The sequence below is a fragment of the Heliomicrobium undosum genome (assembly GCF_009877425.1).
GTDB classification, from domain to species: domain Bacteria; phylum Bacillota; class Desulfitobacteriia; order Heliobacteriales; family Heliobacteriaceae; genus Heliomicrobium; species Heliomicrobium undosum.
Window position 1 is genome coordinate 57,672 of the sequence record NZ_WXEY01000009.1, and the last position, 57,671, is coordinate 115,342.

Genomic DNA, 57,671 nt, shown 5'->3' on the forward strand with positions numbered 1-57,671 from the left:
CGCCAAGCGACTGGGGATCAGCCGGGCGACCTTGTATCGCAAGATTAAGGAATACGGCATCGCCGAACGCAAGGTCTTTTCCTGAGTTTTAAAGGGGAGACGGCTGTCTCATTGTGAGATGGGCGTACATAGCAATAGGTGTCGCTTGAGGGTTCGGTCAAAAGAAGATTTGCGCAATAGATTCGATAAGAGATTCGATGGGGCAAGGATTCTCCCGATGGGATTTCTTTCATTAGATTATCACGAGTGATGATGAAAATGGTTTTTCATATATAGAAAAAAGTCTTAATTTGAGACAGTAGTGATTGTCTCCCCAAGGTCATCTCATCCACCCTTTTAATATCTGCTGCAACAGAGTACACACAGAAGGAGGGAGCGCCCATGAAAAGCGTAGGCCGGAGCGTCACCCGCGTCGACGCCGTCGCCAAGGTGAAAGGCGCCGCGAGATATGTAGACGACCACTTCGTTCCCGGCATGCTCCATGCCAAGGTCTTTCGCAGCGCCATTGCCAACGGCTGGGTGAAGCGCATCGATGTCAGCAAGGCCAAGGCGCTGCCGGGCGTCGTTGCCGTCGTCACCTATGAGGATGTGCCCGATCACACCTTCCCGACGGCCGGCCACCCCTATTCGAAGAACCCTGCTCACCAGGACGTGGCCGACCGAAACCTGCTGACGCGGCGGGTGCGCCTTGTCGGCGACGAGATCGCCGCCGTGGTGGCCGTCGATGAACGGACGGCGCAAAAGGCGCTGACCCTCATTGAGGTGGAGTACGAAGAGTACGAGCCGCTACTGACGGCTGAGGCGGCGCTCAAGCCGGGCGCGCCGGAGATCCACGCCGGCACCGGCAACGTGCTGGGGCGGGGCGGCTACGAACTGGGCGATCTGGCCCAGGCCGTCGCTGAGTCGGATCAAGTCTTTTCTGATGATTTTACGACTCAGATGGTCGCCCACTGCGCCATGGAGAACTACAGCGCTTACGCTTATATGGAAGAAAACGGTCGCATCGTCATCGTCTCTTCCACCCAGATCCCCCATATCTGCCGGCGGATCGTCGGCCAGGCGCTCGGCATCCCCTGGGGGCGTGTCCGCGTGATTAAACCCTACATAGGCGGCGGCTTCGGCGGCAAACAGGACGCTGTCGTGGAACCGCTCACCGCTTTTCTTACCACCGTCGTCCACGGACGGCCCGTCAAGATGGAATTCACCCGCGAAGAGAGCTTCATCGCCTCCCGGGTGCGCCATCCCATCGCCTTTAAGATCAAGACAGGCGTCAAAAAAGACGGCACCCTGCTGGCGCGGGAGTTGGAGATCGTCTCCATCAACGGCGCTTACGCCTCTCACGGCCAATCCATCGCCAACAACGCCGGCACCAAGTACCGGCAACTATACCGGCAGCAGGCGATCAAGTGCAAGTCCACCTCGGTCTATACGAATATGCCCTCTGCCGGGGCCATGCGCGGCTACGGCATCCCCCAGGTCATGTTCGCTCTCGAGAGCCACATGGACGATGTAGCCCGTGAACTGGCGATCGACCCCGTTGATTTTCGCCTGAAAAACGTCATCAGCGCAGGCTACCAGGACCCGATCAGCGGCGTCAAGGTGCTCACCAGCGGGCTGGCCGAGTGCCTGCAAAAGGGCCGGGAACTGATTGGCTGGGACGCCAAAAAAGCGGACGCCAGCCGGCGGGAGGGGATGAAAAGGCGCGGTGTCGGAGCGGCCTGCTTTACCTACGCCTCGGGCACCCACCCGGTCGGGTTGGAGGTGGCCGGCGCGCGGATCGTCATGAATGAAGACGGCTCGGTTCAAATCCAGGTCGGCGCTACCGAGATCGGTCAGGGCAGCGATACCGTCTTCACCCAGATGGTGGCCGAAACGGTGGGCATCCCGACTTCGATGGTCCATATCCTCTCCGAACAGGATACAGACATCTCGCCTGTGGACCTGGGCTCCTACGCCTCCCGTCAGACCTACATCACCGGCATGGCCGTGCGCAAGGCCGCCGAAGAGATCAAGGCCAAGGTCCTCGATTACGCATGGGGAATGACCGACATCCCGGCCGGCGCCATGGACATCGTCGACGGCTGGCTCGTCTACAAGCACAACGGGGAAGGGATCCTGCCCATCGGCGAGGTGGCCCTCGACGCCCACACGAACACGGTCCATTGCCAGCCCTTTACAGCCGATGTCTCCAACAACGCCCGCGTCAACGCCTTCGCCTACGGCTGCACCTTCGTCGAGGTCGAGGTCGACCTGTTGACCGGCAAGGTCGAGGTCCTGGAGATCCATAACGTTCACGACTCGGGCAAGATCATCAATCCCCAACTGGCCGCCGGCCAGGTTCATGGCGGCGTCAGCATGGGGCTCGGCTACGCCCTCTACGAGCAGATGCTCTTCGACCCTAAGACCGGCAAGCCCCTCATCCACAACCTCCTGGACTACAAACTGATGACCGCCTTCGACACCCCCGAGATCGGCGCCCATTTCGTCGAGCCCTATGAGCCGACAGGTCCATACGGCAACAAGGCCTTGGGTGAGCCGCCGGCCATCACGCCGGCGCCTGCTATCCGCAACGCCATCCTCGACGCTACCGGCGTGGCCTTTAATGACCTGCCCCTCACACCCCAGCGCCTGATCGCCCGCTTCAAGGCCGAAGGGCTGATCGAATAGGAGGGATGACCATGTTCGACATCGCCCGATACGACGAAGCCCGTTCCATTGAGGAGGCTGTGGCGCTGCTGGCGGCCAATCCCGAGGCCCGGCTCATCGCCGGCGGCACCGATGTGCTGATCCGCATCCGCGAGGGCAAGCAGCCCGAGGCGCAGTTGGTCGGCATCCGCCATATCGCCGCGTTGACCCGCATCGAACGGAAGGATGACGGAATGCTTTCCATCGGCGCGGCAGCCACCTTTAGCCGCATCGCCTCCGACCCGCTGATCCGCCAATGCCTTCCCGTTCTGGCGGAAGCCGTCGACACCGTCGGCGGTCCCCAGATCCGCCGTGTCGCCACCATCGGCGGCAACGTCTGCAACGGCGCCACATCGGCCGACAGCGCATCGACCCTTTTCGCCCTTGACGCCGTCCTCCAGATCCAAGGGCCCGACGGCCTTCGTCAGACGCCGATCCGCGAGTTCTACCGTGGACCGGGTAAGGTCAATCTGGGCCAGGCGGAGGTGCTGACGGCGATCCTCGTCACGCCGGAAAGTTACGAGGGTTATGGCGGCCACTACATCAAGTACGCCATGCGTAAGGCCATGGATATCGCCACTCTGGGCTGTTCCGTCAACTGCAAGGTCGCCGATGGCAACATCCTGGCCGATGTGCGCCTCGCATTCGGCGTGGCTGCGCCGACACCGATCCGCTGCCCCGAGGCGGAAGGGGCCGTCAAAGGAAAAACTTTCAGCCCGGAAGTGGTGGAAGCCTTCGGCAACGCGGCGGCGGCGGAGATCAACCCGCGCACGTCCTGGCGAGCCTCCCGCGAATTCCGGCTCCACCTGGCCAAGGAACTGAGCAAACAGGCGCTGGTCAAGGCCTATCAACAGGCAGGGGGGATCATCCATGGCGCATAAACGAATCAACTGCACCATCAACGGCCAGAAACTCTCCCTGGAGGTCGAGGTGGGCGAATCCCTGCTCGAAATGCTACGCAGCCGCCTGCACCTGACGGGAACGAAAAAAGGCTGCGGCGTCGGCGAATGCGGCGCTTGCACCGTCCTGGTCGACGGAGAGGCCATCGATTCCTGCCTCTTTCTCGCCGTCTGGGCCGACGGCAAGGATATCCGCACCATCGAGGGCGAGGCCAAGGAAGGCCAATTGACGAAGGTGCAAGAAGCCTTCGTCGAGGAAGGCGCCGTCCAGTGCGGCTTTTGCACCCCCGGTTTCGTCATGTCTGTGACGGCGCTCGCCGAAAAGGGGTGCAACTGCGACCGGGAGGGGCTGAAAAAGGAACTCTCCGGCCACATGTGCCGTTGCACCGGTTATCACAACATCATCAACGCGGCGGAAAAGGCGATGGGGGAGAAGTAAAAGGATCCAGCCGCCTGTCGTCAGCAAAAATCAGCAGCGCCGGCGGCGCAAGCAGGCCCGCTGTAAGCACAAACGCGGTCCATCCTGTTCGGCCTCCCGGACAGTGGATATACATAATCGGGTAATAAGGAGATGCAGGTGTTGGAGAACAAGTTTGCCGAGGTCCTGAAACTGGCCGAGAAGTACAAACCGGACATGTCGCGGTTCCTGCGGGATCTGATCGCCATCCCCAGCGAGAGTTGCGACGAGCAGAAGGTCGTGCTTCGCATCAAGGAGGAAATGGAGAAGGTGGGTTTTGACAAGGTCGAGATCGACCCCATGGGCAACATCCTGGGGTATATCGGCCGTGGCAAACACCTGATCGCCATGGATGCGCACATCGACACGGTCGGCGTCGGCAACCCGGAAAACTGGCAGTACGACCCCTATATCGGCTATGAAGACGATGAGATCATCATCGGCCGGGGCGCCAGCGACCAGACTGGCGGCATGGTATCCATGGTCTACGCCGGCAAGATCATCAAGGACCTGGGCCTGGAAGACGATTACACCCTCGTCATCGTCGGTTCCGTCCAGGAAGAGGACTGTGACGGCCTCTGTTGGCAGTACATCATCAACGAAGACAAGCTCCGTCCCGAGTTCGTCGTCATCACCGAGCCGACCGACGGCAAGATTTATCGCGGCCAGCGGGGCCGCATGGAGATTAAGGTGACCACCAAGGGCGTCAGTTGCCACGGTTCAGCGCCGGAGCGGGGCGACAACGCCATCTACAAGATGGCCGACATCCTGAAGGAACTGCGGGCGCTTCATGAAAACCTGCAAGACCATCCCTTCCTGGGCAAGGGCAGCCTCACCGTCTCCGAAATCTTCCACACCTCGCCGTCGCGCTGCGCCGTCGCCGACAGTTGCTGGATCTCTATCGACCGCCGCCTCACCGCCGGGGAAGACGCCGAACTGGCCTTAAACCAGATCCGCAACCTTCCCGCCGTGAAGGCCGCCGGCGCCGTCGTCGAGATGTACACCTATGAACGGCCGGCCTACACCGGACTGGTTTACCCGACGGACGCCTACTTCCCGACCTGGCTGATTGAAGACGGCCACCCCGTTTGCTATACCCTCGAAGACGCCTACAAAGGGCTCTTCCAGACCGAACCAGTCGTAGACAAGTGGACCTTCTCCACCAACGGCGTCTCCATCATGGGCCGCTACGGCATCCCCTGCATCGGCTTTGGCCCCGGCCACGAAGACCAGGCCCACGCGCCGAACGAACGGACCTGGAAAAAGGAACTGGTTATGGCGGCGGCCATGTACGCTGTGATCCCCTCCATCTATGTTTCGAAGTACGCGGCACAGATGCCGGAGGATACGAAGAACCTGGTGGAATAAAACAAAATAAGTAGGAGGATTCTCAATGCAAACGATTTTCCGCGGCCGCCACTTCATTGATCTCGAAGAATTCACCAAAGAAGAAGTCGACACCATGCTGGAGGTCTCCTTTGACCTCAAGAAAAAATTCGCCATGGGCGTGCCCACGCCGTATCTGCTCCACCAGTCCATGTTCCTGATGTTCTTTGAGCAGTCAACCCGGACCCGCAACTCCATGGAAGCCGGATTTGCCCAACTGGGCGGCCACGCCGGATTCCTCGACTCCAGCAGCATGCAGATCGCCCATGGCGAAAGCGCCAAGGACACGGCCATCATCCTGTCCCGTTTCGGCCACGCCATCGCCTGCCGTTACTGCAACTGGGGCTACGGCAACAAGTACCTGACCGAGATGGCCAAATGGTCCAGGGTCCCCATCATGAACCTCCAGTGCGACCTCTACCACCCCTTCCAGGCGCTGGCCGACCTGATGACGATGAAAGAAAAGATCGGCGACCTGAAACGGACAAAGGTCTCCATCATCTGGGCCTACGCCGAGAGCCACAAGAAGCCCATCTCCGTTCCCGTCTCCCAGCTTCTGCTCTTCCCGCGCTACGGCATGGACGTCTGCCTCGCCCATCCGAAGGGCTGGGAACTGCCCGACTGGGTCATCGAAAAAGCGAAAGCGAACGCGGCCAAGTTCGGCGGCACCGTGACCGTCACGAACAACGAAGAGGAAGCTTACGAAAACGCCCATATCGTCATCCCGAAAAACTGGGGATCCTGGGTCAATGACCAGACAGGCGCTTCCATCGCCGGCGCCACCAAGGTTGTCGACGAAAAACTGATGGCCCAGAAGTCCTGGAAGTGCACCGAAGCGAAGATGGCCACCGCCGACAAGGATGTCATGTACATGCACGCCCTCCCGGCTGACCGCAACAATGAAGTGGAAGACTCCGTCATTGACGGTCCCCACTCCATCGTCTTCGATGAAGCCGAAAACCGCCTCCACACCGCCAAAGCCGTCATGACTTTGTTGATGGGTGGTCGTTAACATTGAAGGAACTGGTCGTCGTAGCCATCGGCGGCAACTCGCTCATCATCGATAACAGCAAAACCTCTGTGGAGGACCAGTATGCCGCTGTCTGTGAAACGGCCAAACATATCGCCGGGATCATTGAGCAGGGTTATGAGGTGATCATCACCCACGGCAACGGTCCGCAGGTCGGATTCATCCTCCGGCGCTCCGAGATCGCCAGCGAGGTGGCCGGCATGCACCACGTGCCCCTGGTCAGTTGCGGCGCCGACACGCAGGGGGCCATCGGCTACCAGATCCAGCAGGCCATGGACAATGAGTTCAAAAAGCGCGGGATGGCCAAAGAGGCCGTCACCGTCATCACCCAGGTGGCCGTATCCCCCGACGACCCGGCTTTTCAAAAACCCTCTAAACCGATCGGCTCTTTCTACTCGGAAGCCCAGGCCGAAAACCTGAAAAAAGCCCACCCCGACTGGGTGCTGGTCAACGACGCCGGGCGCGGTTACCGCCGACTCGTTCCATCACCGTTGCCCCAGGAGATCATCGAAAAAGATGTGATCCTCCTGCTCGTCAGTCAGGGCTACTGTGTGATCGGCGTCGGAGGCGGCGGCATTCCCGTCATCACCCAGGAAGACGGCTCGCGAAAAGGGATCGACGCCGTTATCGACAAGGATTTTGCCTCCAGCCTCCTGGCAACCGACATCGGCGCCGACATCCTGATCATCTCGACAGCCGTCCCGAAGGTGTGCCTGAACTACGGCACGCCGGAGCAGAAGTCCCTTGACAGGGTGACCCTGGCGGAACTGAAGCAGTATGTTGCCGAAAACCACTTCGCCCCCGGCAGCATGCTGCCGAAGGTGCAGGCCGTCATCTCCTTCCTCGAAGGGGGCGGCAAAAAAGCGATCATCACCAACCCGGAATCGCTGGAAGAGGCCGTCGCCGGGCGGACGGGGACGCACATCTATCCCTGAACATAGATGGGCATTTCTTGACGCATTACGCATGCTCTTACGTTCGGCATTCGCTTGGCATCTACTTGTTATCTACCCAAGTCTACGTAACGGTTACTTGGCCTCTAGTCGGCTATTCGGAAATGTCACTCGAGATTGCGCGCTCTGTCCCTCCGCCGCCCAGCCTTCACCCGGCTAGGCGGCGGAGGCGAAGCCGCGCAATCTTATCCATTTCACCGGGGGAGGTGACCGCCTTGGGCACCCTGTTGCGCGGCGGCATGATTGTGACTGCCACAGAGAGCCGCCTGGCCGACCTGCGGATCGAAGGGGAACGGATCGCCGCCATCGGCGAAAACCTGGAAAGGCAGCTTGGCGATAGAGTCATCGATGTGACCGGCGCCTTGATCTTCCCAGGCGGCGTCGACGCCCACACCCATTTTGATCTCCCTGTCGGCGACTTCGCCACCGCCGATGACTTCGCCAGTGGCAGCCGGGCCGCCCTGTTCGGTGGGACCACGACGGTCATCGATTTTGCCACCCAGTTTCGCGGCGAAAACCTTATGGCCGCCCTGGAGAACTGGCACGAACGGGCGCGAGGCAAGTGCCTCTGCGACTATGGTTTTCACATGGCCATCACCGATTGGCGTGAGAAAACGCCTGACGAAATGACGATTCTCGTCCGGGAAAAGGGAGTTTCTTCCTTTAAACTGTACATGGCCTACAAGCATGTCCTCCAGGTCGACGACGGCATCCTCTTCCAAGCTTTGCGCCAGGCGCGAGAGATCGGCGCTCTCGTGGGGCTGCACTGTGAGAACGGCGATGTCATCGATGTGCTCGTCCACGAATTCCGACAACAGGGAAAAAAAGCCCCCCGGTTTCATCCCCAGAGCCGGCTGCCGGCTGTTGAAACGGAAGCGGTGACCCGTGCCATTGCTCTGGCCCGGATGGCGAAAGCCCCCCTGTACATTGTCCACCTTTCAGCCCAGGGATCCCTGGATGCCGCCGAAGCCGCCCGCCGGCAGGGAGTGCCTGTCTATGTGGAGACCTGCCCCCAGTACCTGATGCTTGATGAGAGCCGCTATGGCAGTGACGACAAATGCTCCGGCAGCGACCCTTTCGAGGGCGCCAAGTACGTCATCTCGCCGCCCCTGCGCCCAAAAGAACACAACGATGCCCTCTGGTCCGGCCTGGCAAGGGGCGCCATCGACACAGTAGCCACCGATCACTGCTCCTTTTTTTATCGAGGCCAAAAGGACAAAGGCCGCGACGACTTCAGCCGGATCCCCAACGGCATGCCGGGCGTCGAGCATCGCATGGGTCTGCTCTATACCTATGGCGTCACAACCGGACGCATCAGCCTGAATCAGTTCGTCTCTCTTACCGCCACTCGGCCAGCCCAATTGTTCGGAATATTCCCCCGCAAAGGGACGCTCGCCGTTGGCTCTGACGCCGACATCGTTGTCTGGGATCCCACGAGCGATATGGAAATTACCAACGAGAACCATCACTACCGGCTCGACTACAACCCCTACGCGGGATTCCGGCAGGCCGGCCGCCCAGCCCATGTGTTTCTCCGGGGCCGTCCTATCGTCCGCTACGGCGAACTGATCGACGCCACCCCGGGAGGCCGGTATCTCTTCCGTGAATCCTCGCGAATCCTGTAACGAGAAGGGGATACGCCATGCATAAACTGAAGGTCAACGGCGTGATCCATCATGTCGAAGGCGGCGAATCAAATCTCCTGGACTTTTTGCGCGATGAACTCCAGATTACATCTATGAAAAACGGCTGTGGCGAGGGCGCTTGCGGCGCCTGCATGGTCCTCGTCGACGGCAAGGCCATGCGGGCTTGCCTCTTCACTATCGCCAAAGTGGACAGCAAATCGATCGTCACAGTGGAAGGGCTCTCCTACCGGGAAAAAGAAGCCTACGCTTGGGCTTTTGCCGAAGCGGGCGCCGTCCAGTGCGGCTTCTGCATCCCCGGCATGGTGATCAGCACCAAGGCGCTCCTGGATAAAAACCCGCAACCGTCAAAGCGGGAGATCAAAGAAGCCATCCGCGGCAACATCTGCCGCTGCACCGGCTATGTGAAGATTGAAAAAGCGATTGCCCTGGCAGCCGCAGTGCTGCGCGGTGATTTGAACATACCGATGACCGATAACCGGTTGGGTGTCGGCATCAGCGTCCACCGTGTCGACGCCCGAGAAAAGACGTTGGGAACCGGTGAGTACGTCGATGACATGCAGGTCGAGGGGATGCTTTACGGCGCTGTCCTGCGTCCGAAAGCCGCCCGCTTGCTGATCAAAAAGATCGACATCTCTGCGGCAAAAGCGCTCCCCGGCGTGGAAGCGGTGCTTACCGCAAAAGATATCCCCGGACAGCGCCATTGGGGCTTTATCGCCAAAGACTGGCCGGCCCTCGTTGCCGAAGGGGAGGAAACGCGCTACATCGGCGACGCTCTGGCCATTGTCGCCGCCCGCACGCGCCGGATCGCCCGGGAAGCGGTCAAAGCGATCTGTGTGGAATACGAAGAACTCGAACCAATCGTCACGACGGGGGCGGCGCTGTCCGAGGGCGCGCCGTCGCTCCACCCGAAGGGAAACCTGCTCTCCAAAACCCATGTCCGGCGCGGCAACCCCGAATCCGCTCTTGCCCGGTCGGCCCATGTGGTTACCCATCGCTACACCACCCCGGCGACAGAGCACGCCTTTTTGGAGCCCGAGAGCGCCCTGGCCGTTCCGGGCGCGGACGGCGAACTGACGGTGTATGTGGGGACCCAGAGCGTCTACAAGGATCAACAGGGGATTATGACCATCCTTGGCCTGCCGGCGGAGAAGGTGCGGGTGATCGCCAAGCTGATCGGCGGCGGATTCGGCGGCAAGGAGGACCTGTCGGTCCAGCACCATGCCGCGTTGCTGGCCTATGCCACGAAAAAACCGGTCAAACTCACCTTGACCCGCCAGGAGAGCATCCACGTCCACCCCAAGCGACATGCCATGGAATTGGAAATCACCACGGGCTGTGACGCCGAGGGTAATCTGACGGCTATCGTGGCCCGCATTGTCGCCGACACGGGCGCTTACGCCTCCCTCGGGCCGGCGGTATTAGAGCGGGCTTGCACCCATGTGGCCGGACCCTACCATGTGCCCAACGCCGACATCACCGGTCTTTGCGTCTATACGAACAACCCGCCGGCCGGCGCCTTCCGGGGCTTCGGTGTCCCCCAGGCCGCCTTCGCCTGTGAAGGCAACATGGACCTGTTGACCGAAAAAGCAGGGATCTCCCCGTGGGAATTCCGGTTTAGAAACGCCTTGACGCCGGGAATGGTCAACGCCACCGGGCAAATCGCCGACGAAGGAACGGCCATCAAGGAGACCCTGCTGGCTGTCCGAGATGCCTATGAATCCCATCCCTACGCCGGCATCGCCTGCGCCATGAAAAACACCGGCATCGGCGTCGGCCTACCCGACATCGGCAGGGTGAAGCTGCGCGTCAAGGACGGTGTGGTGCGCATCCTGACGAGCGCCGCCTGCATCGGCCAGGGCATGGCCACCATCGTATCGCAGATCGTCGCCGAGGTGACGGGCCTGCCGATCGAGCGCCTGACAGTGGCCCTGCCTGAAACGGGGGTCACACCCGACGCCGGGACGACAACCGCCTCCCGGCAGACCTTGTTCACCGGCGAGGCTGCCCGCCAGGCCGCCTTGGCGTTACTGGAGGCGCTGAACGAGACGGAAAGGGACGGCGCGCTGGAGTCATCGGAAGCATTAGGAGCAATAGAAGCATTAGAGGCATTAGAGGGCCGGGAGTTCTCCGGCGAGTATCATGGGATCACCGACCCGCTCAATTCGCCGAAAGCCAATCCGGTCAACCATGTGGCCTATAGCTACGCCACCCATGTGGTCCTGCTCGATGAGCAGGGGCGGGTGTCCAAGGTTGTCGCTGCACACGATGTGGGCCGGGCCATCAACCCGAAGGCGATCGAAGGCCAGATCGAGGGCGCCGTCGCCATGGGCCTCGGGTTCGCCCTCCGTGAAAAGTTCCCCCTCAAAGGCGGCGTGCCGCAGGTGAAGTTCGGGACGTTAGGCCTGTTCAGATCTACGGATATGCCGGAAATCGAAACGATCATCGTCGAGAAAAACCCCTCGCCCTTGGCTTTTGGCGCGAAAGGGGTAGGGGAGATCGCCACCATTCCCGTGGCGCCGGCCGTCGCTTCGGCCTACTACCGGTTTGACCGGCAGAAGCGGTTCGACCTGCCATTGAAAGGGACGCCCTATGACAAGGGATAGCGGGCAGAAGGGCGGCCGGTAGTGGGCGTATTCCGCAATAGAGCATATGAGATCCTCATATCCAAAGAATCGTGGTGGTCAAGGGTTGAAGCAGCGAAAAGTTCCCGTTGATGAAGCGCTCGGTATGGTCATCCCCCATGACCTGACCAAGATTGTTCGAGACGAGTATAAAGGTCCCGCCTTTCGCAAGGGGCATGTCATCAAACCGGAAGACATTCCTGAACTGCAAAAGATGGGCAAAGCTCATATCTTTGCACTCGAACTGGAGCCGGGCGAAATCCATGAAGATGACGCCGGACTCCGGATCGCCCAGGCGGCGGCGGGAAAGAATGTGCTGACTGGTGGTCCGAAAGAGAGCCGCGTCAATCTGACCAGCGCCGTCAGAGGGCTCCTGAAGGTGAACGTTGCGGCCTTGCTCGCCCTCAACGAGTTGGAGGACGTTGTCTTCTCTTGTTTGAGCAACCACACGCCTGTCGAAGCGGGTGAACTCTTAGCAGCGACCAAAGTGATCCCCCTAGTCGTTCCTGAGCAAACTGTTCTCGATGCCGAGACCCTCTGCGAAACCATGGGGAAGATTATTGAGGTTGTTCCCTATCAAGCGCCGAAAGCGGGAATTGTCGTCACCGGCGGAGAAGTGTACCATAAACGGATCAAGGATGCCTTTGGACCGGTGTTGCGGGAAAAGCTCCAATCCTATGGCGGTTCGGTCTTTCCCGTGGCCTACGCCCCCGACGAAGCCGGGGCGATTGCGGAGCAGATTGATCTGCTTGCCGATCAAGGGGCCGAATTGATCCTGGTCAGCGGCGGCATGTCTGTCGACCCGGACGATGTGACGCCCCAGGGGATCCGCCTGAGCGGCGCCAAGGTGGAAAAATACGGCGCGCCCGTTCTGCCGGGCGCCATGTTTCTACTCGCTTATAAGGGGGAAATCCCTATCATCGGCATGCCGGCCTGCGGCATGTACTTCCGGATCACCGTGCTGGACTTGGTCCTGCCGCGCCTTTTCGCCGGCGAGCGGCTCCGCCGCGCTGACATCATCGCCCTGAGTCACGGCGGGCTCTGCCGGAATTGTCCGGAATGCCGATACCCGAGGTGCAGCTTTGGGCAGGGCGGGATTCAGGGTTGATGAGTTTGAACCAGGAATAAAGCAAGGTTGAGCCAGTGAATGGCAGAGGGATAAAGATGGTTGATATGGTTTATAAGGATGTCCTCCAGACGTTGGAACAGGGCGAGGCTTGCGTCGTCCTCACCCTGATAAAAGAAAACGCGAAAAAGGGCTCTAGGGTTGCGGGAAAGCGCTTTTTGTCTTGTTCCGGGACAAGGGTTGCAATGGACGCTTGTATCCATGCGCTTTCGGTGACCCCGTTCGATCAGGCGAACGATCAGGTGAACGGGGTGGGGGATCCTGAGGTTGATCCGTTGTTCGCGCAGGAAGCCGTTACCCTCGTCGAGGCGTCCCTGCGATCAGGCAGGGTTGCGTCCAAAAGGGTCTCCTTAGAAGGCGAGGCGGCGCGGCTGCTCGCTGAACCTTTCTACCCCCCCGATGAGTTGGTCATCCTCGGCGGCGGTCATGTCTCCCAGGCACTTGTTCCCGTCGCCGTCATACTGGGCTACCGCGTCACCGTTGTGGATGATCGACCTGCTTTTGCCGCGCCGGAACGATTTCCTGGCGCGGCAAAGGTGATTTGCGACGATTTTGTCCGGGCAATTGAGGGGCTACACCTGCAACCCAGCTGTGCCGTCGCCATCATCACCCGAGGCCATCGCCACGATCTCCGCTGCCTGGAAGCGCTGGTCGGGAGGCAACTGGGGTATCTGGGCATGATCGGCAGCCGTCGCCGCGTTCAGTTGATCAAAGAACATCTGCGGTCTTCCGGCGTCTCCGAGGAAAAAATCGAGCGGGTTCAGATGCCGATCGGTCTGCCCATCGGGGCGCAGACGCCGGAGGAGATCGCCGTCAGCATCGCTGCCCAGTTGATCCAGGCGCGTAGAGGCGAGGGAGGCAGCGCCGGGATCACGGTCCAGGACATGGAACTGTTGCGGACCTTGGTCGATAGCGCCAAGCGAGGCATCCCGGCTGTCCTTGCCACTGTGGTGGAAGCGCGGGGGTCGACACCGCGCAAGGCCGGCGCCAAGCTCTTGGTTTTTCGTGACGGCCAGATGCGGGGGACCATCGGCGGGGGATGCATAGAGGCGGAGGCGCGGAGAGAGGCGCTCCTGCTTTTGGACGGAGGCGCTGCGGGGCTTTTTCGTTTTTCCTTAGATGACGATGCGGCGGCAGAAGAGGGGATGGCCTGCGGCGGGACCATGGAAGTCCTGCTGGAACTCGTGGCGACTGTTTGAGCAGGCGAGGGGAATCGAGAATATCTCTGGAACATAGAAGTGGTGGGGGCGGAGTCGAATGCAGAAAGAACGGGTGTTGATCAAAGGCGCGGGGGATCTGGCGAGCGGCGTCGCCAACCGGCTCTTCCAATGCGGTTTTGTCCCGATTATGACGGAATTGGCCGAACCGCTCGTCGTCCGGCGAACGGTGTCTTTTGCGGAAGCTGTATACCAGGGGGAGACGACGGTGGAGGGCGTGAAAGCCCTGCGGGTCAAAACCGCTGATGAGGCGATGGCCTGGCGGGAGCGGGGCGTCATTCCGGTGCTCGTTGATCCTGATGACCGTTCGCTGGAAAGCCTTAACCCCACCTATTATATAGAAGCGACGATACGGAAACGCAACGACGGTTTGACCATGGACAAGGCGCCCTTCGTGATCGCCCTGGGTCCGGGCTTTTGCGCCGGGAAGGATGTCCATGCCGTCGTTGAAACGAAACGCGGTCATGACCTTGGCCGGGTGATCTATGCGGGCTATGCCATTGCCGACACAGGCATACCGGGAGAAGTGGGCGGCTACCGCCAGGAGCGGCTGTTGCGCGCGCCTGTAGCGGGTGTTTTCTCCGCATGCCGTGAGATTGGCGACCAGGTCGCCGAAGGGGAGCCGGTGGGAACAGTGGAAGGTCAGCCGGTAAAAGCGCAAATCGCCGGCATCGTACGCGGTTTGGTCAAGGATGGCATCTCTGTCACCGCCGGATTGAAGATCGGTGATGTCGACCCCCGGCTGGAGAAGGCCTACTGCTATACCATCAGTGACAAAGCGCGGGCGATCGGAGGCGGCGTCTTGGAGGCGATGCTTCATTTAGCGATGCTTCGTAAAGCAACATAGAAAAGAACAGCAAGGTAAAAGCGTAGAACAGCGCGCGCTCAGCCGGTTCGAAGAAGGGGCAACAAACATTGGCCGAAGCAGATATGACAACCATCATCATGGTTCTCTCTCTCGTTTCTTTTTGCGCCGGCTTTATCGACAGCATCGCCGGGGGCGGCGGCCTGTTGTTGATGCCGGCGCTTTTGTTTGCCGGCATCCCGCCGCAATTGGTGTTGGGGACAAACAAGCTGGCGAGCACCATCGGAACCAGTTTTGCGCTGATCAATTTCGTGCGCAGCAAAGTGGTGGTCTGGCAAGTCGTTGCCACAGGGATCGGCTTTTCCCTCGTCGGCTCTTTCCTGGGATCAAAGACGATTCTTTTTTTCTCCAATGAGACAGTAGGGAAGATGATCGTCCTGTTGCTTCCCGCTGTGATGATCGCCACCATGATTCCGAGAAGGAAACGTGGATCCGCCGATGCCTTGTCGAAGCAATCCCTTTACGTGAAGGTTCCCCTTTTCTGTTTTTCCATCGGTTTTTATGACGGATTTCTCGGACCCGGAACCGGCAGTTTTTTGATCATGGCCTTTTACCTGTTTGTCGGCCTGGAACTCGTCCAGGCGTCGGCCACAGCCAAGGTGTTTAACCTGGCTTCCAATGCGAGTGCGCTGGTTGTTTTTCTCCTGGAAGGGAAAGTGTTGCTAACCCTCGGACTTCCGTTGGCCTTAGCGAATGTGGCCGGCAATTATATCGGCAGCACACTGGCCATTAAAAAAGGCGCCTCTTTGGTTCGCGCCTTTCTGATCTTGTCCTTCTGTGTCTTGTTTGTTTCGCTCTTATGGAAGTATTATTTGTCGTAGAAGTTATGTTTATTGGAAAAAGCATTGATAACAAACCCCGAAAGCATTAAAATAACATTAAACATTAATGCGATAGGGGGGCGATCACCATGGCCCTAATATTCCACTGGCGCGAAAAGCGGAAGTCCGTTACCCCAACGGGAACGATATCGTTGTATTTATATGGAAACAACTCATCGACGCCAACCCATCCGGTCATCATAAAAACAAACGGTGTCAACCCCGCCATCCCCCGCCCCAACGGCAGAAACCTCCCGGGAACCTCCTACTGCGCGGTCAAAAAATATGATCGAAGCGGGGGGGCATCCTAATCCCAGGAGGTGATGGCTTTCTTTGAACGATGGCTGGACCCGATGCTGCAGCGTGTGATCGAAGGACCGGCTCCGAAGGACTTCGTCGATGGCTCCGAAGGCTCTTCAGAAGACTCCTCACTGGAGATTTTCCGTTTCCTGGACCGCGTCTGCGATACTTTTTCCGGGTTCGACGTTCCCAGCGATGTCCAGCAAATGTTGGATGACGACCCAAGGGATTCGGATGCCAGCGTTCAGGCCGTTACGGACTTGTAGGAAAGCCGACAACCACCTACCTCCATGTGGCGATCCAACCGTCCAGGCTGGGTCGCCTTGTTTTGTTCTCCACTCCTTGGTTCCTCCTACGCTATTCTGGCTCAACCAGATCGGGGGCAAACTACCAGAAGAAGGAGGTTGTCTCAGATGGATATTCCCGCCGCATCCTGGCATCAGGCCATCGCCGTACGCCGGTCGCGCCGTCAATACACCGGTGAGCCCCTTGCTCCGGAAATGGAAAAGAAGCTTCGCGCCTTCGTTGACCGGTGGAACGGCACAGTCGAAGGCGCTCGGATCGTCTTCGTCGCTCGCGATCCGGACAAAGTGTTCAAAGGCGCCATTGGTTCCTACGGCAAGATCAAAGGTGCGCCTGTTTACGCCGCCTTCATCGGTAACATGGCTCACCCCAATGTCCAGGAGAACACGGGCTATCTCGGCGAGGGATTTATCCTGGAGGCGACGGCCATGGGACTGTCCACCTGCTGGGTCGGCGGCTTTTTTGACCCCAAGGCGGTGGCGGAGCAGATCGAACTGCGACCGCAGGAGCGGGTGCTGTCGGTGACCCCTATCGGATACGCGCCGAAGGAGTACAACTTCCTGGAAAAAATGATGGCCGGCATCTCTGCCGGCCATCAGCGAAAAGACGTGAGCCAACTGTGCAAAGAGCCGCTTGGCCCGGACAACCCAGCCTGGGTAAAAGCCGCGCTGGAGGCGGCCCGGCTTGCCCCGTCGGCGGTCAACCGGCAGCCATGGCGGTTCTCCGTGGATAACGACGGCATCACCGTATGGGTCGATGATCTCAAAGACACCTACCACATCGCCAAGCGCCTTGACTGCGGCATCGCCATGCTGCACCTGGAGGCCGGCGCACGCCAGTCCGACGTCAAGGGATCATGGGAATACCTGGAGTCGCCTGGCGTAGCCAAGTTTGTAACTGCTTAACTGTCCATAACGCCGACCGTCCGGAAACTGCGAACGGCATCCCAGGCTTCCTCGGCGCCGACAAGGCTGGTGTCAAAATACAGTTCATAGGCATGTCGACGTTCCTGGTCGATAAAATAGAAACGGCGCTCATAATGAACCGTAAAACGATTTTCCCCTAACACCGTTTTTCTCCTTGTGGTCGTCCAGTGAAACTCCTCCCGCAGACCTTCAGACCATAGCGGTGTTACCGTCTCCGCATCCCTCGGCAGCAGATCGCGGGCCGTCATCCCATCATTGAAATCGAGAAGGCGCAGCCCGCCCAGCGTTGCGTCATTTTTACGGAAGATGACTTCCGTTGGAGCGGGGGACGAGCCTGCGGTTGGTTGTTGATTCTCCTCAATAGCCGCCGCAGCGTCCTCCCTTTGGACCTTTTCGATGGTCCATCCGGCGGGCAGGGACAACTGGTAATCGATCGTCGCGAGGCGCTGCTTCGGGAAGGGTTCCACCACGTTGAAGTCGTCGGCGCGCCAGTGTCCATTCCCGTCCTTGATGAGGGTAACGGAGATAGCGACGGGGTAGATCCCGCCGGGCGCAGAGGTCCGGCTTGTGCCCTTCAGCAGATAGGTCTGGGAGTTGCCATCGGCGGAACCCTTCACATCTGCGACGGACAGGGTGTACAACCAGGGCGAGGATACGTCAAAACCCGCCAGCTTGCCCTTTACCATTTTCCCCTTGTCAGTCAGCCAAAGGTCGAGGGAAAACTGCCACTGCACTTGCGGCCCCGAAGGCGTCTCCAGTTCAGGCCGGGGGAGGGCGCCCGTATCCCGGGTCAACAGCGACGTAACGACCCTGGCCAGCGTTCCTTCCGGCGTGCTGTCGTCGCTGCGATTTTGCAGGTGAATCCAACTTCTGAGGTTGAACCAGGCGCTATCCAGGGAATCGGAAAGCTCATGGACGTCATCACGGGGGAGCATGCGCTCGGGGGAGATGACGGGGCGGACGACCGCAGTTTCCTGGGCTGTAGCAGCCAGCGCGGGTGTTCCTCCGAGCAGGCCGAAGGCGACCGCGACGATGGTTGTTCCTTTGAAAAGCATTCCTCTAACCATGAGCGCTCCCTCTCCTTATCCAAAGATGATTGCATACGAAGCCGTTCGCAGCACAAGTCTTCTATCATTTTGACGAATGAAACGTCTTTTCCGTTCCCAGGCTTCCATTTCATTCTTTTGCTCGGCTTCAACAAACATGATCTGCGGCAAGGCAACCGTTGATCAAGTGGCGAAAAGCTTCCGGAAACGGGGACTTCACGGAATCCCTGCCAGCATCATCGCCCGTCAAATTCTCATTTTAGTTTCGCTATGTAAGCAAAAAGACGTTTTAGCGTATTAATTTTTTGTAAAAAGAAATTGTAAGGTATTTATAATAAATAATCATCTTTTTCGCGGGAAAACAATCGGCTATGATTACGGTAGGGAGTTGAGTTGCTAGAGACTGCACGAACATTTTTGGAGGGAAAAGATGGTAACATTTCGCGAACTGGCTGAAGAAGGTGAATTTCTCAAACAGAGCATGATGTCGCCTCTGCCGGAAAAAGCGGTCATCAGGATCCTGCCGGTTGAGATCTGGGCGAGGAAGTGCATAAAGACCCTCAGACAGCGAATGCCGCAATCGACGACAATTCACTATTTCGCCAGTTTGGCGGCCACCCGCGAACCGAGCATGATCACCTTTGACAAGATGCTTTTCCTCATCGAGGGATTGGCGCTGACAGAGGATTTATTGAGTATTTTCGGCGAACCTTCGGATCCCTCTATTCACGATGTTCCCGGTCTCCCAGAAACAGAAGCCCCGGCCAAATTGACCCTTTGCCACAATTCCTGATCACAACGTTCCGAAGCGAGCAAACCCCTGCGCGGTCTTTGACGACTGCCCAGGGTTTTTTGTTGTCCCTTTGCAGCGATTTTCTCAACCCAGGCGTTGAACAGAGTCTCCTTCACTGAGCAAATCTGTTACAGGTGTTCTCCAGATCCGCTTGTCGAATCCTCCGCGATGATGTATCGTGTAATTACATAAAATGTCGAGGTGTTTTGAATGAAAAAACCTGTGCTCAGCGACTATGGTTTGTCCGAGAGCGAGATCCCTGCCATTGAAAAGAAGTTCAAGGACCGCAAGTGGGTGGAGATGGTGATCACCATTGTCCCCCTTGGCCTGATCTACGCTTTTTTCAACAGCGGCGTCATTCCGAGTGATAAGATGTTGATGATGGTCCCTGTCGGTTTTATCGTCGGCGCCGCCATCGCCGTCGGGGGAAAGTACTTCTACAATAACTGGTATGTAAAAAATAACCCCAAGCTTGTGGCGCTGGCCCGCTACAGAGCCGACTTGAGCGCCTACCAGTCTGAGACAGCGGAGCAATAGTAACCATAAGGGTGCTTGAATAAAAGCTCCCCCTGCGGCGGCAACCTAGGATGGAATCAAGCGGAAAGGATAGATGGCTCGATGATCCGCGTGCAATTCCGTGACGGTCTCGCCGTGCAGGGAGAAACCTATGAAGATGTGGTCCGGGGGATGCTGGAAAAGTCCTTCGAGAAGACGGACGAAAAAGACGTTCTGGAAGAGATGAAAAACTGGGCTGAGGCTCGAACGGGACAGCCCATCAAGTTCCAAGATAGCGAATCCTTCATCGAGGAACTGAAACGGGTGAACCTGATCCGTTCGGTTGAAAAAGAGCATTAAGCCTCCCATTTCAGGCCCATTCGTATCAAGCCCTTTCATGTCGTCCCCAGTTACCCATGAAGTTTCCCTCATCAGTTCTTCCCTCACTATGCTACATTAACGAGCAGCGCAAAAACGTACAATACGCATTTCCCCCCGGACGATATAATCCGATCAGAACGCGCAAGGCATTCCTTGACAGGACAAAGGTCCTTGGGAAAGGCCGAACGTCGATGAATGGATGACGGGGGGATTTTTGTGTCCATCAACGGATCGGGCGAGAAGGAATGGGGCAAACGGATTCACCTCCCCGGTATGGAGCGGTCGGGTGCTTCTTTGCCATGGAACCGCCATCCGGTCTACCCTGGAGTGGAGATGAAGCACCTGATTACCGCCCAAGACACGGAAGGAAAGTGCAGCGCCCACCTGGTCCGGGTGGCGCCCGGATCAGAGATCGTCGAGCACATCCACGCAGGCAAGTGGGAGTTGCACGAGGTCGTTGCCGGGAGCGGGATCTGTTTTATCGGCAACGAGGAAATCGCCTATGAAGCAGGAGTATGCGCGGTAATCCCCGAAGACCTTCCCCACAAGGTTCGGGCCGAAAAAGGGGAACTGATCATCCGGGCCACTTTCTTTCCTGCGCTCTGCTGAGGAGCGCTGAAACAGCGGGAGGGAGGGCTGCTACGCTTGGGTGGTGTGCAAGAGAAGAGGGAGAGCATCCAGCGTAGGCAGGGAAGTCTCTCGGTCACCCGCTTCCCTGGGAAAAATGGGATAGAGTTGATCGAAGCTACTGCCATCCGCCACAGTCTGCCGCGTCATTTTCACAGTGTCTACTGCATCGGTCTCATCCGAGAGGGGGCAAGGCGGTGCTTTTACCGGGGGAGCCACCATGTGTTCGGCGCGGGGCAGTTGTTCATCATTCCCCCCGGAGAAAGCCACACCTGCGAATCCTTCGAATCCCTCCCGTACAGCTACAGCATGTTCTGCATCGACCCTCGCGAATGGGAAGAATCCCTCCAACTGCTGGGTGAAGGGACGGGGCAGCAACTGCTGCGGCAACGTACAGCGGTGATTTCCACGCCGGTTTTTGAAGACAACCGGCTTTTTGTGTTGCTTATGGCACTGGCCGAAACGCTCCGCAACGGTCACGACGGTAGTCGGCAACTGGCAGCAGATAGCCTGTACGCCGAAGCAATGGTCCGGTTGCATACCACAGCGAGCCTTGAGCCGGCGCTGGCGCCGACGCCTGTTAGCTCCGGAGGAATAGGGGAACAAGATCGGTCTGCCGTCCAAGCAGTCAAAGAGTATCTGCAGGCCCATGCGGACGATTTTTCCAAAGATGAATCGAGCAACGTATCCGGTGAAGACCTCTCACGGATTACCGGATTGAGCGTCTATTATCTGAACCGCCTCTTTTCGCGGGAAGTGGGTATGCCGCCCCATGCCTACCATACGCAACTCCGGATCCGTCAAGCAAAACAGAAGCTAGCCCAAGGAAAAACGCCGTTGGAGGCGGCCTTGGAAACCGGCTTTTATGATCAGAGCCATTTTCATCGCTGCTTCGTAAAACTAGTCGGCATGACACCGGCCAGATACGCCGCCTCCCGTCGCGGCACCGTTTTATGAATGAAAAGCAGCGATTTAACCCAGCCTGTAGATAGGGGCGCGTTGCTCACACCTCATCATGATTATTGGCGTTCTAATCTTCGACTTCGTCTAAGCCCCTGAACAGGCTGAAAAGGAGCCGCTGAGTATGATACCGGTTGAACTTCGCGGTGTTGTCCGGGGCGTCATCCCCGCTGTTTTAACGCCTTTAAAAGATAATCAATCCATCGACTTCCACCGCCTCGGCGAGTATGTCGATTGGCTGATCAAAAAGGGCGTTCATGGACTCTTCCCCATGGGAACGAATGGGGAGGGGGTGCTATTTTCCACAGACGAACGCAAGGAGGCGGCGGAAACGGTGGTCGGCGCCGCCGGCGCCCGCGTCCCTGTCATCATCCATACAGGCGCGGCCAGCACCGGCGAGACCATCGCCCTGACCCGCCACGCCAAGCGGGTGGGCGCCTCCGCCGCCGCTGTGGTGGCGCCCTTTTTTCTTCCCCATGATGATGCGGCGTTGGAGGCACACTTTGTCGCCGTCGCCGAAGCGGTTCCTGATTTTCCGATCTTTCTCTACAACATCCCTGCCAATGCCGGTAATGACATTAAACCGAAGGTGGCCGCTGCTGTGGCGAGGCGCTGTGCCAATGTGGTCGGCATCAAGGACTCCAGCAAGGATCTCGGTCGCTTGCAAGAGTATATTGCCACCCTCGGCGAGGACTTTACCGTCGTCGTGGGCAGCGACGCGTTGATCTACCCGGCCCTGCTGGTCGGCGCCGCCGGTGTCGTCTCGGCCGTGGCCAACGTCTTTCCGGAAGCGGCCGTGGCCATCTATGAGGCCGTGCGAACAGGCGATTATGAGGAAGGCTTGCGCCGGCAAAATGAACTGAACCGGCTGCGGAAGGCCTTGAAGATCGGACCCTTTATCACCCCATACAAAAAAGCGCTGGAACGGCTCGGTTTTTCCATCGGCGGTCCCCGGGCGCCCTTGCGCGAGATGACTGCTGACGAAGAGCAGGCTATGGAAAAAGCGCTGCAGGCATTAAATCTGTTACCCTAGACACCCGGGTCGAAAGGCAGCCCGGGTGTCCTTTTTTTCGAGATTTTCCCCGAACAATAGTTTCTCAATGGTTTGTCAAATTTTCGTTTGTGCAAAAACCTATTAAGGATTATGATAAATGGGGGGAGCTATCAGACACGCAGGGAGTGTGATCGCATGGATGTCTGTCAATCACGAAAAGACAATCGGACAACCCCGTGCAGGATGACGACCCCCTGGACGCTTGAGGGATACCGAGGGCTGCCGGTGCTCGTGGTGGAAGATAACCCGATCAACATCAAGATGATTCGAACCCAACTGAAACAGTTGGGGATCGACATGATACATACGGCCGCCAACGGAGATGAGGCTGTGCAATTGGTTCGTCAAAACCACTACGGGCTGATCCTGATGGACTGCCAGATGCCGGTGATGGACGGATACAGCGCCACTGCCTTGATCCGGGCCTTTGAAGGACAGGAGACCCATACCCCGATCGTGGCTGTCACAGCCCACGCCCTTCCGGGGGACCGGGAGAAATGCCTCGAAGCGGGGATGGACGATTATATCAGCAAACCGGTCCGGCTGCAGCGATTGCTCGAAGCCTTGCAGTGCTGGCTGTCGCCGCAGCAAAATATCGACGCCGCCGTCGAAGAAAGCAGCGCGGCCCAAGAGCCGCCTGAGGGGGAAACAGCGTCTACTCCACAGCAGGGGTTAACAGCGCCTGAGGCTTTGACTGCTCGCGAACCGGCGCACGCAGCGCCGCCTGTCGATTTTGGCGTCATCCAGGGACTCCTTGGGGTAACCTTGGAGGAGTTGCCGCTCTTTTCTCACCTGTTCGTCCTCTTTTTTACCGAGTCCGGAGAAAAAATGGAGAAGATCCGCCTCGCCCTGGAGGCGAAAGATGTTGGGCAAGTCTGCGCTCTTTCCCATGCGTTGAAGTCGGCCAGCGGCAATGTGGGCGCCCTTGGTTTATCCCGGTTGTGCCGGGAGATGGAGATGCTATCGCGGAGCGGGGCCATGGACGGCCTGGCGCAGTTGTACGAACAGGCGGAAAAAGAGTACGAACGGGTCAAGGAGGCCCTGGAGCAATTTTTGTGACAGTGATTAGGGTAGTTTTTGAGGTAACCTGAATGACGAATGCCAGCGATATTTCGCCGCAGAGACGCTGCGGCTTTTTCTTTGCTCGCCGCTGAGGCTTTTCCGTAGAAAGCGCCTCTGAAACACAAGGGTAATCCGAAATGAGAGGCCGGAAAAGAAGGGAATCGAAAAAAGATGAAGAATCTATACACTTGACGATTTTTAAGAATTAATAGTCAATTGAGATGATCGGTCTATCGGCTTGCATCTACAAGGGACTCCTATCACATCGAAAGTGAACGTGATTACACGCGTCAATAAACCACAATCAATATGCCGCCATCGGAGGGAGTCCATGGAACGATATCCCGAATACCAACTGAGCGAGATCATCAATGTGGCCAAACTCCAGGAGATTCAGGATAAATTCACGGAAGCGACAGGGATCGCCGCCGTCATCGTCGACGGAGAAGGTCGACCGCTGACCAACCCGAGCAAATTCACCAAGTTTTGCATGCTTGTCCGTTCCACCCCGGAAGGTCTAAACCGCTGCATGTGTTCCGATTCCCGGGGCGGAAGAGCGGCTGTCCGGGGGCAAGGCGCCAACGTCTACCGTTGCCATGGCGGTCTGACCGACCTGGCGGCGCCGATTATCGTCAATGACCAGTACATGGGCGCCTTCCTGGCCGGCCAGGTGCGATTAAGTGAACGCGACTATGACGTCTTCGCCGATGTGCAGCGACGCATTGCCGACCTGGGGTATGATCTGGCGACGGTTGACGGGCTCCTCGCGGAAGTGGAGGAGATTCCGGAGAACCGGGTAAAAGCGGCGGCCGACCTGCTCTACATCATGACGAATTACATCGTCGAGATGGGCATGGCCAACATCGTCCAGCGGCGTTTAATGACCGAGATGAAGGAGAAGGCCGATCTGGAGAAGATGCTCCGCGAGGCCGAGATCAAAGCCTTGCAATCTCAGATCAACCCACACTTTTTATTCAACACCCTGAACACCATCGCTCGTCTGGCCCTTCTGGAAGGGGCTTCTCAAACCGAGGAGGTCGTCTACGCCCTATCTGATCTCTTGCGACACAACCTGCGCCATGATCGCCCCATGAGCGTGCTGCGGGAAGAGATCTCCTATATCCAGAGCTATCTCTCCATCCAGGCCGCCCGCTTCGGCGACCGGATCCGTTCCACCGTCAACGTTCCGGAAGACTTGCTCGATATCCAGATCCCTACGATGACCCTGCAGCCCTTGGTGGAAAACGCCATCATTCACGGTTTGGAACAAAAGACGGGCGGAGGCAAGATCGACATCGCCGCCGTCCGGGAAGAGGGGCGCGTCACCGTCACCATCGCCGACACCGGCGTCGGCGTCACGCCAGAGAAGATCGCCCAGATCTTCCGGGGCGAACGCTACACCCCCAGCGGCCATACGACCGGCTTGGGGATTTTAAACGTTCACCTGCGGCTTCAGCACTACTTCGGCCGCGAATGCGGCCTTGACATCACAGGCATCCCCGGCGAGGGAACGACAGTAGAAATCCACCTTCCCTCCCCTGCCAACGAGCCCTTGAATTGACGCCAGAAGGAGAGGGAGCCATGTGCACATTGTTGGTTGTCGATGACGAATCCTTGGAACGCCAGGCCATTCGCCAGATCATCAAGCGGGAAGAACTGCCGATGGAGGTGGTGGGGGAGGCGGCTTCCGGCGACGTTGCCGTCGAATTGGCTGAGACATTGAAACCGGATGTGGTTTTGCTTGACATCCGCATGCCTGGGCTCAACGGGATCGAAGTAATGAAGCGCCTGCGCGGTTTTTTGCCCGACTGCCGGATCATCATCCTCACCGCCTTTGATGAGTTCCAGTACGCCCGGGAAGCCGTCCAGTGGGGCGCTTTTAACTACCTGCTCAAACCGGTCCGTCCTTCTGAACTGGTGCGGGTGCTGGTCACTGCAGCCGAACAGGTACGGGAGGAGAAGCAACAGCGCGCCGAAGCAGAGCGCTTGCGCCAGCAGGCGAAGATGCAGGCCCAACAGGCCGCGCCGCTGCTCCGGCTGAATCTCTTCGCCGAATCGGTGCAGGTCAACCCCTCCGGTGTCCTCGTTTCCATGGAGCGTTCCCTGCTGGAAAAAATCCGCTGCGGCGAACGCCAGGAGGCCCAGACGGGGCTTAAGGCGCTTCTCGATGAAGCCCTGGAACGCTGGGACAGCCTCGAGATGGTAAAGACGTATCTTGTGGAACTGCTCATTCTGCTGTCCCGCTCCGCCATGGAAGGGGGCGCCCAATTAGACCGGCTTTCCCTCTCCGACAGGGAGCGCATCGAGGGCTTGCTCGCCTGCCGATCAAAAGAGGACTGCCGGGCCTGGACGGAGACGACCTTGGAGAGCCTCTTTGACAGCATGGTCGACAACCGCTCCAGCGCCAACCGCCGCTTGATCAACCGCGCCTGCGAGTTCATCAACGCCAACTGCCAGCGCAACCTGTCCTTAGAAGAGGTGGCCCGCTCGGCCCACCTAAGCCCCTACTACTTTAGCCGCATCTTCAAGACGGAAAAAGGCTGCAATTTCGTCGATTTTTTGACGAACGCCAGGATGGAAAAGGCCAAGAAATTGTTGACCGACACCGATTACAACCTGATCCAGATCGCCAGCCAGGTGGGGTATCAGGATTCGAGCTACTTCTGCCGCGTTTTTCGCAAGGAAACGGGCATGACGCCGAACCGTTACCGCAAGGAGATGCGGCGGGGGGGCGGGCCCCAGGCGATGACAAAATAGGCATCCGTAGGCGGTCAAATGTGTAAAGCAATCGTTTACAAAAAGACTAAACGATGGATCAGTGGGATAATATGCTATAATGAGAAGAGGATACTATGCCGATAGGAGAGCATGGCGTCCTCTTTTTTCATGCGTTTAAAAGGAGAAATGCTATGAGTTTATACAGATTCATCGCTTCAGACAATCCCTTGCCCGAAATCGATCAAAGCGGTTTTATCAGGATGAAGGTCAGGGATCTGAAGAAAATGATCCCCGTCCCCAGATCGCCGCTACCCCTGGCATCCTGGGATGAACTTGATGAAAATACCGAGGTCTTATACGCGGAGAGCGAAGAGGATACCGGCGGCTTGCATATTTCTATCTGTGACAACCCGCCTTTCGGCCTGGAGCGCTATATAACGAAAGCATACGTCTACTGGCTTGGTGGGAGATTTCATTCCAAATGCGTAGACCAACTGCATCATTACATACAAACAAACATCCGTGAGGAAGACAGGGTTGAACTCTGGTCCATCTGGTTTGGAGATAATCCGGAAGCAAAACTGTGCAAAACAATCGTGCTTTCGGAATTGACAGTGGCTGATCTCGAATTGCTTCGAAGTCATTGGCACTGTTGCATCATGATAGAGTGAAAGAGGCGCCCCTAAGTGAGGTAACCCAAAAAGGTATCGAAAATAGGCGCACATGTATTCACCGAGTGGAATACATGTGCGTTTTTTGTTGCACTGCGCAAGAAAAGTCCATTAAGTCAGAAAAGTTCTATGATTTGTGTGAAAAGTCCAATCATTCTTTATATCCGTCAAATTCATGCGCTTGTGGGAACAAGATTGTCCACTAGGAGCGCAAGAACCCTCATAGGAAAAGAAGGCCGTAACGCCAATATATTTAGCGTAAATTGAAAATGAGTGCACAAGCGCGAAGACATAAGCGCTGCGAAGACATGAGCAATGAGGCAAGCGATGACCGAAAGCAGAAGGCGGTGCTGAATTTGGAGAAGATTCAGGAAAAACCGAGGATGATTCAGGAATACGTCCCTGGCAAACAGGTGACCTTGGCTCATCTGATCGCCAACCCCAAAAAAGACCTCTGCGAGCGCCTGGGCTTGGAGTCCTGTTCGGCCATCGGCATCCTGACGATCACCCCCAGCGAAGCCGCCATCATCGCCGCCGACGTGGCCACCAAGACAGCTGCCGTCGAGATCGGGTTCCTGGACCGGTTCACCGGATCTCTGGTCATCAGCGGCAACGTTTCCGCCGTGGAAGCCGCCCTTCAGCAGGTGACCAACATGCTCTGCAACCAACTGGCCTTTTCCGCCGCCAAGCTGACCCGCTCCTGATGGTTGCGGCCATGAAGCGCGTCATGCTCATCGGCCCCGTCGGCGCCGGAAAAACAACCCTGATCCAAGCCTTGCAGCGGCTTACCGGTGGAACCGGCGAGGGACCCACCGAGGAAGTCGCCCAGGAAGTCGCCCAGGAAGTCGCTCAGGAACTCGCTGAGGAACCCACTAAGCCCACTGCCGACAAAGCCGCCAAAACCCAGATGATCCTCTACCAAGACGGCATGATCGACACACCGGGCGAGTACATCCAGTCTCCCCGTTTTTACGCGGCATTGCAGGTAACTGCAGCCGACGCCGCCCTGATCCTCCTCGTCCATGATGCCACGAAACGCAGCGTATCCGTTCCACCCGGCTTCGCCGGCATGTTCGCCTGTCCTGTCATCGGCGTGGTCACCAAGATCGACCACCCGGAAGCAGACCGGCAGACGGCGGCGGCCCGCCTCAGACAGGCAGGAATCAGAGAAGCAATGTTCTTTGTTTCCGCCCGCACCGGCGAAGGCCTGGCGGAATTGCATACATTCCTCGCCGAAAGGGGGTGCAACCATGGGTGAAGCATTAGGTTTGGTCGAAACAAAAGGCCTCGTCGGCGCTATCGAAGCGGCTGACGCGATGGTCAAAGCAGCCAACGTCATCCTCGTTGGTTACGAAAAAATCGGCTCCGGTCTCGTTACGGTTATGGTCCGCGGCGATGTGGGCGCCATCAAGGCCGCCACTGACGCCGGCGCCTGCGCCGCCGCCAAGGTCGGCGAAGTCCTGTCGGTCCACGTCATTCCGCGTCCGCATATGGATGTGGAAAAAATTCTTCCGAAATTGAAGTAATCATGAAGAAAACACGGAGGTGTTTTGATCGTGCATGAGCAGTTGATGGACAAGGTCATGGAAGAGATCAAAAAGCGCATGGAAGCGGCTGCCCCGGAAGCGCCCAAAGCGGAAGCTCCGAAAGCCGTCCTGAAAAACCCCGGCATCACCGAATTCGTCGGAACGGCCATCGGTGACACGATCGGTCTGGTCATCGCCAACGTCGATCCGATCCTGCACTCCTACATGAAACTCGATTCCAAGTATCGCTCCATCGGCATCCTGGGCGCCCGGACCGGCGCTGGCCCCCACATCATGGCCGCCGATGAAGCCGTCAAGGCCACCAACACGGAAATCGTCGCCATCGAACTGGCCCGCGACACCAAGGGCGGCGCCGGTCATGGCTGCCTGATCCTCTTCGGCGCCGAGGAAGTCTCTGACGCCCGCCGCGCCATCGAAGTGGCCCTCAAAGAACTGGACCGCACCTTCGGCGACGTCTACGCCAATGACGCCGGCCACCTGGAGATGCAGTACACCGCCCGCGCCAGCTACGCCATCAACAAGGCCTTCGGCGCCCCCCTGGGCAAAGCCTTCGGCCTGATCGTCGGCGCTCCTGCCGCCATCGGCGTCATCATGGCCGATACGGCGGTCAAGACGGCCAACGTGGACATCGTCGGCTACGCCAGCCCTGCTGCCGGCACCAGCCACTCCAACGAAGTCATCCTGCAAATCACCGGCGACTCCGGCGCCGTTCGTCAATCTGTGCTCGCCGCTAAGGAACTCGGGTTGAAGCTCATCGAAGCCATGGCCGGCCCGGCCCCTTCCGTGACGACGCCCTACATCTAAACAATAGGGAGGGATAGCGAGTGAAACGCTCCAAGCGCTTCGAAGCCCTGGCAGCCCGCCCCGTCAACCAGGACGGATTCGTGGTCGAGTGGCCGGAAGTTGGTCTCATCGCCATGGGCAGCCCCAATGACCCCGTACCCAGCATCAAAGTCGTGAATGGGAAAGTCGTCGAACTGGACGGCAAGCGACGGGAAGACTTCGACTTCATCGATCAATTCATCGCCGACTACGCCATCGACGCCACCATCGCCGAAAAAGCCATGGCGATGGACAGCCTGGCTATCGCCAAGATGCTTGTCGACATCAACGTCTCCCGTGACGAGGTTGTCAAAGTGGCTCGCGGCCTCACCCCCGCCAAACTGGTCGATGTCTTCGACAAGATGAACGTCGTCGAAATGATGATGGCCGTCCAGAAGATGCGGGCTCGCAAGATCCCCTCCAACCAGTGCCACGTCACCAACCTCCAAGACAACCCGGTGCAAATCGCCGCCGACGCCGCCGAAGCGGCCCTGCGCGGATTTGATGAAATGGAAACGACCGTCGGCGTTGTCCGCTACGCCCCCTTCAACGCCCTCTCCCTGCAGGTCGGCGGTCAGGTCGGCCGCGGCGGCGTCCTGATCCAGTGCGCCCTGGAAGAAGCGACCGAACTGCTCCTGGGCATGCGCGGCATCACCGCCTACGCCGAAACTATCTCCGTCTACGGCACGGAAAACGTCTTCGTTGACGGCGACGACACCCCCTGGTCCAAAGGCTTCCTGGCCTCCGCCTACGCCTCCCGGGGCCTGAAGATGCGCTTCACCTCCGGCACCGGCTCGGAAGTGCAGATGGGCTACGCCGAAGGCAAGTCCATGCTCTACCTGGAGATCCGCTGCATCCTGGTCACCAAGGGCGCCGGCGTCCAGGGCCTGCAAAACGGCTCCATCTCCTGCATCGGCGTGCCGGGCGCTGTCCCCTCGGGCATCCGCGCCGTCCTCGCCGAGAACCTCTGCACCACCATGCTCGACCTGGAAGTCGCCTCCGGCAACGACCAGACCTTCTCCCACTCCGACATGCGCCGGACCGCTCGCCTGCTGATGCAGATGCTTCCGGGCACCGACTTCATCACCTCCGGCTACAGCGCCACGCCGAACTATGACAACATGTTCGCCGGCTCCAACGTGGACGCTGAAGACTTCGATGATTTCAACATCATCCAGCGCGACCTGAAGGTCGACGGCGGCCTGCGCCCCGTTTCGGAAGCGGAAGTCATCGCCGTCCGGAACAAAGCGGCCAAAGCCCTCCAGGTGGTCTTCCGCGAACTGGGCTTCCCGGCCATCACCGACGAGGAAGTGGAAGCGGCCACCTACGCTCATGGCAGCAAGGACATGCCGCCCCGGAACGTCGTCGAGGACCTGAAAGCTGCCGAAGAGATGATGAACCGCGGTATCACCGGCATCGACATCGTCAAAGCCCTGGCCAAGAACGGCTTTGCCGACATCGCCCAGAACGTCCTGAACATGCTCAAGCAGCGCATCTCCGGCGACTACCTGCACACCTCGTCCATCCTGGACAAGGACTTCAACGTCGTCAGCGCCGTCAACTGCTGCAACGACTATGCCGGCCCCGGAACGGGCTATCGCATGAGCAAGGAACGCTGGGACGAGATTCAGAACATCAGCCAGGCCATCAAGCCGTCCGACTTTGACGTTTGATCGGGAGAGAGGTGGAACAAGGATGCAACTGAACGAGCAAGTGCTCCGTGAGATCGTACTGCAAGTCCTGCAAGGCATGGAAGCGCCGGCCGCCGCGCCCGCCAAGACGGTCGTCACCGGACGTCCCATGACCATCAGCGAAAAAGGCGAAGCCCGTCCGGGCGCGAAGAGCGACGAAGTCGTCGTCGCCCTGGCCCCGGCTTTTGCGAAATATCAGAACAAGACCATCGTCAACATCCCCCACAGCGATGTCCTCCGCGAAATCATCGCCGGCATCGAAGAAGAAGGGATGCGCGCCCGGGTCATCCGCGTGACCCGCTCCTCTGACGTGGCCTTCGTCGCCCATGACGGCACCAAGATCAGCGGCTCCGGCATCGCCATCGGGATCCAGTCCCGGGGCACCACGGTCATTCACCAGAAAGACCTGCCGCCCCTCAGCAACCTGGAGCTGTTCCCCCAATCGCCCTTGCTCGACCTGCCGGCCTACCGGGCCATCGGCCGCAACGCCGCCAAGTACGCCAAAGGCGAGTCCCCGACGCCGGTTCCCACGAAAAACGACCAGATGGCCCGGCCCAAGTTCCAGGCCAAAGCGGCCGTGCTGCACATCAAGGAAACGGAACACGTCGTTCCCGGCGCCAAGCCGGTTGAACTTCAAGTACAGTTCTAGAAGGTGGTGACGGGAATGAATGAAAAAATGCTCGAAGAACTGGTCCGCCAGGTGCTCGCATCGGTGACCCAGGCGCCCGCCGCGTCTGCCGCTCCGGCTCCCGCCCAAGCTTGCGCCAAGCTGGATCCTAAAGCCGACTACCCCCTGGCCACGAAGCGGCCGGAACTGCTGAAATCGCCCACCGGCAAAAAACTCGGCGACATCACCCTGGACAACGTCCTAAGCGGCGCCGTGACTGCCGATGATGTGCGGATTACCCCGGAAACCCTGCGGATGCAAGCGGAAATCGCCGACGGCGTCGGCCGCGTCCAGTTTGCCGCCAACCTGCGCCGGGCTGCCGAACTGACGGCCATCCCTGACGCGCGCATCCTCGAGATCTACAACGCCCTGCGCCCGTACCGCTCCACGAAAGCAGAGCTGTTGGCCATCGCTGACGAACTGGACAACAAGTTCGCCGCCAAAATCAATGCCGCTTTTGTGCGGGAAGCCGCCGATGTGTATGAGCGCCGGAACCGCCTGAAAGCGGAGTAGGGAAGTGAACGCTCATGGCCATTGTGGCGGGCGTCGATATCGGCAACTCCACCACGGAGGTATGCATCGCCCGGGTCAGTGATTCGGGAGAGATGCAGTTTCTGAGCAGCGGCATCATCAAAACGACCGGCATCAAGGGAACGACTGCCAATATCCCCGGGATCCGCATGGCCCTCGCCGACGCCCTCAAAAGCGCCGGCGTGGACATGCACGATCTGAAGCAGATCCGCTTTAACGAAGCCACCCCTGTCATCGGCGACCTGGCCATGGAGACGATCACCGAAACGATCATCACCGAGTCGACCATGATCGGTCACAACCCGGGCACACCGGGCGGACTCGGCCTCGGCGTCGGCAAGACGGTGGCTTTTGGCGAACTGGACCAGGTCCTCTCCGGGGAAAAGGTGATCGTCGTCATCCCGGCCGGCATCGACTTTGCCGATGCCGCCCAGTCCCTCAATTGGGCTTTTGACCGGGGTGTTTTGATCGAAGGGGCCATCGCCTGCCAGGACGATGCGGTATTGATCGCCAACCGGCTCGAAAAGACGATCCCCATCGTCGACGAAGTCACCCTCATCGACAAAGTGCCCCTGGGCATGCTGGCCGCTGTGGAAGTGACCGAGCCGGGGAACACGATCCAGACCCTGTCGAACCCCTACGGCATCGCCACCGTCTTCCACCTAACGCCGGAAGAGACCAAAATGGTCGTGCCCATCGCCCGGGCGCTGATCGGCAACCGCTCCGCCGTCGTCGTCCGGACACCCCAGGGCGATGTGAAAGCCCGCACCATCCCCGCCGGCGCGATCACCATCTTCGGCCAGCGCCACCGCGAAGAGATCGACGTCGACGCAGGATCGACCAAGATCATGCAGGCCGTCGAACGGGTCCAGCCGGTCGTGGATGTGAAAGGGGAGCCGGGCACCAACGCCGGCGGCATGCTGGAGCGGGTCCGCCAGGTCATGAGCGACCTGACGGGCCAGCCCCTCAACCAGATGAACATCCAGGACCTGCTCAGCGTCGATACCTTCATCCCCCAAGAGGTGCGCGGCGGCCTGGCCGGCGAGTTCGCCCTCGAAAACGCCGTCGCCCTGGCGGCGATGGTCAAGACGAGCCGCCTGCCGATGCAGCAGATCGCCGATCAACTGACGGCCCAGCTAGGCATCCCCGTCGTCATCGCCGGCGTGGAAGCCAACATGGCCGTCCTCGGGGCCTTGACGACACCGGGCACGGACAAGCCCCTGGCCATCTTGGACATGGGCGGCGGTTCGACCGACGCGGCCATCGCCACCCGAGACGGCAAGACCCACTCGATCCACCTGGCGGGCGCCGGAGACATGGTCACCATGCTGATCAACTCGGAACTGGGTCTGAACGACATCGACCTGGCCGAGGACATCAAGAAGCACTCCCTGGCCAAGGTAGAAAGCCTCTACCATGTCCGCCTGGAAGACGGCACGGTGCGTTTTTATGAAGAACACCTGCCGCCCCAGGTCTTCGCCCGGGTCGTCATCTTGAAGGAAAGCGGCATGGTCCCCATCCCGACGACCCACTCGCTGGAGAAGATCCGCCATGTGCGCCGGGAAGCCAAGAAGAAGGTCTTCGTCACCAACGCCTTGCGCGCCCTGGCCCGGGTGGCCCCCACCGGCAACGTCCGTCACATCGAGTTCGTCGTCATGGTGGGCGGTTCGGCCCTCGACTTCGAGGTCGCCGACATGGTGGCCGACGCCTTGGCCGAATACGGCATCGTCTGCGGCCGCGGCAACATCCGCGGGACCGAAGGTCCCCGCAACGCTGTCGCCACCGGCCTGGTGCTCACCTACACCGGCGACGGGAGGTGAGCAGGCGATGTCCAATGAACGGGCGCCGGCAAGACCGTCTGTCATCATCTTCTACGCACCCCACGACGGTTGCCAGCGCAAGCTGCGGGAGTTGAACGCCGGACTCGAAGAGGAAGGCATCCCCGCCGCATCCCGGACCGTGGAGACGGGTGATCTGAGCCAGATCGCCCACCAGGCTGCCCATGCGTCCCAACTGGGCGTCGGCATCAGTGTCATCGGCGGCCTGGGGATGTGCATCCACCACCGCCGCCTGCCGGAAAACCGTCCCTTGTTCCTGCTCGATGAGACGGGAAGGCCGGCCGACTGGCGCCGTTTTGGCTACAACGCGGCGCGGCTGGTCAAGGGGACGGCCTTCAAGCTGGAATCGGATCCCGAACTGGCGATCCGAAGCGGGAAGGGCGACAAAGCGGCGGGAGCGGCGGGAGCGACAGGTCGAGCGGAATCAAGTCTCAGTAATATAGCAGATTCAACCATTGGAGCCGCCCAATCGGGCGTTGAAGAACCGCTCGATCAAGTGATCGCCCGGATCGTCGCCAAGATCCTGGCGGAGCAAGGCCCGATGCAAGGCAAGGCATCGAATCAAGGCGAGGCGAAGGGGGTGAACCCGTGGTCCAAAATGCCCTGGGGTTGATTGAAGCCGTCGGCATGGCCGCAGCCGTTGAGGCTGCCGATGCTGCCGTCAAAGCGGCGAACATTGAATTGCTCGGTTACGAACTGACCAAAGGCGGCGGCATGGTCCTGATCAAGCTGGTCGGCGACGTGGGCGCCGTCAAGGCAGCCGTCGCGGCCGGCGCAGAAGCGGCCCGCAAAGTCAACAAGGTCGCCGCGACCCATGTCATCGCCCGCCCGCACAGTGAAATCAAGGGCGTCATCTTCAACCGGGAAACAGTCACCACGAAGGCGTCCGGATCGAAGGTTGTTTCCGAAACCCCGCCTGCGTCGGACGCTTCGACGGGAAGCGAACCGGATGCCGAACCTGAGCCTGCGCCAGCATCTGCGCCCGAAGCGATCGCCGAACCGGCGAGCGAGCCTGTGCTCGAACCGGAGAGCGAACCAGTGATCGAAGCGGCGCCAGAGCCGGAGACAGAACCTGCGTCTGAATCGGTATCCGAACCTGTTTTGGAACCGGTATCAGAACTTGTGACAGAACCGGCCTCTCCATACACCTGCAACCTCTGCGGCGATCCCCGCTGTCCCCGGAAAAAAGGGGAGCCCCGCAGCACCTGCATGCACCACAAAGCCTAAGGAGGTATGACCGATGCGAGGAGAAGCTCTGGGCATGGTGGAAACCAAAGGTCTCGTCGGCGCCGTAGAAGCTGCCGACGCCATGGTGAAAGCGGCCAACGTGAATTTGATCGGTTATGAAAAAATCGGTTCCGGCCTGGTCACCGTCTTCGTCCGCGGCGACGTCGGCGCTGTCAAAGCGGCTGTCGACTCCGGCGCCGTTGCAGCCCAAAAAGTCGGCGAACTGGTCGCCGTCCATGTCATTCCCCGCCCCCATATGGACGTGGAAAAAATCATTCCCAAATTCGAGGCCTGATCCTTGTGTCTTCGGACGCAGGGCAGAAGTAGGTGAAACCGTTGGACTCCAAACTGATGGAACAGATCATCACCCAAGTGGTCATCGCCCTGCAGGAGCGCTTCCCCGATGGGGAAGCGCCTCCGAAGGGGATCCCCGTCGGCATCTCTAACCGCCATATCCACCTCTCCACGACGGACGCGGCCATCCTTTTCGGGGAAGGTCACGCCTTGACGAAGATGAAGGACCTCAAACAGGAAGGCGAGTACGCCGCCGAAGAGACGGTCACCCTCATCGGTCCGAAAGGCGTCCTGCGCGGCGTCCGCGTCCTCGGTCCCTTGCGGGGCAAAACCCAGGTGGAAATCTCCTGCACCGACGGCTTCACCCTCGGCATCAACGCCCCGGTCCGCGATTCCGGCCAGACCCAGGGAGCGCCGGGGATTTCCATCGCCGGTCCCTGCGGCGCCCTCATGCTGAGAGAAGGCGTCATCTGCGCGGCCCGGCATATTCATATGAGCCCCGCTGAGGCGGAAGCCCTCCGCCTCCATGACCAGGACCGCATCAACATCGAGAGCTTCGGACCGCGCGGCGTCATCTTCAAAAACGTGCTGATCCGGGTCCACCCCAAGTTCCGCTTGGAGATGCACCTGGATGTCGATGAGGCCAACGCCGCCGGCCTGAAAAACAACGACCCCGTTTACCTCTACCGGCCGGAGTGAAAGGAGGCGGGCGTTGATGGATGAAGAACTGATCCGCCGCGTGATGGAAGAAGTGATGCGGCGCATCCGCCAGGCCTCGGACGAAACAACCGCTGATAGCGCTCCCGCAACACCCCGGTCCTCTGTGATGGCCATCTTCACCGGCGGCACCATCGGCAGAGAGGAGGGGCTCGCGGCCCTTAAAGAGTTGCAGGAAGACGCCTGCCACCTGACGGTCGTCCTCTCTAGGGCTGCCGAAACGATTATCGGCGCCGAACGGGTGCGCCAGCACCTGGGCGAAGACGTGACGATCGTGACGCCCGACTCTCCTTATCCCGGCAAGGCGCTCCGGCAAGCGGACCTGGTCATCGTGCCTGTGCTGACACAGAACACCATGGCCAAGCTGGCCCACACCCTGTCTGATACGTTGCCTACAACGCTGATCATGCAGGCGCTCATGCTGGGCAAGCCGGTCATCGCCGCCGAAAACGCCGCTGACCCTCGGGACAGTTGGCGAGCGGGCCTGGAGATGGATAAAGCCCCCATCGTCCTGGTGCGGGCCTTTCAGGAGAATCTGCGCAAGGTGCGCGACTTCGGCGTCAACCTGACCGATGTGCGCAACCTGGGCCGGGAAGCCCGGCGGGCGCTGGAACGTTCACACGCCGGCGGCAGGGAAGCGGCAGCGCCGCAAGCCGCTGCGCCGGCGAAAAAGAACCTCGTCGACGCCGAAAAAATCAAAGCCGTCGCTCTATCGGGCGGGCGGGTCTACACCGTCGCCCCGGGAGATCTGATCACCCCTCTGGCTCGCGACACAGCCCGGGATTACGGCGTAGAAATTATCCGGGCGAACACCTAAAAAAACCGGTGAGCCCGAGGAGGGGAGCGATCTTCCATGTGGATCGGAACGGTTGTGGGAAACGTCGTCTCCACCAGCAAGGATGAGAGCCTCGTCGGCAGCAAGCTGCTGATCGTCAAGCCCATGTCCAACAGTTCAGCCAACAAGATCGGTTTGATCGTGGCCGTTGACACGGTGGGCGCCGGAAGCGGCGAACGGGTGCTGGTCCTGCAAGGGACATCGGCCCGGCTGATTTTAAACAATAAAAACAGCGCCGTCGACGCCGCCATCGTCGGGATCATCGACAGCATCGAACTCGACGAACGGCTGCTCAACGACGCCGATTGACCGGCTCCGCGAACGGCCGGCCCGATTCGCCCGCCACGGCGGGCTAATCGGGCCGGGAGCACCCACACGGCGAAACACCGTCGAACAAGCCGGCAAGGGGTAATTTGCGATGAAAGTCTACACCAAAACAGGCGACCGGGGCGTCACCAGCCTCTTCAGCGGCCAGCGCGTTCCCAAAGACCACGCCCGTGTCGAGGTCTACGGGACCCTCGATGAAGCGAGCGCCGCCCTGGGCTTAGCCAAATCGCTCACCAAAAATGAGCAGGTCCTGTCGATCATCCACCGCCTCCAGGCGGAACTCTTCGATGTCAACGCCGACCTGGCGACCGAACTTGGGGAGGAAGGGTCAAACCGCCGGTTGAGCTACCGCCTCACCGACGACCATGCCCGCGCGCTGGAACAGGTGATCGACCGCCTGGAAGCCGCCCGGATCCCCCAAAAGGGATTTGTCATCCCTGGCGCCTCTTCCGCCGGCGCGGCCATTGACCTGGCGCGGACCATCGTCCGCCGGGCCGAACGGGCTGCGGTGAAGCTGTCCAAGTTCGCCGACGTCCACCCGCCCGTCATGGTCTACCTGAACCGCCTGTCGGACCTGCTCTTCGTGCTGGCCCGCTTTGTGGATCAGGAAGAGATGGTTGACCAAGTGACCGCCACGGTGAAGCGCATTTTGTCCGAGCAATCGGCGGCTGAGCTTTCTCCCGAAGAGCGGTCGTTTTTTGAGCAGCGGGCTCTTGAGCCGGCAAATGCTGAACCGTTGACCCCTGAGCAGCCCGCTTCCAAACAGGCGGCTGCCGACCCCCTAACCGTGACAAAAAAGGCGGCTGCCTCGACGCTGCTCGGTCGCGCCAAAGCGATGATCGAAGCCGCAGAAGCAAAAGCAGCCGAAATCGGTGTACCCATGGTGATCACCGTCGTCGATGACGGAGGAAACCTGGTGGCCCAGCACCGGATGGATGGGGCCCTGCTGGCCAGTATCGCCATCTCCCGGGACAAGGCTTACACAGCGGTGGCCTTGAAGATGTCGACCGAAGCGGCGGCGGCCTTGGCCCAGCCCTACCGGGCGCTCTACGGGCTGAACACCGTCGACGGCGGCCGGCTGGTCGTCTTCGGCGGCGGCATCCCCATCGCTGACGACGGCGTCATCATCGGCGCCATCGGGGTGAGCGGCGGTTCTGTCGAACAGGACATCGCCGTCGCGCAAGCCGGATTGGACGCCTGAGTACGCCGTGAAACAGGGAGTGAATGACCAATGAGCATCAACCAAGAGATCGTCGGCAAGATCGTCGCTGAGGTGCTGGCCAACCTGCAAGGGAAGGAAGCCAAAGCCGCGGCGCCCCAGATCCCCGGCGTCTTTGCCACCGTCGATGAATGCGTCAACGCGGCTCGTCGCGCCTACCTGCAACTGCAAACCCTATCCGTCGCCAAACGGGAAGAACTGATCGCGGCGATGCGGAAAGTCGCCTTGGCCCACGCCGAGGAACTCTCCCGTCTGGCCGTCCAGGAGACCGGCATGGGACGAGTCAGCGACAAGATCCTGAAAAACCAGTTGGTCGCCAACAAAACCCCCGGCACGGAAGACCTGACCACCACCGCCTGGACCGGTGATGACGGCTTGACGTTAGTGGAGATGGGCGCATACGGCGTCATCGGCGCAATCACGCCGACCACCAACCCTTCGGAGACGATCATCTGCAACGGCATCGGCATGATTGCCGCCGGCAACGCCGTCCTCTTCAGCCCCCACCCGACGGCGAAGAAGACCTCCTACCGGACCTTGGAGATCCTCAACAACGCCATCATCGAGGCCGGCGGCCCCGGCAACCTCCTGACCATGGTGGCCGAACCGTCCATTGAGGCGGCCAATCAGATGATGAAACACCCCGGCATCAGCCTGCTCGTCGCCACCGGCGGACCGGGCGTCGTCCAAGCCGTCCTCTCCTCCGGCAAAAAAGCCATCGGCGCCGGCGCCGGCAACCCGCCGGCCATCGTCGACGAGACGGCTGACATCCCCAAGGCCGCCCGTGACATCATCGCCGGCTGCTCCTTTGACAACAACCTGCCCTGCATCGCCGAAAAAGAGGTCATCGTCGTCGGCTCGGTCGCCGATGAGTTGATCGCCCACATGCGTCGCAACGGGGCCTACCTGATCAAAGGCTCGGAGATCGACGCCCTGCTCAAAGTGGTCATGACGGAGAAGGAAGAGCTGATCGCTCCCGGCTGCACCGTCAAACCGAAGAAGAGCTACGGCATCAACAAGTCCTGGGTCGGTAAGGACGCCCAACTCATCCTGAAGGCCATCGGCATCGACGTGCCCGACAGCATCCGCGCCGTCATCTGCGAGGTGGAAGAGGACCATCCCTTCGTCATCGAAGAGTTGATGATGCCCATCCTGCCCATCGTCCAGGTGAAAAACATCGACGCCGCCATCGAACTGGCCGTCAAGGTCGAACATGGCAATCGTCACACGGCCATCATGCACTCGAAAAACGTGGACAACCTGACCCGTCTCGCCCGGGCCATCCAGACGACCATCTTCGTCAAAAACGGCCCCTCTTACGCCGGGATTGGCGTCGGCGGCGAAGGCCACACCACCTTCACCATCGCCGGTCCGACCGGGGAAGGACTCACCTCCGCCCGGACCTTCACCCGCCAACGCCGCTGCGTCCTTGTGGAAGGCTTCAAGATCGTGTAATTTGGCGTGATTGCCGAGCAAGGCGAAATCGCATTGCCAGTCAAGAACGCGTGATTAGGATTGATGGGGCGGGGAAACCCGCCCTCTAAAAAGCGGGTGATAGAAACCGATGATCGAAAAAATCGTCAACGCCGTGAAGGCCGCTGGTGTGGTGGGGGCCGGTGGGGCTGGTTTTCCTACGCATGTGAAAATAAACGCGAAAGCGGATTTTATCATCGCCAACGGCGCTGAATGTGAACCGCTGCTGCGCGCCCACCAGCAGATCATGGCTGTCGAGAGCGACAAGGTCGTCCTCGGGATGATCGCCGTCATGCTGGCCACCGGGGCGACGAAGAGTTACATCGCCCTCAAAAAGAAGTACACCGCCGCCGCCGAGGCCCTGGAAAAATCCATCGCCACCCATGCGCCGGGGCGGATCGAACTCTTCTTCATGCCTGATTTTTACCCGGCCGGCGACGAGCAGGTCATGGTCTATGAGGTGACCGGGCGGATCGTGCCCGAAGGCGGCATCCCCTTGCAGGTGGGCGTCGTCGTCATCAACGTGGAGACACTGCTCAACGTCACTCGGGCCATGGATGGCATTCCCGTCACCGAAAAGTACGTCACCGTCTCCGGCGCCGTGCATAAGCCAGTGACCCTGAAAGTCCCCGTCGGCGTCTCCGTGAGCCGCCTGGTGGAAGCCGCTGGCGGCGCGAAGATCGACGACTACGCCCTGATCGACGGCGGCCCCATGATGGGACGCCTGATCGAAAAGGACGCCCCGGTCACCAAGACGACCGGCGGCATCCTCGTCCTGCCGAAGGACCACCCGCTGATCGTCAGCCGCCAGTTGCCCTGGCAAGCGGCGCTCAACCGAGCCAAATCGGTCTGCTGCGCCTGCCGCGCCTGCACGGACAGTTGCCCTCGCCACCTGCTCGGTCACGGCCTGGAGCCGCACCGGATTATGCAGGCTGTCGGCAACGGCCTCTCCGGTAGCGCCTCGACCATGCTGACGAGCGCCTTTCTCTGTTCCGAATGCGGGGCTTGTGACAGCTTCGGCTGCACCATGGGGCTGTCGCCGCGCCGCGTCAACGCCGAACTGAAGCGGCAGATGAGCGCCGCCGGCATCAAAAACCCCCATCACAACAAGCCGCTCCGCGCAGGCTCGCACCGTAGCAACCGGCGCATCCCCATCAAACGCCTCGTCTCCCGGCTGGGTCTGTACGAGTATGACGTCCCCGCGCCGCTGGTCGATGAGCTCCTGGCCGCGGACGAAGTGCGCTTGACCTTGCGGCAGCACATCGGCGCGCCGGCTGTCCTCGCGGTGAGCGTCGGTGACAAGGTCACGGTCGGGCAATTGGTGGCCGCCATCCCGGAAGGAGCGGCGGTCAGCGCCAACATCCATGCCAGCATCGACGGCGTCGTCGTCTCGACGGAAAACGGCGTCACAATCCGGGCGGAAGCCTGAGAGGGGAGGGGAAGCAATGAAAAACGCCATCGGCATGTTGGAGATTGAAAATGTGACCCAGGGCATCCTCGTCGCCGACACCATGCTCAAGTCCGGCAACGTGGAACTGCTCCTGGCCCAGCCCCTCTGCCCGGGCAAGTACGTCATTCTCGTTAGCGGCGACGTCGGGGCCGTCCAGAGCGCCGTCCGCAGCGGCCAGGTGATCGGGAAGGACCATGTAGTCAACGACTTCGTCCTGCCCAACGTCCATCCGACCGTCTTCCCGGCGTTGACTGGTTGCACCGAAGTCAAGCAGATCCGGGCGCTCGGCGTGATTGAGACCTACTCGGTCGCCTCAGCCGTCGTCGCTGCCGACCAGGCCGTGAAGGCCGCCGCCGTCGAACTGATCGAGATCCGCCTGGCCCGCGGCCTCGGCGGCAAAGCCGTCGTCTCGCTCACCGGCGACGTAGGCGCTGTCACCGCCGCCATCAAGGCCGGCAGCCACATCATCGCCGACAGCGGATTCCTGGTCGATCAGATCGTTATCCCGGCGCCGCACAAGGGGTTGCAGACGAGCATTTTCTAGGAGAGTATTTTCCGAGACTAGCATTTTCTTAAGCAGAACGGTATCGGCTTATGATACGGGCCGGCTACTTCTATAGCGATAAGGTTTCGAAGTAGCCGGTCGAGTTTACCTCGTTTCTACCCTATTTTCTACTCTGTTTCACGCTAAGTCGTCTTAAGTAAGCGTAAAAGAGCAAGAAACCAGTCCCATTGAAAAGAGCGATTATTTGAATACACAGATAATTGCAATAGTCGAAAAAATGAACAATTCAGAAGAGAGGATGTTTACCAATGAATTATTTGTTCGGCGAGTTTTTCGGCACCGTTGTGCTGCTCATCTTCGGCGCTGGCGTCGTGGCGAACGTGTTGTTGAAAGGTTCTAAGGCGGAGGGATCCGGTTGGCTGGTTATCACCGCAGGCTGGGCCTTTGCTGTCATCATGGGCATCGCTTCTTCTGTCGCTACCGGCGGACAGGGAGACCTGAACCCGGCTGTGACGCTGGCCAAAACGCTGATCGGCGTCTACACCTTCTCTGAAGCCGTAGCAATCATGGGTGTGCAGGTCGCTGGCGCTATCGTCGGTTCCGCTGTCGTCTGGCTGGCCTTCCTGCCCCACTGGGAACTGACCGAGGACAAGGGCGCCAAGCTGGGCATCTTCTGCACCGCTCCCGCCGTTCGCAACACCCCGGCCAACCTGCTCTGTGAGATCATCGCCACCATCATGCTCATCGTCCCTGTCTTCGCCCTGACCTCCAAAGCCGTCGCCGTTCCCGCCGGCATGGTTCCCTACATGGTTGGCATCCTGATCTGGGGCATCGGCCTGAGCCTCGGCGGCCCCACTGGCTACGCCATCAACCCTGCCCGTGATCTGGGACCCCGCATTGCCCACGCTATCCTGCCTATTGCTGGCAAGGGCGGTTCTGATTGGGGCTATGCTTGGATTCCTGTTGTAGGTCCCTTCATCGGTGGGGTTTGTGCCTATTACATCGCGCTTGCTGCTGGGATTCTCAAATAGAAGCAAGGTAAAAAAGTACCACTAACTTTGCGAGGAGATTAACGTTATCTCTTTATGTAATCTGGCGCCGTTTTGTTTACGGCGCCAGATTCGTGTTGGTTGCCTTTTTTAACAAATGATTATAGGGGTAACAGAGAAAATAATGAATGGGATTAATTGGAAGAAATGTTGAAAATGATGAGTTTTGCGCTTTGTCTTATTATGCTAGTTTTGATTTTGTTCAAATTACTAACGCGCTTGGTTCGGGATTAGGAGGCCGCAGGTTCGAATCCTGTTGACCCGAGCATTTGATTTTATTGGCTTTTTTCCGATGTGCGTCCCGTGGTTTTCCTGTGTATCGAGGCCCTATACCACAAGCTGTACCACGTCGATGATGATATTGGCTTATCGTTGCGATCCGGCATTTAATTCTAATTGAAGGGGCCAAGACGATCACCTGTCCCAGCCCGTCATCTCTCTCTGAATCGAATATCGCTGGTTTCCCCGGGTGTTCTTTAGCACAGGTCAATCCGGGGTTGTCGTTAAATCCTTCTCTAGTCTATGCGGGCTGAGAAAGTTTTTTCTTTTCTTCCCGTTCCGCCAGCAAACTTTTCACCTTGTTAAACAGGGTTTGCAGGTCTTCCGTTGAAACCGCGTCCGACAGGTATACATCTGACGTTGTTCGAAGTTCACTATCCCGTCGTAACGGACTTTGAACGTGCTTTAGGCTTGACCCATTGCATAACATCGCAGATCTGACTAAGTAATGAAGCGAATGCAGTTTCACCTTTGGAAGCCCCAGGTCTATCGGATACCGTTTGAGCTTTCGGGTAAAGGATCGGGGGCAGAGGGGTTCTCCGGTTTTCTAGCATGAAATCAGATCATGGAACGCATATGCTACTGTTTCTTGGACAGCTTTACGCCTAACGCCGGGTTAATTTTGATCCGACCATCCACCACAGCCTGCCCTAATGCCAGCCGCAGACGTTGTGAATTTGCCGGATAGTTTTGTGGCTTAGCCCTTTTTGACGTTGGGGTCTTTCAGGGATCGCACCCGTCCATAATCTTGCTTCTCCGCAATCAGCTTCTGGATGTCGGTCATCACTAATCGTTGCAGTTTCATATGCCCCAAAGAGGGATGATATGAACGCGGGCCATGATTTCATACTGGGTGCTAATGCTTCGGTTTTACCTGTTACGTTGAATCGCTTTTTTTCTCCGCTCTTCGGGTTGATCGGCCAAAGGGGGGACACCCAAAGGCCGTTATCGGAACGCTGGAATGGCTTGCTGTCCTTCTCTATTCTGCCATGTTGGGTTTCTCCATATAGCTGCTTCTATTCAAATTACTCTTTGAAATATTTTTCGGAATTTTATGGTCCCGTTCGACCCCCATTCTAATTCTTGATTTATTTGTATCATTACACCACCATCAGCCCGTTATGGGGTACCTCGATTTATCCCTTTGGAAATAGTCTGTAAATATTAATAATCGAAGTATACATCGGTTACTCCTAGATGTAGAGCCAACAAAACCAATCCCTTGCTAAGACTCATGATTTAGATTAAAATGGAATGCAAGGAACTATATTCTTGAGAAATCTATTCAATTTAAGGGGTAAAAGAACATGGCTTCAGAGAATTCGTTTGATGGTTTTGTTAAAAGGCTAGGCTTTGAAAAATTTCCTTTTTCTCAATTTTCTACGGAAAATGAACTTCATATTAGAGATAAGCTATTTTACAGTCCGTCAGATTACTCCCAAATATTAGAAGCTTTTTCTTCTGGGCAATCTATGTTTGTTTTAGGTAATAGAGGCTCTGGAAAAACTGCAATGTTATACGATTTTGAGAGCAAGGTGGAAAAATCCACTTGTTTAATTGCTTGGTTAGATGATTTCACCATTTTAAACAGTCCGTTTACTTCTTGTGATTTCTACAATATGTTAATTCAGAAGATTACCGACAAAGTTTTTGAACAATTAGTTAACCAAAGGGATAGAATTGATAATATAAAACCAGAACAAAAAATGCTACTTGTATATCTTCTGAAACATTTTTTACCGGTCGTCTCCAAACCTCATCTTACCGAGCAAATTGAAAAAGTTCGATATCCTTGGTTAGTTTACATGTCTGTTAAGGTATATAATTTTATTCGTGATGCTCTCAACTATGGTGTATCCGTTGCAATGCAAGTAACTTCTGATATTATACGCCAACATTTTATGTCTCTCCCGCCTATACCAAAGGAATTAATGTTGAAAAAGTATTTTCCGGAAATCCCTTATGAAGCCGATAAGGAATTTGAACCACAAAAGGTTACTTATAGTTTTTTAGAAAGATGCTTGGAATTAGTTCAGAATTTAGGGTTTAAGCAATTTGTCCTAATAATTGATAAAATCGATGAGGATTCTCGTTTCAGTAATGATGCAGACCTTATAGCCGATTTTATTGAACCGGTTTTAACCGATAACAAATTACTTCTAAACCCTAAAATTCAACTGTTGATTTCCATATGGAACATCCCTTTTAGTATACTTATAGACAAAGTTCGTTCTCAAAAACATTTTTCTGCTACGCTTAACTGGGAAACAAGTGATCTAAAAGAAGCTTTGAATAAAAGAATTAGAGTTTTTTCAAATGAAAAAGTTCAAAAATTTGAATTGCTATTTTCTGACGACGTACTCTCCAATCACTTTAACGATATTTTTTATCTGGCTAACGGGAATCCCCGAGATCTTTGGCATATTTTCAAACATCTTTTCTATGCACAACATAAAATAGATCCTCTTTCAACATCGATCAGTAGTGGTGCAGTCAAAGAAGGCTTGAAGAATTTCGTTGAGAGCTTCAACTACTTTGAGTATTATCCTAGGAAAGCAAATGCCGCACCTCAAAGTTTAAATATTTACTCGTATATCCAACATTTGTTGAGATTGGGTAAAAAAGAATTTACTCGTAACGCTTTTAAAGAAGCTACAGGTGTAAGTGGAGGTTCAGTAAGTAATTATGTTAGTCAGATGCAAAAAATGGGGTTAATCGTAAATATTGATAGGGAAGGGACATCATTAGTATATGAGGTAAATGATCCAAAAGTAACGTACGCTATTGACAACGGTTATTCAATCATACGTTCTAATTAGTTTAATATGGGAGTAAAATTTAAACTCATCGAGTAGTAATCTCGGTGAGTTTTTTAGTGCGCCTGGCATGGACGTTGTCTGTAGGGTTAAAGTCCCGACTATAAAACCCCTAATTGTATTTGAGCTAAGACCCTCTAGTGGGCTACAATGAGAACACATGGAGGGGATAAGAAAATGAGACGAAATCTATACCCGAAAGAACTAAAAGAGCAGAGGTCGACCGCCTAATTGACGTTCCCTATACAGGCCGCCGTCTGTTAAGGGACGCCGAAGGCGTGGCGATAGCCATTGCCCTTGATAGACGTCGGTCTGTATAGGACCCTGCAAGGGGCGGTGACGGCGGTCCCGAAAAACAGCGCAGTTAATTTTGTGAAACTCTACGAAAAACAGCGAATAAGGGGTCTAGGCTCTAGAATTAGGGGTTTGAACCGGGGTTGATGGATGTTGGCAAGTGCCCTTTTTTATTCCGGAAACCCGGTTCTGCACTTTTCGGTTACCGTTTTATGCACTTTTATTATGCCGAAAACACCCGAAGAGTTACCGTTCCAAATCCGGTGGGGAACATGACCCATTTGCTCAAAGAGCTGCTTTATTCCTTCAAGGTAGCATTCAGGCACCGGGTAGGCAATTGCGGCGTTGCTGTATGCGGTGTTTGTCAACATAGTTGTCGCATGAACTTATTGCAAGACCGCCTGTCTTGACAAATGTGCTATTCCTATAGCACCCGACCGACGGACATACGCCTGTGAACCTTTCCCGCCGGTCGGATTTTGTCCAGTATAGCACATTCGTCAAGGCTCTCCGCTACGCTCTGACCGTAAGCGGCGGCTGCGTTAGTGCCTATTCATCATGGTTGGGATCGGCCCCTCCCTCGGGAATCCGCCTACTCTTCTTTCATTGGGTTGAGGGCGACTTTTTCTGCTAGCTGCCAGGAGCGGACTCCTCTAGACCAACGTTCCGGATGGCGTAGCTGCGCCTCTTTATAAATCTTTCGTCGTTTCTGTAGGATTTCATCGGCGAGTCTACCATGGCGTTGCCTGGATGTCATTAATTGTAGATAGCTGTAGAAATATGGTGGATATAAAATAGAGAATAAGAGAAAAGGTACCAACTATTGTTCGAAATATAATTGTATGATTTCATAAAGCAAATCTGAAAACGATAAAGGGTGAATACTCCATGTGTATCATGAAAACTATAAACGAAATAAAATACGGACAATTACAATGGACTATAAGGAATAAAGAAGAATATATTGAGTTCAAAAATGAAAAGGAAGCACACGAATGGGGGATGAGACATTATTTCAAGTGGGCAGAGACATATAAAAGTGTAATGAAACTTGCTAGGAAAACAGTGAAAACAAGTCTTTACACTGCTCCTATAGAGTGCTATTGTGGTTATTCTTACCGACAGATAAATGATTATTTAAGATATTGTTCTGACAGTGGGGAGAATTTGTATAGAGAAATGGCGGATATTTTATCGATTGTATTGTGTAGTGCGCCAAGGATTCCTTGTGATTTAATACTATATAGGTTGGTAAATGATGAATTTATTAGAAACCTTATAGAAGAAAACAAAAGGGATAGACCTATTCAGGAAAAAGGATTTTTGAGTACTAGCTTGATTAAGGATATTGTAAACCAAAGTGAGCCATATGCATCAGAGAAGAATTTGCTAAAAATATATGTAAAAAAAGAAACCATCGGGGTATATGTGAATTCGGTAACGAGAAGAAGTGAGGAGGAAATGTTACTATTTCCAAATATGTTTTTAGGATTATCTTCTTATCCATATAAAGATAAAGAAAGTGGGAAAATTATTTTTGAATGTGAATTGATAAAGTTCTATTGAGGGTCTAAAACTTCGCACCTTAAAGCCGCTAATAAGTCCCGGATATACTTGGTCTGGGAAGTGGATGTACCCCGAAAAACAGACAGTGAAAGAAAGCTCCTCCTATGGTAGAATGAACTTCACCCTGGAAAAGTCCCCTTATTGGTAGATTTTCTGCGGGTAATCAGGTTACGAATCAGCTAGAAATCTGCTGACCAGCTTTGTAAATGAAATCTAAAGCAGGCGATACACAAATGCGGTTGCCCCCTATGATAGAAATAAAATTTTACCATAGGGGGCAACATGCTTTCCTGACCATTTGTTCAGTTTAGTTCATTTCCATAGCCGATTTTCTGTTAATTGGCCCGCCCCTTAACACTACCCGCCGTAAGCATTCATCAAAATCTGCTGCAACTCCGTCATCAACGGCATCCTCGGGTTCGCCGTCGTTGTCTGATCATCAAATGCCCGTTCCGCCAATTCCGGCAATAGGCTCATGAACCGGTTCCGCTCGATGCCGAGTTCGGCCAGGGTGAGGGGCATGCGCAGTTTCTGCATGAGATGGCGGACGGCCTCGATGAGCGACTGGACGCCCTCTTCGACGGTGCGGGCCGGCAGGCCGACCATGCGGGCGATCTCGGCGTAGCGGCGGTCGGCCACATAGGATTCGTAGTTGGGGAAGGACGTGAACTTCGTCGGCCGGCTGGCGTTGAAGGCGATCGTGTGGGGGAGCAATATGGCGTTGGCCCGGCCATGGGGGATGTGGAAGACGCCGCCCAACTGGTGGGCCATGGCGTGGTTGATACCGAGAAAGGCGTTGGTGAAGGCCATGCCGGCGATGCAGGAGGCGTTGTGCATCTTCTCCCGGGCCTGCTTGTCGTGGCCATTGTGGAAAGCCCGCGGCAGGTACTCGAAGACCATCTGGATCGCCTTGATCGCCAGCGCGTCCGTGTAGTCCGAGGCGAGGACCGACACATAGGCCTCGATGGCGTGGGTCAGCACATCCATGCCGGTGTCAGCCGTCACCCCTGGCGGGACGGTCATGACGAACTCGGGGTCGATGATGGCCACGTCGGGCGTCAGTTCATAGTCGGCCAGGGGGTACTTGATGTTCCGTTCCTTGTCGCTGATGACGGCGAAGGAGGTGACCTCCGAGCCGGTGCCCGAGGTGGTCGGGATGGCGACGAGCCGCGCCTTGGCGCCCAGCTTGGGGTACTTGTAGACGCGCTTGCGGATGTCCATGAAACGCAACCGGAGGAGGGAAAAGTCGGTCTCCGGGTGCTCGTAGAAGAGCCACATCCCCTTGGCGGCGTCCATCACCGAGCCGCCGCCGAGGGCGATGATCACGTCCGGTTTGAAGTCGTTCATCATGCGGCAGCCGCGCATGACCGTCTCGACCGACGGATCAGGCTCCACCTCGGCGAAGATCTCGCTGTGGACGTAGATGTGGCGCTGGCGCAGGTAGTGGAGCACCCGGTCCACATACCCCTGCTGCACCATGACCGGGTCGGTGACGATGAAGGCGCGGTGGATCTCGGGCATCTTCTCCAGGTAGGCCAACGCGCCGAATTGGAAGTAGATCCGCTCGGGGATTTTGAACCACTGCATCTTTTCTCGCCGCCTCGCCACCCGTTTTTTGTTAATTAGGTTGACTACCGACACGTTGGCCGAGGTGGAGTTGCCGCCGAAGGTGCCGCAGCCCAGGGTCAGCGAGGGCATGTTGGCGTTGTAGATCTCGCCGATGGCGCCCTGGCTGGCCGGGGAGTTGACAATCAGCCGGCCGGCCTTGATGCGGCGGGAAAAGGCGTCGATCACCGCCGGGTCTTCCGAGTGGATGACGGCCGAGTGGCCCATGCCGCCGAAGCGGACCATCTCCTCCGCCCGGTCGATGCCTTCCTCGGCGCCGTCGACGATGTAATAGGCGAGGACGGGGCTGAGTTTTTCCCGTGACAGGGGATACTGGGGGCCAACGCCCTCCAGGCGAGCCAGCAGGATCTTTGTGTCGGGCGGCACGGAGAAGCCGGCCATCTCGGCAATGCGGGCCGCCGGCTGGCCGACGATGTCGGCGTTGACGGCGCATTTTTCCTCGTTGACGACGATGCCCTCCAGGCGGGCCTTTTCGTCCTCGCTGAGGAAGTAGCACTTGTGTTCGCTCATGTAGCTTTCAAAGTCGCCGGCGATGGCCCGGTCGACGATGACGGCCTGCTCGGAGGCGCAGATCATGCCGTTGTCAAAGGTCTTCGACATGATCAGGTCGGTCACGGCCCGGTGCAGGTTGGCCGTCTTTTCGATGAAACAGGGCACGTTGCCCGGTCCGACGCCGAGGGCCGGCTTGCCGCAACTGTAGGCGGCGAGGACCATGTTTGCGCCGCCTGTGGCCAGGATCAAGTTGACGCCGGGGTGGCGCATCAGCAGGTTGGTGGCGTCGATGGAGGGCCGTTCGACCCACTGGATGCAGTGTTCCGGCGCACCGGCCCGGACAGCGGCCTCATAGACCACCTGGGCGGCGGCGGCGCTTGAGCGCTGGGCGCCGGGGTGGAAGGCGAAGATGATGGGGTTGCGCGTCTTCATGGCGATGAGCGCTTTGAACATGGTCGTCGAGGTGGGGTTGGTGACCGGCGTTAGCGCGGCGACGACGCCGACCGGCTCGGCCACTTCTTCATAGTCGTCAAACTCGTTGACGCCGATGACGCCCACCGTCTGGTGGTACTTGATGCTGTGGTAGACCGACTCGGTGGCGAAGGTGTTTTTGATGATCTTGTCTTCATAGACGCCGCGGCGCGTCTCCTCGATGGCCATCTTGGCCAGGGGCATGCGTTGCTCCAGGCCGGCCATGGCCATGGCGTGGATGATGCGGTCCACCTGTTCCTGGTTGAGTTCAAGAAAACGGTCCAAGGCCGCCTGTGCCTGATTCACCAGTCTGTCGATCGCTTGGGCGACGTCGGGGGCTTGGGAAGCCCCGTGGGCGGCGCCGTTATCTGCGCCTTGCGTAGGGGAGGGATGTTCCCGGTCCATCTGATCGAACCTCCTTGCGCCGGCTAGTTCTCCATTCCTTAATCTTTCCTGGAAAGCAAAAGAAATAGCAATCGTTTTCTTCGATTGCCAGTGAAATCACTCCTGCTAGAAGCTTAAAATTTTCCATGAAAATAACAAGGAACACCCAGCCGGATCGACTTATGCAGTCGGGTCGGCTGGGTGTTCACGTTGAGGAACCGGGGCTAATCGGTCTACGCGATGTGATCATCGTTGTCGTCAATATCAACGGAGGCCCGAACCTGTGTCAGCGCAACAGCAAAATCATCTCCCGTGATCCGGATGGCGCTGGTGAAGTCGCTGGAGAGGGAGGCCGGCCAGCGGTCCATGTCCGGTCCGAGCGCCCGGGCCACCGCCATCAGGGCCGCCTTGGCGCAGAGGGCGGCGATGTCGGCGCCGGTGAAGCCTTTCGTCTGCTCGGCCAAATCGTTGATGTTGACCGTCGCTTCCAGGGGCATCTTGGCCGTATGGAGCTTGAAGATCTGCAGACGGTCCTCCAAGGTCGGCACGGTCACCCGGACGCGGTAGTCGAAGCGGCCGGGGCGAAGGAGCGCCTTGTCGAGCACATCGAGCCGGTTGGTCGTGGCGATGACGACAACCTGGGCGCGCCGATCGAAGCCGTCCATGAGGGAGAGGAACTGGGCTACCAGCGTCGCCTCGAAGGAGGTCGTCGTCCGGCTGCGGTCAAAGGCGAAGGCGTCGATCTCGTCAAAGAAGATGATACTGGGCGCTTTCTGCTCCGCCTGGGCGAAGAGATCGCGCAGGCGTTTTTCACTCTGCCCGTGGAGAGAGGAGAGAAACTCGGGCCCCTTGACGGCGAAAAAGGTGGCCTCCACCTCGTTGGCGACGGCCTGGGCGAGCAGGGTCTTGCCGCAGCCCGGCGGGCCGTAGAGCAATACGCCCTTCGGCGGCGTGATGTTGAGGGTCCGCACCAGATCGGGGTAGCGCAAAGGCAGTTCGACGGCTTCGCGGAGCAGGCGCAGTTCCTCTTTTAAACCGCCCACGTCGGCATAGGTGATCTTCCCCGGTTTGACAGGGCGGAAGAAATCCTCCATGGTGTTATCGAGCGGATGGGAGCTGGAGCCGGTTGAAGAGGAGCTGGTCGAGGATCCAGTCGAGGATCCAGTGCCAGTGAAAGGGTCGGCGTCCTGGGAGCCTCCTTCCGGTTTCACCGGTTGCGGCGCTACGCTGTTGGCAAGTGCTTTCGATTCGTCCACACGGACGCTGGTCATGCAGGTGTCCATGTCAAAGCGGCCGTTGCCGGCCCGCTCGGGCGGCGTCCGGACAATGCCCGTCACGGTGGTTCCGGCGTCATCGAAGCGGTACTCCCAGGCGCCGTCCTTGCGCGGGTTGAGCCCATCGGGAAGGGCGGAGACGCGGTGGGTGACCTGCTGCCAATCGAGGGCGGGGCAGGCGACACAGCCCGACGATTGGGCCAACTGTTCCAGCATGACGAGAACAGCCTTCTTGTCAGTGTGAAAAAGGCCTTCGCCATCCACAGCACCGTGGCGATACCAGCGAGGCCCGTCCGGTTCGCTCCAGTCCACGTCATCGACGATGAGGAAACGGCAGCCCGCAAAAAAGAGCGCCCCTTCATCGCGGGCCGTCAGCCCGACGCTGCGCCCGTCGCAATAGAAAGCGGCGTCGCGGACCTTTTGGCGCTGTTCCAGGCAGGTGACGATTTTATCCAACTGTTCCGGTGTGATCGCTTTTCCGGAAGCGGTGATGCGCCGGATTTCCCAGCCGCGGGCTTTTTTCCAGAACTCGCACAGTTGCATGTGGTCTTTGCTGTCAGCAGTGAAGGCGATGCGGTGACATCCATCGTCCCCTTTGGCGATGGCGGGGAACTGCCGCTTGAGGCCGAAAGAAGCCAGGGTAGAGGGGGAGCGAAATTCGATCATTAGACGATTTGCAGTGTCCATCGGTCATACCTCAAATTCTTTTTGGAATGTTCAAAGAATATATACCCAAATATACCAAGCGCCCCGGAGGTATGTCCACTGTGAAAAGAAGAACCACGACCGGAACATAGCCCGGCCGTGGTTTTTGCTGAATATGAACAATTATCTGGTGGAGCAATCTTCCGTTGAGCCGTCTCTCTGATGACTAGTCTTCTGATGAACATTCTTCCGATGAACAGTCTTCAGAAGAGCAGTTTTCAGATGACCGCCCTTAGAGGAACAGCCTTCCGGCATCACCGATTACCCCTCGAGTATAGCCTCCGCCTCTTCAGCGTCATGGTCCATGATGTACTGGATCCCCGTGATCTCGGCCGCTTCGCGGGTGAGGGCGCAGAGGTCATCGCGGGTGATGTATTCGAGGGAGAACTTGCGGGCGCCGCACATGAACTGCTTAAGGCCCTGGGCCAGGCGCTCGAAGTAGCTGTAGACGCCGATGGCGCCGACGGGAAGCTCCTCGAAGCGATCGCCCGTCATTTTCTTCACGTCCGACGTGAGCATGAAGACCTTCTCCAGCGTGTCACCGTACTTGGCCGCTTCGCCGGCGACCTTGCCTTCTTTGATCTGGTTGCCGATGGTCTTGCCGACCATGGCCGCCGTCAGGGGCGAACGGGCCATGCCGATGGCTTTGATGTAAGGAGCGCCAAGGGCGATGCCTTTGAACATCTGGTCTTCCAGGGTGAAGCCGCCGGCGATGGCCACGGGCGGGATGTAGGCGCCTTTGGCCGCCAGTTTGTCGAGGTACTTGACGAGCAGGGCCTGGATGTAGACGGTGGGCAGACCCCATTCGTTCATCATCCGCCAGGGGCTCATGCCGGTGCCGCCGCCGGCGCCGTCGACAGTGAGCAGGTCGAGCTTGGCGTCAGAGGCGAATTTGACGGCCCGGGCCAGGTCGGCGGCGCGGTAAGCGCCCGTCTTCAGGAAGATGTTTTTCGCCCCTTTGGCGCGCAGCTCGTCGACGCGGGCCATGAAGGACTCGCGGGTGACCATGCCGACGCGGGAGTGGCGTTCAAACTCCTTGAAGGCGCCTGCCTTGAAGGCCGCTTGCACATCTTCTTCGAGGGGATTCGGCAACACGATGTAGCCGCGGTTCTTCAGTTGCAGCGCCCGCTCCAGCGTGTTCAGTTTCACTTCGCCGCCGATGTCTTTGGCCCCTTGGCCCCACTTCAACTCAACAGCGGTGACGCCGAGCTTTTCAAGGGCGTATTCTTGAACGCCCAGGCCGGTGTCTTCCACGTTGGCCTGGACAGCGATGCAGCCGTAGCCGTTGTACCAGTTCTGGAACGCCTTGACGCGAGCTTCCAGGGCGGGGGAGTGGACGACCTTGCCGTCTTTGATCTCCACCTTGGGGTCCATGCCGCAGATGTTTTCACCGATGACGATGGCCACACCGGCGATGGCGGCGCCGGCGGCCAGGTGGTCCCAGTTGTTGGCGGCCACGTTGGTGGAGCCCATGCCGGCGATGACGATGGGGTTCTTCAGTTTGATCTTATGTACATTGCCGATTTCCGTCTCAATGTTGACGGCGGGGAAGATGGCCTTGTCCGAGTCGGCTTCAATGCCCTTGGCGCCGACGGCCGTTCCCATGATGTTGAAGTGGGACAGGTCGACGGGATAATCCTTTTCAGAAGCAGAAGTGGTAGTACCGAAAGGCTGGGGATAGAGCGTCTCTTTGGCTCGATAGGCAGACTTGCCCACTTCGCAGAGACCGGGGCAGCCGTCCAGGCAGGTGGCGCAGAGGCCCGAGAAGGGGACGACGCTGTCAGGGGTGCGCGCTTTGGTCATAGTGGCAGAACTCCGGTTGATTTTGCTAAAGGTCATGGTAGGAAACCCTCCTTACTGTTCACTCTTTCGCTTCTTCACAATGTAAGGATAGGGATGGATATCCCCCAACCTTCTTATGGGGAAACCGTGCTGTCCTGGCAGACCTTTTCTAACGCAAATCGCTTGCGTTATTAATGATTATAGCAGATAAAATGGGTATAGAGGTAAAAAGCGGATCTGACAATCATCATGCCGGGCGGTGTTTCTATTCCAAGGATTTCATCTCAATGGGAGGATTTCTCAACAGAAAGCAAGAACAAACTATAAGGAGCAATGGGGGGCAGATGCAGACAGTTAGAGAATGCAGGGAGATGATCCAGTGAACCTTCGACGCTTGGGAAAAACCGGGCTTACCGTGTCAGAACTCGGTTTTGGCGCGATTCCCATCATCCGCCTGGACACCGCCGAAGCCATCAAGGTGTTGCGACGAGCCTACGAGCGGGGCATCACCTTCTACGACACGGCCAACGCCTACCGGGACAGTGAAGACAAGATCGGTCAGGCCTTTCAAGGGATGCGAGACAAGGTGGTCATCGCCACCAAGACGGGCTTGCGCGACGGCAAGGGCGCGCTGGCCCACCTGGAGAACAGCCTGCGCATGTTGCGCACCGACTATATCGACCTCTACCAACTGCATCAAGTCTCCCAGGACAGGGACTGGGAGGCCCTCACGGCCCCCGGCGGCGCCATGGAGGTCCTCGTCAAAGCCCAGGAACAGGGGAAGATCCGCCACATCGGCGTCACCTCCCACAACCGCCAAATGGCCCTCAAACTGGTCCGGACAGGGCACTTTTCGACGATCCAGTTTCCTTTCAATTTCATTGAAGACGCCGCTAAGGACGACCTCTTCCCGGCAGCGCGGGCGTTGGATCTCGGCATCCTGGCCATGAAGCCTTTCGCCGGGGGCATGATCGACAATGCTGCCCTAGCCTTTAAGTTCCTGCGCCAGCATCCCGACGTGCTTGCCATCCCCGGATACGACTCGGTGCAATCTGTCGACCAGATCGTTTCCTTCTACGACAGTCCCAACATGGTGACAGACGATGACCTCGTCGCAATGGACCGGTACCGTCAGGAGTTGGGCATGCAGTTTTGCCGTCGCTGCGAATACTGCCAGCCCTGCCCCCATGGCGTGATGATCACCCCCGCCATGGGCTATCAGGTGCTGGCCAAACGCATGGATCCGCCCGTCGCCGTCGAGTTCCTGCGTCGGCCCATGGAGACGGTCCCCAACTGTGTCGCCTGCGGCGCTTGCGTCAAGAAATGCCCCTACGATCTGCCCATACCTGAGATGCTGAAAAAGCATTATGACATGTGGGAGCGCCACCGGATCGAAACGGGTCGGTAAACGAGTCGGAATAATTCATTAGGATAAGTCGTTAGGACGAGCCATTCGAACAAAATAACGGGAGAATCGCTTAGAATAGGCGACTGTAGGCAAGTAAGGTCCATGGGGAGAGTAATACAAAAACATCATCAAGCCGGCTGCCGAAAAGGCAGGTCTCATCTGTGTCCGGGCCGACGAGATCCGGCACTCAGGCATTATCGATTGTCCCATGTATGAGCATTTGCTGAACGCCGATGTGGTGATCGCCGATTTGTCTACCCTGAACGCCAATGCTTTTTACGAACTAGGGGTTCGCCATGCCCTCAAACCCTATACGACCATCGCAATTGGTGAAAGAGAGATGAAATACCCCTTCGACCTTAACCACACGGCGATTTTGCCTTACGAGCACCTCGGCACCGACATCGGTTACGATGAAGCCGTCAGGTTGCAAGAAGAACTTAATGGGACCATACTCGCCGTCCTGAATAATCCGCGGATCGACAGCCCTGTTTACACCTTTTTAACAGAACTTCAGCCGCCATCCTTAACGGCGACAACGGCGCAGGTCGATCCTGCGCTTTCCGAGCAAGGACAGTCAGAAACAGAAACCCTACATAACCTGATCGAAGCGGCCCGCGCTGCAGCTCGTCAAGCGAACGAGGAGGAAAATCAAGCCTTCACCATGGCAGCTGTGGAAGAGGTTGCGGAGGCGGAAAGGGCAAAGGCGCAGAATGATTTCCTGACAGCCAAAAGACTACTGAAACAAGCCCTTCAGATCGATGCCAATAATGCCTACCTCCTACAGCAATTGGCCCTCGTCACCTATAAATCAAAGTATCCCAATCCCGTTGCTTCGTTGCGGGAGGCATTGCAGGTTCTGGAACCGCTCAAGCCGGACAGGACGACAGATCCAGAAACGCTGGGGTTATCTGGCGCGATTTACAAGCGGCTGTGGGAGAACCTCCGTGATCCATCCGATTTGGAGCGGGCGATCGAGTATTATGAAAAAGGCTATGTGATCAAAAAGGATTATTACAACGGCATCAATTACGCCTTTTTGCTTGATCTGCGAGGCAGTTTAAACAAACCGCCGCTGTCCGTGGCAGACCATGTGCGTGCCACTGAGGTGCGAAGAAAAGTGGCTGATTTATGTGAACGGCTGATTAAGGATGATAATTTGAATCAGCGCAGTGACAAGTACTGGGTTGTGGCCACCTGTGCAGAGGCGATGTTCGGATTAGGCAATATGGTTGGGTACGAACAAGCCATTCAGTTGGCGGATAGAATAGCGGAAGCAGAATGGCAACGCGTAACGACAAAATTGCAGATCGGTAAACTTCGGGACATTTTGAGAATGA

At 57.7% G+C, this 57,671-nt stretch carries 53 protein-coding genes (2 of these 53 cut by a window edge); 48 read left to right on the top strand and 5 right to left on the bottom strand.

Translation table 11 applies throughout. The features are described from left to right. The 13 genes from GTO91_RS10020 to GTO91_RS10080 form a co-directional block, all read left to right on the top strand. Positions 1 to 85, top strand: partial view of a sigma-54-dependent Fis family transcriptional regulator gene (locus tag GTO91_RS10020; protein WP_161258577.1) — the 3' portion only. It extends 1,679 nt beyond the left edge of the window; 85 of the gene's 1,764 nt are visible here — the last part of the coding sequence; the start codon falls outside the window, past its left edge; its stop codon occupies positions 83 to 85. 296 nt (positions 86 to 381) lie between these two features. Further along, positions 382 to 2,667, top strand: a complete 2,286-nt coding sequence (gene xdhA / locus GTO91_RS10025) for a xanthine dehydrogenase molybdenum-binding subunit XdhA (protein ID WP_161258578.1) — start codon at positions 382 to 384, stop codon at positions 2,665 to 2,667. Positions 2,668 to 2,678: 11 nt separating this feature from the next. Next, on the top strand, positions 2,679 to 3,566 hold the full coding sequence (xdhB, locus tag GTO91_RS10030; RefSeq protein ID WP_161258579.1) for a xanthine dehydrogenase subunit XdhB: 888 nt from the start codon (positions 2,679 to 2,681) through the stop codon (positions 3,564 to 3,566). Further along, on the top strand, positions 3,556 to 4,023 hold the full coding sequence (gene xdhC / locus GTO91_RS10035) for a xanthine dehydrogenase subunit XdhC (RefSeq protein ID WP_161258580.1): 468 nt from the start codon (positions 3,556 to 3,558) through the stop codon (positions 4,021 to 4,023). Before xdhB ends, xdhC begins: the two co-directional genes overlap by 11 nt. Positions 4,024 to 4,164: 141 nt before the next feature. Continuing rightward, positions 4,165 to 5,409 (top strand): YgeY family selenium metabolism-linked hydrolase, encoded by a 1,245-nt coding sequence (locus tag GTO91_RS10040; RefSeq protein WP_207709003.1) that lies wholly within the window; start codon positions 4,165 to 4,167, stop codon positions 5,407 to 5,409. A gap of 25 nt (positions 5,410 to 5,434) precedes the next feature. Beyond that, on the top strand, positions 5,435 to 6,439 hold the full coding sequence (locus GTO91_RS10045) for an ornithine carbamoyltransferase (protein ID WP_161258582.1): 1,005 nt from the start codon (positions 5,435 to 5,437) through the stop codon (positions 6,437 to 6,439). A 2-nt stretch (positions 6,440 to 6,441) separates the two neighbouring features. Next, the gene (arcC, locus tag GTO91_RS10050; RefSeq protein ID WP_161258583.1) at positions 6,442 to 7,392 is read left to right on the top strand and encodes a carbamate kinase; all 951 of its coding nucleotides are present in this window, start codon (positions 6,442 to 6,444) and stop codon (positions 7,390 to 7,392) included. A gap of 233 nt (positions 7,393 to 7,625) precedes the next feature. Next, positions 7,626 to 9,035: a dihydropyrimidinase gene (hydA, locus tag GTO91_RS10055; RefSeq protein ID WP_161258584.1), complete on the top strand. Its 1,410-nt coding sequence runs from the start codon at positions 7,626 to 7,628 to the stop codon at positions 9,033 to 9,035. A 17-nt stretch (positions 9,036 to 9,052) separates the two neighbouring features. Beyond that, on the top strand, positions 9,053 to 11,659 hold the full coding sequence (xdh, locus tag GTO91_RS10060; protein WP_161258585.1) for a selenium-dependent xanthine dehydrogenase: 2,607 nt from the start codon (positions 9,053 to 9,055) through the stop codon (positions 11,657 to 11,659). Positions 11,660 to 11,744: 85 nt separating this feature from the next. After that, entirely contained in the window at positions 11,745 to 12,785 is a 1,041-nt protein-coding gene (locus tag GTO91_RS10065; protein WP_161258586.1) for a molybdopterin-binding protein, read from the top strand. A gap of 260 nt (positions 12,786 to 13,045) precedes the next feature. Further along, positions 13,046 to 14,002 (top strand): XdhC family protein, encoded by a 957-nt coding sequence (locus GTO91_RS10070; protein WP_161258587.1) that lies wholly within the window; start codon positions 13,046 to 13,048, stop codon positions 14,000 to 14,002. Between the two features lie 58 nt (positions 14,003 to 14,060). Beyond that, positions 14,061 to 14,867, top strand: a complete 807-nt coding sequence (gene yqeB, locus GTO91_RS10075; RefSeq protein WP_161258588.1) for a selenium-dependent molybdenum cofactor biosynthesis protein YqeB — start codon at positions 14,061 to 14,063, stop codon at positions 14,865 to 14,867. 68 nt (positions 14,868 to 14,935) lie between these two features. After that, complete coding sequence (locus GTO91_RS10080) at positions 14,936 to 15,706, top strand: sulfite exporter TauE/SafE family protein (protein ID WP_235919480.1); 771 nt, start codon at positions 14,936 to 14,938, stop codon at positions 15,704 to 15,706. A 64-nt stretch (positions 15,707 to 15,770) separates the two neighbouring features. Here GTO91_RS10080 and GTO91_RS10085 read toward each other — a convergent pair whose 3' ends face one another. Continuing rightward, the gene (locus GTO91_RS10085; protein WP_161258589.1) at positions 15,771 to 15,947 is read right to left on the bottom strand and encodes a hypothetical protein; all 177 of its coding nucleotides are present in this window, start codon (positions 15,945 to 15,947) and stop codon (positions 15,771 to 15,773) included. 82 nt (positions 15,948 to 16,029) lie between these two features. On the opposite strand from GTO91_RS10085, the gene GTO91_RS10090 reads away from it, so the two are divergent. Together GTO91_RS10090 and GTO91_RS10095 are read left to right on the top strand one after the other, a co-directional pair. Then, positions 16,030 to 16,272 carry a hypothetical protein gene (locus GTO91_RS10090; RefSeq protein ID WP_161258590.1) on the top strand — a complete coding sequence of 81 codons (243 nt, stop codon included), beginning with the start codon at positions 16,030 to 16,032 and terminating at the stop codon, positions 16,270 to 16,272. A gap of 147 nt (positions 16,273 to 16,419) precedes the next feature. Next, entirely contained in the window at positions 16,420 to 17,214 is a 795-nt protein-coding gene (locus GTO91_RS10095; RefSeq protein ID WP_161258591.1) for a nitroreductase family protein, read from the top strand. Here the strand turns inward: GTO91_RS10095 and GTO91_RS10100 are convergent. Next, complete coding sequence (locus tag GTO91_RS10100; RefSeq protein WP_161258592.1) at positions 17,211 to 18,302, bottom strand: hypothetical protein; 1,092 nt, start codon at positions 18,300 to 18,302, stop codon at positions 17,211 to 17,213. The genes GTO91_RS10095 and GTO91_RS10100 overlap by 4 nt on opposite strands. A 409-nt stretch (positions 18,303 to 18,711) precedes the next feature. On the opposite strand from GTO91_RS10100, the gene GTO91_RS10105 reads away from it, so the two are divergent. From GTO91_RS10105 to GTO91_RS10255, 31 genes are all read left to right on the top strand, one after another. Further along, on the top strand, positions 18,712 to 19,074 hold the full coding sequence (locus GTO91_RS10105; RefSeq protein ID WP_161258593.1) for a hypothetical protein: 363 nt from the start codon (positions 18,712 to 18,714) through the stop codon (positions 19,072 to 19,074). Between the two features lie 210 nt (positions 19,075 to 19,284). Further along, positions 19,285 to 19,611 carry a hypothetical protein gene (locus tag GTO91_RS10110; RefSeq protein WP_161258594.1) on the top strand — a complete coding sequence of 109 codons (327 nt, stop codon included), beginning with the start codon at positions 19,285 to 19,287 and terminating at the stop codon, positions 19,609 to 19,611. Positions 19,612 to 19,692: 81 nt separating this feature from the next. After that, on the top strand, positions 19,693 to 19,929 hold the full coding sequence (locus GTO91_RS10115; protein WP_161258595.1) for a hypothetical protein: 237 nt from the start codon (positions 19,693 to 19,695) through the stop codon (positions 19,927 to 19,929). Between the two features lie 237 nt (positions 19,930 to 20,166). Further along, a complete protein-coding gene (locus GTO91_RS10120) occupies positions 20,167 to 20,559 on the top strand; it encodes a cupin domain-containing protein (RefSeq protein WP_161258596.1) in 393 nt (130 codons plus the stop codon). 45 nt (positions 20,560 to 20,604) lie between these two features. Continuing rightward, positions 20,605 to 21,534 carry an AraC family transcriptional regulator gene (locus tag GTO91_RS10125; RefSeq protein WP_328793778.1) on the top strand — a complete coding sequence of 310 codons (930 nt, stop codon included), beginning with the start codon at positions 20,605 to 20,607 and terminating at the stop codon, positions 21,532 to 21,534. 127 nt (positions 21,535 to 21,661) lie between these two features. After that, the gene (gene dapA / locus GTO91_RS10130; RefSeq protein WP_161258598.1) at positions 21,662 to 22,570 is read left to right on the top strand and encodes a 4-hydroxy-tetrahydrodipicolinate synthase; all 909 of its coding nucleotides are present in this window, start codon (positions 21,662 to 21,664) and stop codon (positions 22,568 to 22,570) included. A gap of 156 nt (positions 22,571 to 22,726) precedes the next feature. After that, positions 22,727 to 23,650: a response regulator gene (locus tag GTO91_RS10135; RefSeq protein ID WP_161258599.1), complete on the top strand. Its 924-nt coding sequence runs from the start codon at positions 22,727 to 22,729 to the stop codon at positions 23,648 to 23,650. A gap of 334 nt (positions 23,651 to 23,984) precedes the next feature. Next, positions 23,985 to 25,214 carry a sensor histidine kinase gene (locus tag GTO91_RS10140; protein WP_161258600.1) on the top strand — a complete coding sequence of 410 codons (1,230 nt, stop codon included), beginning with the start codon at positions 23,985 to 23,987 and terminating at the stop codon, positions 25,212 to 25,214. A gap of 20 nt (positions 25,215 to 25,234) precedes the next feature. Beyond that, entirely contained in the window at positions 25,235 to 26,410 is a 1,176-nt protein-coding gene (locus GTO91_RS10145) for a response regulator transcription factor (protein ID WP_161258601.1), read from the top strand. A gap of 152 nt (positions 26,411 to 26,562) precedes the next feature. Next, positions 26,563 to 27,042 (top strand): hypothetical protein, encoded by a 480-nt coding sequence (locus tag GTO91_RS10150; protein WP_161258602.1) that lies wholly within the window; start codon positions 26,563 to 26,565, stop codon positions 27,040 to 27,042. A gap of 383 nt (positions 27,043 to 27,425) precedes the next feature. Then, on the top strand, positions 27,426 to 27,746 hold the full coding sequence (locus GTO91_RS10155) for a BMC domain-containing protein (RefSeq protein WP_235919517.1): 321 nt from the start codon (positions 27,426 to 27,428) through the stop codon (positions 27,744 to 27,746). An 11-nt stretch (positions 27,747 to 27,757) separates the two neighbouring features. Continuing rightward, complete coding sequence (locus GTO91_RS10160; RefSeq protein WP_161258604.1) at positions 27,758 to 28,300, top strand: EutP/PduV family microcompartment system protein; 543 nt, start codon at positions 27,758 to 27,760, stop codon at positions 28,298 to 28,300. After that, on the top strand, positions 28,293 to 28,568 hold the full coding sequence (pduA, locus tag GTO91_RS10165; protein WP_161258605.1) for a propanediol utilization microcompartment protein PduA: 276 nt from the start codon (positions 28,293 to 28,295) through the stop codon (positions 28,566 to 28,568). Before GTO91_RS10160 ends, pduA (GTO91_RS10165) begins: the two co-directional genes overlap by 8 nt. Before the next feature lie 30 nt (positions 28,569 to 28,598). After that, positions 28,599 to 29,393, top strand: coding sequence for a propanediol utilization microcompartment protein PduB (pduB, locus tag GTO91_RS10170; RefSeq protein ID WP_161258606.1), 795 nt, complete (start codon positions 28,599 to 28,601; stop codon positions 29,391 to 29,393). Positions 29,394 to 29,413: 20 nt separating this feature from the next. Beyond that, positions 29,414 to 31,084 carry a propanediol/glycerol family dehydratase large subunit gene (locus GTO91_RS10175; RefSeq protein ID WP_161258607.1) on the top strand — a complete coding sequence of 557 codons (1,671 nt, stop codon included), beginning with the start codon at positions 29,414 to 29,416 and terminating at the stop codon, positions 31,082 to 31,084. Between the two features lie 22 nt (positions 31,085 to 31,106). Further along, positions 31,107 to 31,751, top strand: coding sequence for a propanediol/glycerol family dehydratase medium subunit (locus GTO91_RS10180; protein ID WP_161258608.1), 645 nt, complete (start codon positions 31,107 to 31,109; stop codon positions 31,749 to 31,751). A 15-nt stretch (positions 31,752 to 31,766) separates the two neighbouring features. Then, positions 31,767 to 32,282, top strand: a complete 516-nt coding sequence (locus GTO91_RS10185; protein WP_161258609.1) for a diol dehydratase small subunit — start codon at positions 31,767 to 31,769, stop codon at positions 32,280 to 32,282. Between the two features lie 14 nt (positions 32,283 to 32,296). Continuing rightward, positions 32,297 to 34,120, top strand: a complete 1,824-nt coding sequence (locus GTO91_RS10190) for a diol dehydratase reactivase subunit alpha (RefSeq protein ID WP_161258610.1) — start codon at positions 32,297 to 32,299, stop codon at positions 34,118 to 34,120. 7 nt (positions 34,121 to 34,127) lie between these two features. Further along, positions 34,128 to 34,751 (top strand): glycerol dehydratase reactivase beta/small subunit family protein, encoded by a 624-nt coding sequence (locus tag GTO91_RS10195; protein ID WP_161258611.1) that lies wholly within the window; start codon positions 34,128 to 34,130, stop codon positions 34,749 to 34,751. Continuing rightward, positions 34,727 to 35,365, top strand: a complete 639-nt coding sequence (locus GTO91_RS18650) for a BMC domain-containing protein (RefSeq protein WP_161258612.1) — start codon at positions 34,727 to 34,729, stop codon at positions 35,363 to 35,365. Before GTO91_RS10195 ends, GTO91_RS18650 begins: the two co-directional genes overlap by 25 nt. A 13-nt stretch (positions 35,366 to 35,378) precedes the next feature. Then, a complete protein-coding gene (pduA, locus tag GTO91_RS10205; protein ID WP_161258613.1) occupies positions 35,379 to 35,660 on the top strand; it encodes a propanediol utilization microcompartment protein PduA in 282 nt (93 codons plus the stop codon). Positions 35,661 to 35,701: 41 nt separating this feature from the next. Continuing rightward, complete coding sequence (locus GTO91_RS10210; protein ID WP_407929521.1) at positions 35,702 to 36,358, top strand: phosphate propanoyltransferase; 657 nt, start codon at positions 35,702 to 35,704, stop codon at positions 36,356 to 36,358. Positions 36,359 to 36,374: 16 nt separating this feature from the next. Continuing rightward, entirely contained in the window at positions 36,375 to 37,193 is an 819-nt protein-coding gene (locus GTO91_RS10215; protein ID WP_235919482.1) for a flavoprotein, read from the top strand. A 36-nt stretch (positions 37,194 to 37,229) separates the two neighbouring features. Beyond that, entirely contained in the window at positions 37,230 to 37,520 is a 291-nt protein-coding gene (locus tag GTO91_RS10220; protein ID WP_161258615.1) for a EutN/CcmL family microcompartment protein, read from the top strand. Positions 37,521 to 37,629: 109 nt separating this feature from the next. Further along, positions 37,630 to 38,739 (top strand): cob(I)yrinic acid a,c-diamide adenosyltransferase, encoded by a 1,110-nt coding sequence (locus tag GTO91_RS18145; RefSeq protein WP_235919490.1) that lies wholly within the window; start codon positions 37,630 to 37,632, stop codon positions 38,737 to 38,739. A gap of 30 nt (positions 38,740 to 38,769) precedes the next feature. Beyond that, the gene (locus tag GTO91_RS10230; RefSeq protein ID WP_161258616.1) at positions 38,770 to 40,212 is read left to right on the top strand and encodes an aldehyde dehydrogenase family protein; all 1,443 of its coding nucleotides are present in this window, start codon (positions 38,770 to 38,772) and stop codon (positions 40,210 to 40,212) included. 109 nt (positions 40,213 to 40,321) lie between these two features. After that, complete coding sequence (locus GTO91_RS10235; protein ID WP_161258617.1) at positions 40,322 to 41,659, top strand: 4Fe-4S dicluster domain-containing protein; 1,338 nt, start codon at positions 40,322 to 40,324, stop codon at positions 41,657 to 41,659. Positions 41,660 to 41,675: 16 nt separating this feature from the next. Further along, entirely contained in the window at positions 41,676 to 42,224 is a 549-nt protein-coding gene (locus tag GTO91_RS10240; protein WP_161258618.1) for a BMC domain-containing protein, read from the top strand. 269 nt (positions 42,225 to 42,493) lie between these two features. Next, the gene (locus GTO91_RS10245; protein ID WP_161258619.1) at positions 42,494 to 43,216 is read left to right on the top strand and encodes an MIP/aquaporin family protein; all 723 of its coding nucleotides are present in this window, start codon (positions 42,494 to 42,496) and stop codon (positions 43,214 to 43,216) included. 1,604 nt (positions 43,217 to 44,820) lie between these two features. Next, positions 44,821 to 46,332, top strand: coding sequence for a P-loop ATPase, Sll1717 family (locus GTO91_RS10250; protein ID WP_161258620.1), 1,512 nt, complete (start codon positions 44,821 to 44,823; stop codon positions 46,330 to 46,332). A 1,179-nt stretch (positions 46,333 to 47,511) separates the two neighbouring features. Then, positions 47,512 to 48,189: an ADP-ribosyltransferase gene (locus GTO91_RS10255; protein WP_161258621.1), complete on the top strand. Its 678-nt coding sequence runs from the start codon at positions 47,512 to 47,514 to the stop codon at positions 48,187 to 48,189. Positions 48,190 to 48,546: 357 nt separating this feature from the next. On the opposite strand, the gene adhE is transcribed toward GTO91_RS10255, so the two are convergent. The 3 genes from adhE to GTO91_RS10270 all read right to left on the bottom strand — a co-directional run bounded on the left by adhE (position 48,547) and on the right by GTO91_RS10270 (position 54,980). After that, positions 48,547 to 51,183 (bottom strand): bifunctional acetaldehyde-CoA/alcohol dehydrogenase, encoded by a 2,637-nt coding sequence (adhE, locus tag GTO91_RS10260; protein WP_161258622.1) that lies wholly within the window; start codon positions 51,181 to 51,183, stop codon positions 48,547 to 48,549. Positions 51,184 to 51,395: 212 nt separating this feature from the next. Then, positions 51,396 to 53,123 carry an ATP-binding protein gene (locus tag GTO91_RS10265; protein ID WP_161258623.1) on the bottom strand — a complete coding sequence of 576 codons (1,728 nt, stop codon included), beginning with the start codon at positions 53,121 to 53,123 and terminating at the stop codon, positions 51,396 to 51,398. A 279-nt stretch (positions 53,124 to 53,402) separates the two neighbouring features. Next, positions 53,403 to 54,980: an FMN-binding glutamate synthase family protein gene (locus GTO91_RS10270; RefSeq protein ID WP_161258624.1), complete on the bottom strand. Its 1,578-nt coding sequence runs from the start codon at positions 54,978 to 54,980 to the stop codon at positions 53,403 to 53,405. Between the two features lie 322 nt (positions 54,981 to 55,302). On the opposite strand from GTO91_RS10270, the gene GTO91_RS10275 reads away from it, so the two are divergent. Both GTO91_RS10275 and GTO91_RS10280 read left to right on the top strand, forming a co-directional pair. Beyond that, the gene (locus tag GTO91_RS10275) at positions 55,303 to 56,331 is read left to right on the top strand and encodes an aldo/keto reductase (protein ID WP_328793777.1); all 1,029 of its coding nucleotides are present in this window, start codon (positions 55,303 to 55,305) and stop codon (positions 56,329 to 56,331) included. A gap of 220 nt (positions 56,332 to 56,551) precedes the next feature. Continuing rightward, a protein-coding gene (locus GTO91_RS10280) for a TRAFs-binding domain-containing protein (protein WP_207709004.1) crosses the window boundary here: on the top strand, positions 56,552 to 57,671 show its 5' portion. Its footprint extends 11 nt past the window's final position; 1,120 of the gene's 1,131 nt are visible here — the first part of the coding sequence; it begins with the start codon at positions 56,552 to 56,554; the stop codon falls past the right edge of the window.

What these genes read in the sequence shown, in the direction of transcription:
- xdhA (WP_161258578.1), top strand. Translation starts at nt 382, where the DNA reads ATGAAAAGCGTAGGCCGGAGCGTCACCCGCGTCGACGCCGTCGCCAAG.
- xdhB (WP_161258579.1), top strand. Translation starts at nt 2,679, where the DNA reads ATGTTCGACATCGCCCGATACGACGAAGCCCGTTCCATTGAGGAGGCT.
- xdhC (WP_161258580.1), top strand. Translation starts at nt 3,556, where the DNA reads ATGGCGCATAAACGAATCAACTGCACCATCAACGGCCAGAAACTCTCC.
- GTO91_RS10045 (WP_161258582.1), top strand. Translation starts at nt 5,435, where the DNA reads ATGCAAACGATTTTCCGCGGCCGCCACTTCATTGATCTCGAAGAATTC.
- xdh (WP_161258585.1), top strand. Translation starts at nt 9,053, where the DNA reads ATGCATAAACTGAAGGTCAACGGCGTGATCCATCATGTCGAAGGCGGC.
- yqeB (WP_161258588.1), top strand. Translation starts at nt 14,061, where the DNA reads ATGCAGAAAGAACGGGTGTTGATCAAAGGCGCGGGGGATCTGGCGAGC.
- GTO91_RS10090 (WP_161258590.1), top strand. Translation starts at nt 16,030, where the DNA reads ATGGCTTTCTTTGAACGATGGCTGGACCCGATGCTGCAGCGTGTGATC.
- GTO91_RS10095 (WP_161258591.1), top strand. Translation starts at nt 16,420, where the DNA reads ATGGATATTCCCGCCGCATCCTGGCATCAGGCCATCGCCGTACGCCGG.
- GTO91_RS10100 (WP_161258592.1), bottom strand. Translation starts at nt 18,302, where the DNA reads ATGGTTAGAGGAATGCTTTTCAAAGGAACAACCATCGTCGCGGTCGCC.
- GTO91_RS10105 (WP_161258593.1), top strand. Translation starts at nt 18,712, where the DNA reads ATGGTAACATTTCGCGAACTGGCTGAAGAAGGTGAATTTCTCAAACAG.
- GTO91_RS10110 (WP_161258594.1), top strand. Translation starts at nt 19,285, where the DNA reads ATGAAAAAACCTGTGCTCAGCGACTATGGTTTGTCCGAGAGCGAGATC.
- GTO91_RS10115 (WP_161258595.1), top strand. Translation starts at nt 19,693, where the DNA reads ATGATCCGCGTGCAATTCCGTGACGGTCTCGCCGTGCAGGGAGAAACC.
- dapA (WP_161258598.1), top strand. Translation starts at nt 21,662, where the DNA reads ATGATACCGGTTGAACTTCGCGGTGTTGTCCGGGGCGTCATCCCCGCT.
- GTO91_RS10135 (WP_161258599.1), top strand. Translation starts at nt 22,727, where the DNA reads ATGGATGTCTGTCAATCACGAAAAGACAATCGGACAACCCCGTGCAGG.
- GTO91_RS10140 (WP_161258600.1), top strand. Translation starts at nt 23,985, where the DNA reads ATGGAACGATATCCCGAATACCAACTGAGCGAGATCATCAATGTGGCC.
- GTO91_RS10145 (WP_161258601.1), top strand. Translation starts at nt 25,235, where the DNA reads ATGTGCACATTGTTGGTTGTCGATGACGAATCCTTGGAACGCCAGGCC.
- GTO91_RS10150 (WP_161258602.1), top strand. Translation starts at nt 26,563, where the DNA reads ATGAGTTTATACAGATTCATCGCTTCAGACAATCCCTTGCCCGAAATC.
- GTO91_RS10155 (WP_235919517.1), top strand. Translation starts at nt 27,426, where the DNA reads ATGATTCAGGAATACGTCCCTGGCAAACAGGTGACCTTGGCTCATCTG.
- GTO91_RS10160 (WP_161258604.1), top strand. Translation starts at nt 27,758, where the DNA reads ATGAAGCGCGTCATGCTCATCGGCCCCGTCGGCGCCGGAAAAACAACC.
- pduA (WP_161258605.1), top strand. Translation starts at nt 28,293, where the DNA reads ATGGGTGAAGCATTAGGTTTGGTCGAAACAAAAGGCCTCGTCGGCGCT.
- GTO91_RS10180 (WP_161258608.1), top strand. Translation starts at nt 31,107, where the DNA reads ATGCAACTGAACGAGCAAGTGCTCCGTGAGATCGTACTGCAAGTCCTG.
- GTO91_RS10185 (WP_161258609.1), top strand. Translation starts at nt 31,767, where the DNA reads ATGAATGAAAAAATGCTCGAAGAACTGGTCCGCCAGGTGCTCGCATCG.
- GTO91_RS10190 (WP_161258610.1), top strand. Translation starts at nt 32,297, where the DNA reads ATGGCCATTGTGGCGGGCGTCGATATCGGCAACTCCACCACGGAGGTA.
- GTO91_RS10195 (WP_161258611.1), top strand. Translation starts at nt 34,128, where the DNA reads ATGTCCAATGAACGGGCGCCGGCAAGACCGTCTGTCATCATCTTCTAC.
- pduA (WP_161258613.1), top strand. Translation starts at nt 35,379, where the DNA reads ATGCGAGGAGAAGCTCTGGGCATGGTGGAAACCAAAGGTCTCGTCGGC.
- GTO91_RS10215 (WP_235919482.1), top strand. Translation starts at nt 36,375, where the DNA reads ATGGATGAAGAACTGATCCGCCGCGTGATGGAAGAAGTGATGCGGCGC.
- GTO91_RS10220 (WP_161258615.1), top strand. Translation starts at nt 37,230, where the DNA reads ATGTGGATCGGAACGGTTGTGGGAAACGTCGTCTCCACCAGCAAGGAT.
- GTO91_RS18145 (WP_235919490.1), top strand. Translation starts at nt 37,630, where the DNA reads ATGAAAGTCTACACCAAAACAGGCGACCGGGGCGTCACCAGCCTCTTC.
- GTO91_RS10230 (WP_161258616.1), top strand. Translation starts at nt 38,770, where the DNA reads ATGAGCATCAACCAAGAGATCGTCGGCAAGATCGTCGCTGAGGTGCTG.
- GTO91_RS10235 (WP_161258617.1), top strand. Translation starts at nt 40,322, where the DNA reads ATGATCGAAAAAATCGTCAACGCCGTGAAGGCCGCTGGTGTGGTGGGG.
- GTO91_RS10240 (WP_161258618.1), top strand. Translation starts at nt 41,676, where the DNA reads ATGAAAAACGCCATCGGCATGTTGGAGATTGAAAATGTGACCCAGGGC.
- GTO91_RS10245 (WP_161258619.1), top strand. Translation starts at nt 42,494, where the DNA reads ATGAATTATTTGTTCGGCGAGTTTTTCGGCACCGTTGTGCTGCTCATC.
- GTO91_RS10250 (WP_161258620.1), top strand. Translation starts at nt 44,821, where the DNA reads ATGGCTTCAGAGAATTCGTTTGATGGTTTTGTTAAAAGGCTAGGCTTT.
- GTO91_RS10255 (WP_161258621.1), top strand. Translation starts at nt 47,512, where the DNA reads ATGTGTATCATGAAAACTATAAACGAAATAAAATACGGACAATTACAA.
- adhE (WP_161258622.1), bottom strand. Translation starts at nt 51,183, where the DNA reads ATGGACCGGGAACATCCCTCCCCTACGCAAGGCGCAGATAACGGCGCC.
- GTO91_RS10265 (WP_161258623.1), bottom strand. Translation starts at nt 53,123, where the DNA reads ATGGACACTGCAAATCGTCTAATGATCGAATTTCGCTCCCCCTCTACC.
- GTO91_RS10270 (WP_161258624.1), bottom strand. Translation starts at nt 54,980, where the DNA reads ATGACCTTTAGCAAAATCAACCGGAGTTCTGCCACTATGACCAAAGCG.